Origin of the sequence: Methylobacillus rhizosphaerae (assembly GCF_900187985.1) — a bacterium.
Taxonomy (GTDB): Bacteria; Pseudomonadota; Gammaproteobacteria; order Burkholderiales; family Methylophilaceae; genus Methylobacillus; species Methylobacillus rhizosphaerae.
This window is the reverse complement of record NZ_FZOA01000004.1, coordinates 55,019-110,982: the sequence shown is the minus strand read 5'-3', so window position 1 is coordinate 110,982 and position 55,964 is coordinate 55,019. Positions and strand designations below refer to the sequence as shown.

Annotated in this window: 59 protein-coding genes, 1 tRNA gene and 1 riboswitch (1 of these 61 cut by a window edge); of the genes, 26 read left to right on the top strand and 34 right to left on the bottom strand. The window is 53.6% G+C overall.

The genetic code is table 11. The features are described 5' to 3' along the window. Positions 1-53 precede the first annotated feature (53 nt). Positions 54-1,712: an arginine--tRNA ligase gene (gene argS, locus CHB59_RS05605; RefSeq protein ID WP_089375258.1), complete on the bottom strand. Its 1,659-nt coding sequence runs from the start codon at positions 1,710-1,712 to the stop codon at positions 54-56. 107 nt (positions 1,713-1,819) lie between these two features. Between argS and CHB59_RS05600 the strand changes: the two genes are divergently transcribed. Next, positions 1,820-4,036: a primosomal protein N' gene (locus CHB59_RS05600; RefSeq protein ID WP_089375257.1), complete on the top strand. Its 2,217-nt coding sequence runs from the start codon at positions 1,820-1,822 to the stop codon at positions 4,034-4,036. Positions 4,037-4,081: 45 nt separating this feature from the next. On the opposite strand, the gene CHB59_RS05595 is transcribed toward CHB59_RS05600, so the two are convergent. The 7 genes from CHB59_RS05595 to thiD form a co-directional block, all read right to left on the bottom strand. Beyond that, positions 4,082-4,375, bottom strand: a complete 294-nt coding sequence (locus CHB59_RS05595) for a DUF5666 domain-containing protein (RefSeq protein WP_245835047.1) — start codon at positions 4,373-4,375, stop codon at positions 4,082-4,084. Positions 4,376-4,623: 248 nt separating this feature from the next. Next, entirely contained in the window at positions 4,624-4,857 is a 234-nt protein-coding gene (locus tag CHB59_RS05590) for a hypothetical protein (protein WP_089375256.1), read from the bottom strand. Between the two features lie 19 nt (positions 4,858-4,876). Beyond that, positions 4,877-5,359 carry a peptidoglycan-binding protein LysM gene (lysM, locus tag CHB59_RS05585; protein ID WP_089375255.1) on the bottom strand — a complete coding sequence of 161 codons (483 nt, stop codon included), beginning with the start codon at positions 5,357-5,359 and terminating at the stop codon, positions 4,877-4,879. Between the two features lie 105 nt (positions 5,360-5,464). After that, the gene (gene hemE, locus CHB59_RS05580) at positions 5,465-6,535 is read right to left on the bottom strand and encodes a uroporphyrinogen decarboxylase (RefSeq protein WP_089375254.1); all 1,071 of its coding nucleotides are present in this window, start codon (positions 6,533-6,535) and stop codon (positions 5,465-5,467) included. Between the two features lie 97 nt (positions 6,536-6,632). Beyond that, the gene (gene hemL, locus CHB59_RS05575) at positions 6,633-7,916 is read right to left on the bottom strand and encodes a glutamate-1-semialdehyde 2,1-aminomutase (protein WP_089375253.1); all 1,284 of its coding nucleotides are present in this window, start codon (positions 7,914-7,916) and stop codon (positions 6,633-6,635) included. Between the two features lie 9 nt (positions 7,917-7,925). Further along, positions 7,926-8,555 (bottom strand): thiamine phosphate synthase, encoded by a 630-nt coding sequence (gene thiE / locus CHB59_RS05570; protein WP_089375252.1) that lies wholly within the window; start codon positions 8,553-8,555, stop codon positions 7,926-7,928. Next, positions 8,542-9,381 carry a bifunctional hydroxymethylpyrimidine kinase/phosphomethylpyrimidine kinase gene (thiD, locus tag CHB59_RS05565; RefSeq protein ID WP_425435864.1) on the bottom strand — a complete coding sequence of 280 codons (840 nt, stop codon included), beginning with the start codon at positions 9,379-9,381 and terminating at the stop codon, positions 8,542-8,544. Before thiD ends, thiE begins: the two co-directional genes overlap by 14 nt. A gap of 247 nt (positions 9,382-9,628) precedes the next feature. Between thiD and CHB59_RS05560 the strand changes: the two genes are divergently transcribed. Continuing rightward, a complete protein-coding gene (locus CHB59_RS05560; protein WP_089375251.1) occupies positions 9,629-10,501 on the top strand; it encodes a universal stress protein in 873 nt (290 codons plus the stop codon). 42 nt (positions 10,502-10,543) lie between these two features. On the opposite strand, the gene CHB59_RS05555 is transcribed toward CHB59_RS05560, so the two are convergent. After that, the gene (locus CHB59_RS05555) at positions 10,544-11,551 is read right to left on the bottom strand and encodes a helix-turn-helix domain-containing protein (RefSeq protein WP_089375250.1); all 1,008 of its coding nucleotides are present in this window, start codon (positions 11,549-11,551) and stop codon (positions 10,544-10,546) included. A 528-nt stretch (positions 11,552-12,079) separates the two neighbouring features. Between CHB59_RS05555 and CHB59_RS05550 the strand changes: the two genes are divergently transcribed. The 10 genes from CHB59_RS05550 (at position 12,080) to napH (ending at position 20,211) form a co-directional block, all read left to right on the top strand. Next, positions 12,080-12,916, top strand: a complete 837-nt coding sequence (locus CHB59_RS05550; protein ID WP_089375249.1) for a TorF family putative porin — start codon at positions 12,080-12,082, stop codon at positions 12,914-12,916. Between the two features lie 328 nt (positions 12,917-13,244). Then, positions 13,245-14,090: a methylamine utilization protein MauF gene (locus CHB59_RS05545; protein ID WP_089375248.1), complete on the top strand. Its 846-nt coding sequence runs from the start codon at positions 13,245-13,247 to the stop codon at positions 14,088-14,090. Between the two features lie 60 nt (positions 14,091-14,150). After that, positions 14,151-15,344, top strand: coding sequence for a methylamine dehydrogenase (amicyanin) large subunit (mauB, locus tag CHB59_RS05540; RefSeq protein ID WP_089375247.1), 1,194 nt, complete (start codon positions 14,151-14,153; stop codon positions 15,342-15,344). Positions 15,345-15,356: 12 nt separating this feature from the next. Further along, positions 15,357-15,914 (top strand): MauE/DoxX family redox-associated membrane protein, encoded by a 558-nt coding sequence (locus CHB59_RS05535; protein WP_089375246.1) that lies wholly within the window; start codon positions 15,357-15,359, stop codon positions 15,912-15,914. A 12-nt stretch (positions 15,915-15,926) separates the two neighbouring features. Next, complete coding sequence (gene mauD / locus CHB59_RS05530; RefSeq protein ID WP_089375245.1) at positions 15,927-16,544, top strand: methylamine dehydrogenase accessory protein MauD; 618 nt, start codon at positions 15,927-15,929, stop codon at positions 16,542-16,544. A 43-nt stretch (positions 16,545-16,587) separates the two neighbouring features. Continuing rightward, positions 16,588-17,148, top strand: coding sequence for a methylamine dehydrogenase (amicyanin) small subunit (gene mauA / locus CHB59_RS05525; protein WP_089375244.1), 561 nt, complete (start codon positions 16,588-16,590; stop codon positions 17,146-17,148). Positions 17,149-17,177: 29 nt separating this feature from the next. Next, positions 17,178-18,179 (top strand): tryptophan tryptophylquinone biosynthesis enzyme MauG, encoded by a 1,002-nt coding sequence (gene mauG / locus CHB59_RS05520; protein WP_089375243.1) that lies wholly within the window; start codon positions 17,178-17,180, stop codon positions 18,177-18,179. Between the two features lie 92 nt (positions 18,180-18,271). Continuing rightward, the gene (locus CHB59_RS05515) at positions 18,272-18,643 is read left to right on the top strand and encodes a cupredoxin domain-containing protein (RefSeq protein ID WP_143738694.1); all 372 of its coding nucleotides are present in this window, start codon (positions 18,272-18,274) and stop codon (positions 18,641-18,643) included. Between the two features lie 21 nt (positions 18,644-18,664). Then, a complete protein-coding gene (napG, locus tag CHB59_RS05510) occupies positions 18,665-19,372 on the top strand; it encodes a ferredoxin-type protein NapG (protein WP_089375241.1) in 708 nt (235 codons plus the stop codon). Beyond that, positions 19,369-20,211 (top strand): quinol dehydrogenase ferredoxin subunit NapH, encoded by an 843-nt coding sequence (gene napH, locus CHB59_RS05505; protein WP_089375240.1) that lies wholly within the window; start codon positions 19,369-19,371, stop codon positions 20,209-20,211. The genes napG and napH overlap by 4 nt, the downstream gene beginning before the upstream one ends. Before the next feature lie 120 nt (positions 20,212-20,331). On the opposite strand, the gene azu is transcribed toward napH, so the two are convergent. From azu to CHB59_RS05490, 3 genes are all read right to left on the bottom strand, one after another. After that, positions 20,332-20,775, bottom strand: coding sequence for an azurin (gene azu / locus CHB59_RS05500; protein ID WP_089375239.1), 444 nt, complete (start codon positions 20,773-20,775; stop codon positions 20,332-20,334). A 151-nt stretch (positions 20,776-20,926) separates the two neighbouring features. Next, entirely contained in the window at positions 20,927-22,111 is a 1,185-nt protein-coding gene (locus tag CHB59_RS05495) for an MFS transporter (protein ID WP_089375238.1), read from the bottom strand. Between the two features lie 67 nt (positions 22,112-22,178). Beyond that, positions 22,179-22,252: transfer RNA gene (locus CHB59_RS05490), tRNA-Gly, on the bottom strand. Positions 22,253-22,408: 156 nt separating this feature from the next. On the opposite strand from CHB59_RS05490, the gene CHB59_RS05485 reads away from it, so the two are divergent. Beyond that, positions 22,409-24,541 (top strand): TonB-dependent receptor, encoded by a 2,133-nt coding sequence (locus tag CHB59_RS05485; RefSeq protein WP_089375237.1) that lies wholly within the window; start codon positions 22,409-22,411, stop codon positions 24,539-24,541. On the opposite strand, the gene CHB59_RS05480 is transcribed toward CHB59_RS05485, so the two are convergent. The 3 genes from CHB59_RS05480 to CHB59_RS05470 form a co-directional block, all read right to left on the bottom strand. Continuing rightward, a complete protein-coding gene (locus tag CHB59_RS05480) occupies positions 24,538-25,503 on the bottom strand; it encodes a hypothetical protein (RefSeq protein ID WP_089375236.1) in 966 nt (321 codons plus the stop codon). The two genes, CHB59_RS05485 and CHB59_RS05480, sit on opposite strands and share 4 nt — an antisense overlap. Before the next feature lie 122 nt (positions 25,504-25,625). Next, a complete protein-coding gene (locus CHB59_RS05475) occupies positions 25,626-25,832 on the bottom strand; it encodes a CsbD family protein (protein ID WP_089375235.1) in 207 nt (68 codons plus the stop codon). A gap of 136 nt (positions 25,833-25,968) precedes the next feature. Then, positions 25,969-27,504, bottom strand: a complete 1,536-nt coding sequence (locus CHB59_RS05470; RefSeq protein ID WP_089375234.1) for an O-linked N-acetylglucosamine transferase, SPINDLY family protein — start codon at positions 27,502-27,504, stop codon at positions 25,969-25,971. A 233-nt stretch (positions 27,505-27,737) separates the two neighbouring features. Between CHB59_RS05470 and thiS the strand changes: the two genes are divergently transcribed. From thiS to mltA, 4 genes are all read left to right on the top strand, one after another. Then, positions 27,738-27,944, top strand: coding sequence for a sulfur carrier protein ThiS (gene thiS / locus CHB59_RS05465; protein ID WP_089375233.1), 207 nt, complete (start codon positions 27,738-27,740; stop codon positions 27,942-27,944). After that, on the top strand, positions 27,944-28,723 hold the full coding sequence (locus CHB59_RS05460) for a thiazole synthase (RefSeq protein WP_089375232.1): 780 nt from the start codon (positions 27,944-27,946) through the stop codon (positions 28,721-28,723). The genes thiS and CHB59_RS05460 overlap by 1 nt, the downstream gene beginning before the upstream one ends. 9 nt (positions 28,724-28,732) lie before the next feature. Next, complete coding sequence (gene apaG, locus CHB59_RS05455; protein WP_089375231.1) at positions 28,733-29,116, top strand: Co2+/Mg2+ efflux protein ApaG; 384 nt, start codon at positions 28,733-28,735, stop codon at positions 29,114-29,116. 84 nt (positions 29,117-29,200) lie between these two features. Beyond that, complete coding sequence (mltA, locus tag CHB59_RS05450) at positions 29,201-30,376, top strand: murein transglycosylase A (RefSeq protein WP_245835046.1); 1,176 nt, start codon at positions 29,201-29,203, stop codon at positions 30,374-30,376. An 18-nt stretch (positions 30,377-30,394) separates the two neighbouring features. Here mltA and CHB59_RS05445 read toward each other — a convergent pair whose 3' ends face one another. Next, the gene (locus CHB59_RS05445) at positions 30,395-31,162 is read right to left on the bottom strand and encodes a DODA-type extradiol aromatic ring-opening family dioxygenase (protein WP_089375229.1); all 768 of its coding nucleotides are present in this window, start codon (positions 31,160-31,162) and stop codon (positions 30,395-30,397) included. Between the two features lie 64 nt (positions 31,163-31,226). Beyond that, entirely contained in the window at positions 31,227-31,613 is a 387-nt protein-coding gene (locus tag CHB59_RS05440; RefSeq protein WP_089375228.1) for a DoxX family protein, read from the bottom strand. A gap of 140 nt (positions 31,614-31,753) precedes the next feature. Here CHB59_RS05440 and CHB59_RS05435 point away from each other — a divergent pair, with 140 nt between their 5' ends. After that, complete coding sequence (locus CHB59_RS05435) at positions 31,754-32,611, top strand: LysR family transcriptional regulator (protein ID WP_089375227.1); 858 nt, start codon at positions 31,754-31,756, stop codon at positions 32,609-32,611. Between the two features lie 67 nt (positions 32,612-32,678). On the opposite strand, the gene pqqA is transcribed toward CHB59_RS05435, so the two are convergent. The 5 genes from pqqA to CHB59_RS05410 all read right to left on the bottom strand — a co-directional run bounded on the left by pqqA (position 32,679) and on the right by CHB59_RS05410 (position 36,767). Then, the gene (pqqA, locus tag CHB59_RS05430) at positions 32,679-32,750 is read right to left on the bottom strand and encodes a pyrroloquinoline quinone precursor peptide PqqA (RefSeq protein ID WP_081774944.1); all 72 of its coding nucleotides are present in this window, start codon (positions 32,748-32,750) and stop codon (positions 32,679-32,681) included. 151 nt (positions 32,751-32,901) lie between these two features. Next, complete coding sequence (locus CHB59_RS05425) at positions 32,902-33,036, bottom strand: entericidin A/B family lipoprotein (protein WP_089375226.1); 135 nt, start codon at positions 33,034-33,036, stop codon at positions 32,902-32,904. Positions 33,037-33,135: 99 nt separating this feature from the next. Continuing rightward, the gene (gene lplT / locus CHB59_RS05420) at positions 33,136-34,323 is read right to left on the bottom strand and encodes a lysophospholipid transporter LplT (RefSeq protein ID WP_089375225.1); all 1,188 of its coding nucleotides are present in this window, start codon (positions 34,321-34,323) and stop codon (positions 33,136-33,138) included. Then, positions 34,320-36,446 (bottom strand): bifunctional acyl-ACP--phospholipid O-acyltransferase/long-chain-fatty-acid--ACP ligase, encoded by a 2,127-nt coding sequence (gene aas / locus CHB59_RS05415; RefSeq protein WP_089375224.1) that lies wholly within the window; start codon positions 36,444-36,446, stop codon positions 34,320-34,322. The genes lplT and aas overlap by 4 nt, the downstream gene beginning before the upstream one ends. Positions 36,447-36,461: 15 nt before the next feature. After that, positions 36,462-36,767, bottom strand: a complete 306-nt coding sequence (locus CHB59_RS05410) for an ArsR/SmtB family transcription factor (RefSeq protein ID WP_089375223.1) — start codon at positions 36,765-36,767, stop codon at positions 36,462-36,464. A gap of 180 nt (positions 36,768-36,947) precedes the next feature. Between CHB59_RS05410 and CHB59_RS05405 the strand changes: the two genes are divergently transcribed. Further along, entirely contained in the window at positions 36,948-37,676 is a 729-nt protein-coding gene (locus CHB59_RS05405) for a 2OG-Fe dioxygenase family protein (RefSeq protein WP_089375393.1), read from the top strand. Positions 37,677-37,719: 43 nt separating this feature from the next. On the opposite strand, the gene CHB59_RS05400 is transcribed toward CHB59_RS05405, so the two are convergent. The 7 genes from CHB59_RS05400 to def form a co-directional block, all read right to left on the bottom strand. Continuing rightward, positions 37,720-38,991: a sigma-54-dependent transcriptional regulator gene (locus tag CHB59_RS05400; RefSeq protein WP_089375222.1), complete on the bottom strand. Its 1,272-nt coding sequence runs from the start codon at positions 38,989-38,991 to the stop codon at positions 37,720-37,722. Further along, on the bottom strand, positions 38,988-41,114 hold the full coding sequence (locus CHB59_RS05395) for an ATP-binding protein (protein WP_089375221.1): 2,127 nt from the start codon (positions 41,112-41,114) through the stop codon (positions 38,988-38,990). Before CHB59_RS05395 ends, CHB59_RS05400 begins: the two co-directional genes overlap by 4 nt. 7 nt (positions 41,115-41,121) lie before the next feature. Next, entirely contained in the window at positions 41,122-41,628 is a 507-nt protein-coding gene (locus tag CHB59_RS05390) for a DUF4390 domain-containing protein (RefSeq protein WP_245835044.1), read from the bottom strand. A 40-nt stretch (positions 41,629-41,668) separates the two neighbouring features. Continuing rightward, positions 41,669-42,946 carry a 16S rRNA (cytosine(967)-C(5))-methyltransferase RsmB gene (gene rsmB / locus CHB59_RS05385; protein ID WP_089375219.1) on the bottom strand — a complete coding sequence of 426 codons (1,278 nt, stop codon included), beginning with the start codon at positions 42,944-42,946 and terminating at the stop codon, positions 41,669-41,671. A 2-nt stretch (positions 42,947-42,948) separates the two neighbouring features. After that, positions 42,949-43,788, bottom strand: a complete 840-nt coding sequence (htpX, locus tag CHB59_RS05380; protein ID WP_089375218.1) for a zinc metalloprotease HtpX — start codon at positions 43,786-43,788, stop codon at positions 42,949-42,951. Positions 43,789-43,921: 133 nt separating this feature from the next. Continuing rightward, positions 43,922-44,848, bottom strand: a complete 927-nt coding sequence (gene fmt, locus CHB59_RS05375; RefSeq protein WP_089375217.1) for a methionyl-tRNA formyltransferase — start codon at positions 44,846-44,848, stop codon at positions 43,922-43,924. A 9-nt stretch (positions 44,849-44,857) separates the two neighbouring features. Beyond that, positions 44,858-45,361, bottom strand: a complete 504-nt coding sequence (def, locus tag CHB59_RS05370) for a peptide deformylase (RefSeq protein ID WP_218816211.1) — start codon at positions 45,359-45,361, stop codon at positions 44,858-44,860. A gap of 267 nt (positions 45,362-45,628) precedes the next feature. On the opposite strand from def, the gene dprA reads away from it, so the two are divergent. Both dprA and CHB59_RS05360 read left to right on the top strand, forming a co-directional pair. Then, positions 45,629-46,717, top strand: a complete 1,089-nt coding sequence (gene dprA, locus CHB59_RS05365) for a DNA-processing protein DprA (RefSeq protein WP_089375216.1) — start codon at positions 45,629-45,631, stop codon at positions 46,715-46,717. Between the two features lie 97 nt (positions 46,718-46,814). After that, the gene (locus CHB59_RS05360) at positions 46,815-47,267 is read left to right on the top strand and encodes a Smg family protein (protein WP_089375215.1); all 453 of its coding nucleotides are present in this window, start codon (positions 46,815-46,817) and stop codon (positions 47,265-47,267) included. A 61-nt stretch (positions 47,268-47,328) separates the two neighbouring features. Here the strand turns inward: CHB59_RS05360 and metF are convergent, their stop codons facing one another. The 4 genes from metF to metK all read right to left on the bottom strand — a co-directional run bounded on the left by metF (position 47,329) and on the right by metK (position 51,446). Then, complete coding sequence (gene metF / locus CHB59_RS05355; protein ID WP_089375214.1) at positions 47,329-48,171, bottom strand: methylenetetrahydrofolate reductase [NAD(P)H]; 843 nt, start codon at positions 48,169-48,171, stop codon at positions 47,329-47,331. 23 nt (positions 48,172-48,194) lie between these two features. After that, a complete protein-coding gene (locus CHB59_RS05350; RefSeq protein ID WP_089375213.1) occupies positions 48,195-48,542 on the bottom strand; it encodes a phage holin family protein in 348 nt (115 codons plus the stop codon). 45 nt (positions 48,543-48,587) lie between these two features. Then, positions 48,588-49,994 carry an adenosylhomocysteinase gene (gene ahcY / locus CHB59_RS05345; RefSeq protein WP_089375212.1) on the bottom strand — a complete coding sequence of 469 codons (1,407 nt, stop codon included), beginning with the start codon at positions 49,992-49,994 and terminating at the stop codon, positions 48,588-48,590. A gap of 119 nt (positions 49,995-50,113) precedes the next feature. After that, positions 50,114-50,192: riboswitch (S-adenosyl-L-homocysteine riboswitch) on the bottom strand. Between the two features lie 90 nt (positions 50,193-50,282). Next, complete coding sequence (gene metK, locus CHB59_RS05340; RefSeq protein ID WP_089375391.1) at positions 50,283-51,446, bottom strand: methionine adenosyltransferase; 1,164 nt, start codon at positions 51,444-51,446, stop codon at positions 50,283-50,285. A gap of 71 nt (positions 51,447-51,517) precedes the next feature. Between metK and CHB59_RS05335 the strand changes: the two genes are divergently transcribed. The 4 genes from CHB59_RS05335 to xerC all read left to right on the top strand — a co-directional run bounded on the left by CHB59_RS05335 (position 51,518) and on the right by xerC (position 54,865). Beyond that, positions 51,518-52,366 carry a lysophospholipid acyltransferase family protein gene (locus tag CHB59_RS05335; protein ID WP_089375211.1) on the top strand — a complete coding sequence of 283 codons (849 nt, stop codon included), beginning with the start codon at positions 51,518-51,520 and terminating at the stop codon, positions 52,364-52,366. 67 nt (positions 52,367-52,433) lie between these two features. Next, positions 52,434-53,264, top strand: coding sequence for a diaminopimelate epimerase (gene dapF / locus CHB59_RS05330; RefSeq protein WP_089375390.1), 831 nt, complete (start codon positions 52,434-52,436; stop codon positions 53,262-53,264). Between the two features lie 30 nt (positions 53,265-53,294). After that, on the top strand, positions 53,295-53,984 hold the full coding sequence (locus tag CHB59_RS05325; RefSeq protein ID WP_089375210.1) for a DUF484 family protein: 690 nt from the start codon (positions 53,295-53,297) through the stop codon (positions 53,982-53,984). A 5-nt stretch (positions 53,985-53,989) separates the two neighbouring features. Beyond that, positions 53,990-54,865: a tyrosine recombinase XerC gene (gene xerC / locus CHB59_RS05320; RefSeq protein WP_089375209.1), complete on the top strand. Its 876-nt coding sequence runs from the start codon at positions 53,990-53,992 to the stop codon at positions 54,863-54,865. Between the two features lie 9 nt (positions 54,866-54,874). On the opposite strand, the gene moaC is transcribed toward xerC, so the two are convergent. Next, positions 54,875-55,351, bottom strand: coding sequence for a cyclic pyranopterin monophosphate synthase MoaC (moaC, locus tag CHB59_RS05315; RefSeq protein WP_089375208.1), 477 nt, complete (start codon positions 55,349-55,351; stop codon positions 54,875-54,877). A 114-nt stretch (positions 55,352-55,465) separates the two neighbouring features. On the opposite strand from moaC, the gene CHB59_RS05310 reads away from it, so the two are divergent. Then, on the top strand, positions 55,466-55,964 hold the beginning of the coding sequence (locus tag CHB59_RS05310; RefSeq protein ID WP_245835042.1) for a M48 family metallopeptidase. It continues 890 nt past the right edge of the window; 499 of the gene's 1,389 nt are visible here — the first part of the coding sequence; its start codon is at positions 55,466-55,468; its stop codon lies beyond the right edge, outside the window.

The following is a 55,964-nucleotide window of genomic DNA, read 5'->3' as shown; positions in this document are numbered from 1 at the left end:
TGTTGTCTGGTGACTTGTTCAGGTTGAGATAGTTCCCCCCGGATTAATTCACTTTACATCTTTTCTGGAGCGCTGACTCCAAGCAATGACAGGCCATTGCGCAGCACCTGACGGGTGGCAGACACCAATGCCATGCGTGCTGACGTGACGGTTACATCGTCAACCAGAAATTTATGGGCGTTATAATAGCTATGCAGGTCGCCCGCCAGGTCCTTGAGGTAAGTAGCCACCATGTGAGGTGCCAGCTCCTCGGCTGCATTGGCAACCAATTCCGGGAACTCGCTCAGGCGCTGCATGAGGACAGTTTCATGCTCGGTGGATAATACGCTCAGGTCGGCTTTTTCCAGGCCGGCGATATCGCCACTCCATTCGTTCAATACACTGCAGATGCGTGCATGGGCGTATTGGATGTAGTACACCGGGTTGTCATTGCTTTGCGCGCGGGCAAGGTCAATGTCGAATACCAACTGTGAATCGGCGCGTCGTGCGGCAAGGAAATAGCGCGTGGCATCGCAGCCTACCTCCTCAATCAGATCGCGCAGTGTGACATAGCTGCCTGCGCGCTTGGAGATTTTCACCTCTTCACCGCCACGCATCACCGTGACCATCTGGTGCAGCACATATTCCGGCCAGCCTTTGGGAATGCCGACATTCAAGGCCTGCAGCCCGGCGCGCACACGTGTGATTGTGCTATGGTGGTCTGCGCCCTGTTCATTGATGACGCGTTCGAAACCACGTTGCCACTTATCCAGGTGATAGGCCACATCCGGCACGAAATAGGTATACCCTCCTTCGCGCTTGCGCATGACCCTGTCCTTGTCATCCCCGAAATCGGTGGTGCGCAGCCAGAGGGCGTTATCCTGCTCATAGGTATGACCGCTCTTGACCAGGTTGCTGACCGTATCTTCCACTTTACCGTCGCGGTAGAGGGCGGACTCCAGCGAAAACACGTCAAAACCGATCTGGAATGCCTTGAGGTCCAGATCCTGCTCGTGGCGTAGATAGGCGACAGCAAACTGGCGGATCGCTTCGGCATTGTCCGCATCGCCAGCACCCGTGACGGCCTGGTCGTCTGCAGTGACAGTTTCCTTTGCCATGTAGGCGGCTGCCACATCGGCAATATAGTCGCCACGGTAGCCATCTTCCGGCCATTCCGCATGGTCTGGTGTAATGCCCTTGCAGTGGGATTGCACGGAAATGGTCAGGTTGTCGATCTGCGCGCCAGCATCGTTGTAATAGAATTCACGGGTTACGGCCCAGCCATTGGCTGCGAGCAGCCTGGCAAGGCAATCCCCCACGGCGGCTCCACGCCCATGGCCAACATGCAAGGGGCCAGTCGGGTTGGCCGACACAAATTCCACTTGTATCTTGCGGGATTGACCATGCTGGTTATGGCCATAATGCGCGCCCAGCTTCTGAATTTCACGCACGACAGCTTGTCGGGCAACTGGGCTGAGGTAGAAATTGATGAAGCCGGCACCGGCAATTTCTACTTTGTCCACATAGGTGGATGCAGGCAATGCCTTGATCAGGGATTCAGCAATGGTACGCGGGTTCTGACGCAAGGGCTTCGCCAGCGTCATGGCCAGATTGGTGGAAAAGTCCCCATGTTGCGCATTCTTCGGGCGCTCAAGCTGGATGGAGGCAGCGCCAGTCTCGGCGTTCAGGCTGTTTGCGGCGACCTGTAGTAATTCGGTAAGATGTGCTTTCAAGGCGAGCTACGAAACGTGAATAAAAGCATTATTTTAACCTACTGCAAGCTTGCACTGATATGCAATTGTCGAACTTCGTCATATAGATCGCATATTATGGTGCCGATATGACGGAGCAGACCACAATTCAACACCCCTATATCCTGAAAGTGGCGCTGGATGTTCCCCTGGATGGCGTGTTCGATTATCGCAGCGATACCCCACTCCAGGCCGGGCAGCGGGTATTGGTGCCTTTTGGCCCACGTAAGCAGGTTGGTATCGTGGTCGGTACGGCAAGTGAAAGTGATATTGCCCCTGCCAGGCTCAAGTCTATCATCCGACATTTTGACCAGGAGCCGGCGCTGGATGCCGAGTTCTTCTCGCTGCTGAAATTCTGCGCGGATTATTACCAATATCCTTATGGCCAGGCGTTGCTTGCAGCGCTACCTGCGCGTTTGCGCCAGACCGAGCCAGCACAGGCACGACAACAATTCTGTTACTGGCTCAATGCAGTCGGGCTGGCCGCAGGGCTGGATATGCTTCCTGCGCGACAAGTGGTACAACGCCGCATTTTTTCTGCACTGCTTGAGCATGGCCGGCTGAGGGAGGCTGACTTGGCTGAACTCAGCCCAGGCTGGCGCAAAGGCCTGGCTGCGCTGAGCGAGTTGGGCTGGATTGAGCAGGAGCAAGTATATGCAGGCTTGCGCTCCATACTGCATGCCTCCAGTGTGCAACCTGAGTTGAATGCCGAGCAGTCATATGCGGTGCAGAGTGTGCTGCAGCAGCGGAATGAGTTCAGGCCGTGGCTGCTGCATGGTATTACCGGAAGTGGCAAGACTGAGGTGTACATGTGCCTGTTACAAGCAATATTGGCGGGCAATGAAGACCAGGCGCTGGTACTGGTGCCGGAAATCAATCTGACACCACAGCTGGAGGCGCGTTTTCGCAGCCGTTTGCCGGAGTATTCTCTAGTGACGCTGCACAGTAACCTGAGCGAGAGTGAGCGCTTGCAAAACTGGCGATTGGCCCAGACTGGTGCTGCCCGTATTGTCATCGGCACCCGTTTGTCAGTATTTGCTCCCATGCCTCGGCTCAAGTGCATCATTGTGGATGAAGAGCATGACACTTCTTATAAACAGCAGGACAGCATGCGTTATCACGCGCGCGATGTGGCGTTGGTGCGGGCCCAGCGTCGCAATATTCCTATTGTGCTGGGGTCTGCCACACCGGCGCTGGAAACCTGGCATAACGCACAGGTTGGCCGTTATGGCCTGTTAAGCCTGCAGCAGCGGGCGGTGAGCCAATCACAACTGCCGCAAGTGAAATGCGTGGATGTGAGTAAGGTGCAGATGCAGGATGGCTTGTCCCTGCCCTTGGTCAAGGCGCTGAAAACCCGGCTGGAGCGAGGTGAGCAAAGCTTGTTGTTTATTAACAGGCGTGGCTATGCACCTGTGCTCTTATGCAATGCCTGCCACTGGATTGCGCCTTGCATGCGATGCAGTAGCCGTCTGGTGGTGCACCTGCGGCAGGGATGTTTGCGTTGTCACCACTGCGGACATGAGCAGAAGATTGTGCGCCAGTGCCCGAGCTGCGGTAATCCGGACTTACATCCTACCGGACATGGTACGCAGCGTTTGGAGGAAGTTCTCGTAAAATTGCTGCCAGAAGCCCGCATATTACGTGTAGATAGGGATAGTACGCGGCGGAAGAATGCTCTGGATCACATGTTAGCCGCAGTGCATGCTGGAGAGGTTGATATCCTGATCGGTACGCAAATGCTGGCCAAAGGCCATGACTTTCCCAACCTGACGCTGGTGGGGGTGCTGGACACGGATAGTGCCTTGTTCAGTCCGGATTTTCGGGCCACAGAGCGCCTGTTTGCGCAGTTGATGCAAGTGGCTGGGCGCGCGGGCCGTGCAGACAAAGCAGGTGAGGTCCTGATCCAGACAACCCTGCCGGAACATCATTTGTTCAATGCCCTGCGTGGCCAGGATTATGCCGCCTATGCCAGTGGCATATTGCAGGAGCGCGAGATTGCCCAGTTCCCTCCTTATGAATTCCTGGCGCTGGTCAGGGCTGAGGCGAATGATTATGCTCCGGTGCAGGGTTTCCTGCAGTTTGCCGCTGAAGCTGCACGGGAGATGGGAAGCGCTGCCTTGGTGTATGACCCTGTGCGACCACAGATGGAGCGTTTGAAAGGCATGGAGCGGGGACAGTTGCTGATGCAGGCCTCAAGCAGACAGGTGTTGCAGCAACTGTTGCGGCAACTGACTCCGCAAATGCGGGCGCACCCGCTCAGCAACCGGGTGCGCTGGAATGTTGATGTGGATCCGCAGGAGTTCTGAAGATGGGCAGGAACCCGTTGCGGTCTAAGTCGTCATGTATGGCAGTCATCCATGATCGTCACATTTTTTAGGGGCGATGGTCTCAATCTCTGAAGCCACACCTTCATCATGCTCCACTTCTACACAGGCGCCGACAACCAGTGGCCCTTGATCGGGGTCAATATCGGTTTTCTCCGTGACTTCTATTTGTTGTCCGCTGATCGTCCAGATGCCGGGGTTGGCGGCAGGCCGGGCTTCAATCCGGCCGATAAATTCTTCATCTGCCCAGACTGCGTTGCTTGCCAGCAGGCTGATTGCTGCAATCGAGACACATAGTTGGAACAAGCCAGGGATGTTCATAATAGATCTCCGTTATCAATATGTATCTATGCTATATGGCGTTCTGTGCGGATATGATCGGTATCAGGCTGATGCTGGTGTAGGACTTACCCTGAAACGGCGGAGGTACCTATGACTGTCATGACTGCTGCAGCCAGAGATATAGCGGGGCCAGCAAGATAGAGGCTTGTTAAGTGCTAAAAAAATACCCGGAAGGCCCCGGGTATTTTGTGAACGGGATAGCGGTACGCTATCCAGATCGATGGATATTACTGTTGCTCGGCAGCAGCAGCGCGAGCTTTGCTGATAGCGTCTTCAGCAGCCTCTTTTGCATCCTCTGCGGCTTCTTCAACCTGCTGGGCAGCGTGTTCGGCATGCTCCTTAGTGTATTCCACGGCTTCTTTCGCGGTTGCTTCCGCGTTTTCCTGATCCTTGCTGCTGCAGCCTCCCAGCATCAGGCTGGCAAGAAAAATGGCGAGAACGGACGTCGATAATAATTTCATTCAGGGTCTCCTGTTACTGTTATTTAGGGATACGTAAAGTCTGGCCTGGATAGATTTTATCCGGATGGCTCAGCATGGGTTTGTTTGCCTCGAATATCTTCATATAGCTGTTCGCGTTGCCGTAATGCTCCTTGGCAATCTTGGACAGGGTATCACCACGTACCACAGTGTAGAACACGGGTGCTTCGCCTTCTTCCTTGACCTTGAGGTTATCGACGACATCGCTGACACCATTGATATTACCGCAACAAAGCAGGATCTTCTCCTTGATCTCCTGGGTCGCTGCAGTACCGCTGACCGTTACTTTGCCGGTGGCGCCGTCAAAGTCCACTTGCAGGTCATCTGCGTTCAACTCCATTTTGTGGATGTAGTTGAGTACAGCCTTGCTGGCCTCGGCATTGGCAGTGGCTACCGGATCTGCTCCTTGTGACTCGGCGGCAACGGCCTGGTTTGTGCCAAACAGTTTTTCACCAGCTTCTTTGATGAATGAAATCAAACTCATCTGCTTATCTCCTTGTTGTTATAAAGTCGTTGACAAACGAAACGCTTGACTGAGTTATCTTACTCCGATCCTGCTAATGGTGGCGGTTGCGATTGTTATTTTTCATCAACCTTGCAGATGATATTTGCTGCTGATCGCATGCACGGCCTTGATCATGGCCTCCGCATTTTCAGGAGGCGTGAACTGAGTAATGCCATGACCGAGATTGAAAACATGGCCATTGCCTATGCCATAGTCTGCAAGAATGCGCGCCACTTCTTTTTCCACTGCTTCCGGGGTTGAGAGCAGGATGGCAGGGTCCATATTGCCTTGCAGGGCGACTTTGCTGCCTACACGTCTGCGGGCTTCACCCAGGGATACTGTCCAGTCCAACCCTAATGCATCCGCGCCGGTTTCTGCCTGCGCTTCCAACCATAGCCCGCCGCCCTTGGTGAAGACGATGCTGGGCACGGTACGGCCTTCATTTTCCTTGGTCAGTCCACTGACGATCTGCTTCATATATTGCAGCGAGAATTCCTGGTAGGCATGGTGAGACAGCGCGCCTCCCCAGGAGTCAAAAATCATCACTGCCTGGGCGCCGGCAGCAATCTGCGCATTGAGGTAGGCAATGACGGTTTGCGTGGTGATATTAAGAATATGATGCAGTAACTCAGGTCGCGCATAGGCCATCTGCTTGATGGTGAGGAAATCTGTGCCTCCGCGGCCTTCTACCATATACGTAGCCAGGGTCCAGGGGCTGCCTGAGAAGCCGATCAGCGGCACGCGGCCATCCAGCGCGCGACGAATCTGGCTGACGGCATCCGTGACATACTTGAGCTCGGTACCGACATCAGGCACCGCCAGCTTGCGGATATCGCTTTCTTCGCGCAGGGTGCGTTCAAACTTCGGGCCTTCTCCCTCCTCGAAATACAGGCCCAGGCCCATTGCATCAGGGATAGTGAGAATATCCGAGAACAGGATGGCGGCATCCAGAGGATAGCGATCCAGCGGTTGCAGCGTGACCTCGGTGGCAAAGTCCGGACTCTGGCACAGGCTCATGAAGCTGCCTGCATGTTGGCGGCTGGCACGATATTCCGGCAGATAGCGCCCGGCCTGGCGCATCATCCATACTGGAGTATAAGGAGTGGGCTGGCGTTGCAGCGCACGGAGAAAAACGTCGTTCTTCAATGAGGTCATTACAGCTATCCTGTCAGTAAGTACTTATGCTATTGCCCAATGCATGAGCCAGTGTCGGTCAATGTTACCGGCGGCGCAATATTCCAGATGGCAGCCATTACGCATGTAACCGGCTGAATGCCTTGCGGGTCGCGGCAATTGTCTGGGCAATGTCTGTGTCACTATGGGCGATCGAGACAAAGCCGGCTTCAAAAGCCGACGGTGCCAGATACACACCCTCTTCCAACATGGCATGGAAGAATCGGTTGAATGCCTGCTTGTCCGCCTGCATGACTTCTGCGAAGCTGGCCGGGCATGCCTGGCTGAAATAAATGCCAAACATGCCGCCTACATGCTGGGCGCTGAAAGCAATCCCGGCCTCACTGGCGGCCTGTGTCAGTCCATCCGTGAGTTGTTGGGTACGGGCTGCAAGCTCGGTATGGAAGCCGGGACGTTGCAATTGCCTGAGTGTGGCCAGGCCGGCAGCTACGGCAACCGGGTTGCCGGATAATGTGCCCGCCTGGTAGACCGGCCCCAATGGTGCGAGGGACGACATGACATCAGCCCGCCCCCCGAACGCGCCTACCGGCAGGCCACCACCGATGACCTTGCCCAGGGTGGTCAGGTCAGGCCTGATATTGAATAGTTGTTGTGCGCCGCCCAGTGCCACACGGAACCCGGTCATGACTTCATCGAAGATCAGCAAAGTACCGGATTGGGTACAGAGCGTCCGCAAGGCGGCGAGGAATTCAGGCGTGGGCTTGACCAGGTTCATATTGCCCGCCACCGGTTCCAGGATCACGCAGGCGATTTCGTTGCCAACTTGCGAGAATAATTGCTCCAGCGCCGGCACGTCGTTGTAAGGCAGTGTCAAGGTGTGCGCTGCCAGTTCAGGCGGGACACCTGCTGAACTGGGCTGGCCGAATGTCAGGGCGCCGGAGCCAGCCTTGACCAGCAGGGAATCGGCATGGCCGTGGTAGCAGCCTTCAAACTTGAGAATCTTGCTGCGGCTGGTGAAACCGCGCGCAAGGCGGATGGCGCTCATGGTGGCCTCGGTGCCGGAGCTGACCAGCCGCACTTGTTCCATGCTGGGTACCAGCTCGGTAATCAATTGTGCCATTTCCAGTTCCAGCGCAGTCGGCGCGCCGAATGACAAGCTGTTGGCAGCCGTGGATTGCACAGCTGCAATGACATCCGGCTGTGCATGGCCGAGGATCATGGGCCCCCAGGAGCCGACATAGTCGATATATTCCTTGCCATCTTCATCCCAGAGCCTGGACCCCAGCCCACGCTTGAAGAATACCGGCGTGCCTCCCACTGAACCAAAAGCCCGCACGGGTGAATTGACGCCGCCTGGAATCAGGGACTGTGATTGTTCAAATAATTGCTGGTTTCTGCTCATGGTTGTGTTTTAGCTGAAAAGTTGATTGAAGTGTCTGGCCTGTGTCGCAATGTCTGGCGCATTCCATAATGCCCCGATCACTGCAATGGCGTCTGCGCCGGCATGGATGATCTTGTGCGCATTTTCAAGATTGATACCACCTATGGCAACCACAGGCAGCTTGAGTTCGCGCGCGGCCGTGAATAGTGCAGCTTCTGCGCGTGGGGCATCTGGTTTGGTCGATGAGGGAAAACAGGCACCGAATGCAATGTAGTCAGCCCCCAGCTTTGCTGCCTGCTGTGCGAGAGCCAAGTTGTTGTAGCAGGATGCGCCTATGATCTTGTGGCTGCCTAGCTGCGCTCGTGCGGCTGCAATATCGCCATCATCAATGCCAAGATGCACACCATCTGCATCCAGTTGTATGGCTAGTTGCACATCGTCATTGATGATGAGCGGCACCGCATAACGGCGGCACAGCGTCATGAGTGCCGCTGCCTGTTCGCTGGCCTGTTCGGCAGATGCGCGCTTGTTGCGATACTGCAATATGCGCGCACCGCCAGCAAGTGCTGCTTCACTGTCTGCCAGCAGCTTGTGTGTATCGGTGATGTCCGGCGTAATGGCATACAGTCCGGAAATGGGCATGGACCTACTCTTCGTCATCAGCTTCTTCGCGCGCCCAGAACAGGCGGTCAGGAATGTATTGTCCCATTCCGGGCCGGAACGCGTGCCGCAATGAGTGCCAGGTATATTCCTGCGCCTCGGCGATGGCCTCCTCCATTCCCAGGCCATGGGCCAGGCAGGCGGCAATGGCAGAGGCTAGGGTGCAACCGGAGCCATGGTAACTGCCCGGCAGGCGCTCGCATGGGTAGGAGCGCAGCAGTTTCTGCGAACCGTAAAGATTATTGACGACCTGCTGCGAGCGTTCATGTGTCCCTGTGACCAGTACAAATTCAGGCCCCATGCTCAGCAGGCGCTGTACGACATCATCCATGGAGGCATGTTCGACAGCATCCGTGTCATCTCCGGAAAACGCCAGGCGGCGGGCTTCCAGGCTATTGGGTGTAATCAAGGTGGCCTGCGGAAACAGCAGGTCTATCATGGCTTCCTGCATGGCCTCGTTGGCCAGTTCATCGCCACGGCCTGAAGAAAGGATTGGATCAATCAATAATGGCACATCGGGATAGTCCGCCACGATTTCCGCGATCACGGCAATATTTTCCACGCTGCCCAGCATGCCCAGCTTGAACGCGGCAACCTGCATATCTTCAAGAATGACGCGGGCCTGGTCGTTGATGAGGTCTGCATCCATAGGGACGACATTTTCCACGCCGACAGTATCCTGTGCTGTGACTGCTGTCACGACAGACAATGGATGGCAGCCAATGCTGGCCAGTGCGAGCAGGTCTGCCTGTAATCCGGCGCCGCCACTGGGATCGGTGGCTGCAAAAGTGAGTACGCAAGGAGGCATGAGGTTGATAGTTTCCATCGCAGGTCCTGTGTCGGGAGGGGCAGGCCAATGTTATAAAGCTGCCTATTTTAGCCTAATCACTCCTGAAAGGAGAGAACCGGGTCTATTCCTGGCGGTTCTGGTAAGGCTAATGTGGGTTGCGTGCATGACTGGAGCGGATAAATGTGTTCAGGTAATTGTCGTATTGACGGCTTTCACCTATGCTTTGTCCAGATAGGAGATTGTCTGTTGCATCTGACCTTATGAGAAAGGAACCCCGGCGACCATGAATTTCAAGACTACACCACCACATCACCTGGTTCTGGCGACTGATCTGAGTGCCCGATGTGATCGTGCGCTTGATCGTGCCTTGCAGCTGTCACGAGCATGGCAGTCTTCCCTCACCCTGGTGCATGCGCTGGAATCCGTGCAGCCGGTGCTGGAGGAGCCCAGCTGGCGCCAGCCACAAGATGTTGCACTGGCTATACAGGAGGAGCTGGAAGCTGAAGTGAGTGCCATGGCAGAAGATACGCGCAATATCAGCGTTCGCGTGGTGCGCGGTAGGCCGGAGGACGTAGTGCTTAAAGTGGCAGAAGAGGTGGAAGCCGGTTTGATACTGACCGGGGTCAAGCGGGATAGTGCTTTTGACAAGGCTTTGCTTGGCGATACAGTAACCGGGCTGGTACGTCATGCCAGCATCCCGGTGCTTGTGGTGAAAAAGCGGTTGCGGCGACCCTACCAGAAGATTGTGGTGGCCACGGATCTTTCGGAGCCGTCAAAAGTGGCGTTGGCGCGTGCCGTGGATTTGTTTGGGCTGGATAACCTTGTAGTGTTTCATGCGGCTTTTGCCCATTTCGCCAGCCGCATGGATGACAGGCTGGCCTATGAGGGCGAGTTGCGCAGTGATGCCATTCAGAATTGCAGGGACTTCATCAGCGAGGTGGCAGGTGCTGAGGCTGTAGACAAGATCGGAGTCGTTGTGGAATACGGCGAGCCGGATCTGCTACTGGAGAAATATGTGCAGGATCACAAAGTGGATCTGGTGGTCGTATCAACGCATGGACGTAGTGGTTTACTGGGCGTGCTGTTGGGAAGCATAGCGACCCGGATTCTGGATAGTGTTGCCAGTGACGTGCTGATTGTGCGGAATAGTGCCTGACCGTTAGTCAGATAGCTGGGAGGGGATATGGTGCGGGTATGGTTACCTGACGCGTGAGCGTAGCAACGTTTCGTTTGGACATTCTCCAAACAATTCGCGGTAATAGCGTGAGAAAAGGCTCATGTGCCAGAAGCCCCATTTTGCAGCGACATTGGCAATGCTGGTGATCTGTTGCGGCGAGAATTGCAGTTCAGCCCGGACACGGTGCAGCCTGACATTGCGCATGTAAGTGACAGGCGTGATGCCCAGTACCCGGGCGAAGGCATGGTTCAGTGTACGACGGCTCACGCGTAGTTCAATACAGAGCTCGCTGATGGTCAGCGGACAGCCAAAGTTGGACAGTGTTAAATCCCGTACTCGGTTGACAATATAGCGATGAATACGGTGATCGTAATGCTGGCGCGGGTTCTCCCGGGTCAGCAGCAGCGCTTGCAGGCAAGTGGAAAGCAGGTCATCTTCAAAATGCTGCCACATATGCAGATCGTGCTCGGTGCTGCGAACATCAGCCAGGTAACGCATACCCCCTGTCAGGGAGGCCAATAAGCGGTTGGTGGCAGATGTTGATAATGACTCCACGGGCTTGATTGTTTCCAGCAGTTTACGCAGGTCTATATATTCAACTTGAGATGCATATGCCTCCAGGCGCTCTGCGGGGATGACCGCGACGGTAATTTCTGACAGGTTGGCGGTACGGAAAAGCAGCTCGGCATTCTTGTCCAGTGTGATCAGGGAATTTTCCCGGACTGGCAGCAGACCCCACGACGAGTCACTATCCGCAATGGTGGGCAGGCCGATGACATAACTGTCTGCTGGAGCACTGGCAAATTCATCGACAGCACGGTTCATGGTTTCGCGGAATATCTGCATGCCTTGGTATGACGTGCTTGAGATGCCGCCGGAAAAAGTACCCTTGCCCAATTGGGTGTAATCCTGCGACCAGAATGGCAAGGCATCAGCCTGTTCCAGCACGTCTTGTGTCGATAGTTCGACTATATGTACTTCTTGATCGCAGGACGGGGTCCCTGCCAGAAAATCTTCGCGAAAACTCATGATAATCACTCCTCCATATTGGAATCGACTTCCCGTCGATGTCCACCTTCCCCTGATGTGAGCGTCAAGCTCATCATTCTATTGATTTTATGTCGGTCAGTGCGCTTTCGCATTGATTAATATTGCTTTTTTCAAGGCGACTGAGAGCCACTATACAGACTTGTCAATATAACTGTAGAGGTGAATGAAAAGTTTGGATAGCAAAAACTGGCAAGACCTAACTGGCTGGTTGGTGGGTAAGGGGGGATATGCCAGTTATTACTATAACCATCATATTCATGTCGTTATTGTTGCACCGTTTCAATGTCAATATCAACGGCGCCTGGATAGGTCGAATACGGTCAGGGTGGCTTTGTATCACTGACGTTTGTCTGGAGTCAGGGTGCGGTTCTTATTGATGATTTCCACTGTCGTGGTCGGCATTGTGGCGGAGGCATGCTCGATTTTCAGCGGATGAAACTGCAGTGCTCCTTAGTTAAGAGGAGCGGAAATTCTCACAGTTTTATTGGAATCAACAAGGGAGTCGAGATGCAATATAAATCTAAATTTATCCTGGCTTGCGGTATTTCGGTGCTGATAGCGGGCACTGCCATGGCGAATGAGGAGCTGCCGGCCATTGATGGTGATGCCGGGGCGGATAGTTCCCCTCATCACCTCACTACCAACCTTGGGTTGTATAGTGATTATCTGTTCCGCGGCATATCGTATGCGCGTGGGCGTGGGGCTTTGCAGTTGTTCATAGATTATTCCCATGAAAGCGGCCTGTTCTTTGGCATAGGTGGAACTAATGTGCACAAGGACGCCATTTACGGCAACACGCTGGAGGTGGATATCTACGGTGGTTACAGCCATGCGCTGACCGAGGATTTAATCGGTACGGTTGGATTCATGCAGTACTACTATCCGGACAATGAGAAAATTGCCGGGCAATCCGCCAATGTCACTGAAGTCAATCTTGCCCTGGATTACCAACACTTCACGCTGAGATATTCACATTCCCTGACCGACTGGTTTGGTGTCAATACCAAATCATATGGCAATACTCAGGTGGGTCACCACACCACTGGCCGCGGGGATTCCAAGGGCAGCAATTATGTTGAATTGAATTACAACAATACGCTGCCTTTCTATGACCTCAACCTGATGTTGCATGTGGGGCATCAGACTGTGGAGAACTATGCCGTGGCGGATTACACCGATATCGCCATCGGGTTGAGCAAGGATTTCTCCATTGCAGACAGCCAAGGCTGGAATGCCGGACTGAGTTACATCATGACTGATGCGAATGATGACTGGTATGTGACCAGCAGTGGCTACAAGACCGGGGACAACAAGTTCTTCGGCTATATCAAACGCACATTCTGAACCTATCAATAACGCTTGAGTTTCATGGCGGGAGTGTCTTATTCAAGACCTTGCCTGCTGCCCGGCAGTTTCTGTGCAAGTGGGCAGAAACTGCCGCTTACAAAGCATCTTGAATTTCTCTCTTTTGCGGTATGGCGCACCCAAGACACCGGGATCACTGCCAATAGTAAAAATCGGCAATACCTCGCATGTATCAATGGTGTATCGACAGCACATGCCGATTATTGCTACAGCCTCCAATGAGGTGTCGATTAGAGTACGCATCGTGTCATTTACAAATTATTAACAATTTTTAGAGGCCAAATGGCCAGAGGAGGAGAACGTGAGTATGGATGCAAAAGCCTCTCGTCAGTCGTCCCGTGGCGAAGCGAGTGTTGCGTGCGTGCCTGATGCATTCAGTTTTTCTGAAGCGCAATCACCCAGAGCACGATTTGTGTTGATGGTGTCAGCCATTGTAGTGGGTATCGCCGGTGGTGCTGTCTTGCATTCCGAGATGTCGACAAGCAATGCCTTGACCGGGTTGTTTATCGTACTGGCTTTGGCTGGTGGTTTCTTATCCACATGGTCTCCATGCGGGTATTCCAGCCTTAGCTTGTTACGTCCGTCCGGTCATTATTCCTTGGGCTCAGTTGTGCGTTGGGCGCCTACCTTTTTCACTCATGCTGTAGGTTATGCCATCGGTGCTGTGGTGCTGGGCGGCATGTTGGGAATGGTGAGCTGGTTGCTGTTCTCGTCACTGCCTTTCAGCTACATGGTGGCAGGCATGGCGGTGTTGGCACTGGGTTATGGCGCACACCAGATGGGCTTTATGAAGATGCCTTATCCACAACGTCGCGCCCAGGTGCCACATGATGCCCGTTTCCGCTTTCGCTCATCTGTCATCGGATTGTTGTATGGCTATGCACTGGGTATGAATTACCTCACCTATGTGCAAACACCGATCCTGTACATCGTGACGGGTGTTGCGCTGTTCTGCGGAGACGTCAAGACCGCCATCATCATTATCGGCATTTTCAATATCGGTCGTTGCCTGCCTGTGGCTGTGAACTTCCTGCCTATCAAGAATGTGACTGTGCAGGCATGGCTCGCCCGCTGGCAAGAGCGTGCTGTTGAAGTCGATGGTTTCCTTCTGTTGTCTGTCGCCACTGCATCTCTGGTGCTGTTGGCGCTGTAATGACGGATGTGATTGAAGTAGAAGTATGTGGATATAACCTTAACAATGTCTGGAGGAAGTATGACAACATTCCAATCTAGTCGCCTGATAGGGAAGCTAGCTCTAGCTGCCTTATTGGCAACAACGTATTCGGCATTTGCTGCTGATGCCGTGCCAAGTTCGCTGGGCGCGATCGGTACTGCCAAAACGCAGGAAGACATCACGATCGAACCAGGTGTACCAGCTGATTCCAAGCGTGTTTACGTGCAGGATCCTGGTCACTTTAACGTGACAACGACTGTTTACAGCATTGATGGTAAGAACAACAACCTGCTCGGCATGACCGATAGCGGCAAGTTGGCTAACCTGATGCTGAGCAGCGATGGCAAGTTCTTCGTGACTTCCAATACTACCTATTCCCGTATTGCCAGTGGCAAGCGTGATGACTATGTGCAAGTGATTGATGCTCAATCCCTCAAGGTGCTGGCTGATATCGATATTCCTGAAGGCCGCTTCCTGACAGGTGTGATGGAGCGCCTGGCATCCATTTCCACCGACAACAAGCATATGCTGTTCCAACAGTTTGCACCGTCTCCTGCGGTTGGTTTGGTGGATCTGGAGAAAAAGTCCTTCGTGAAGATGATGGATATTCCCGACTGTTACCATATTTTCCCTGTGCCTAACCAGGGTTTCTATATGCACTGTCGTGATGGTTCCATGATGCACATCACCTATGATGACAAGGGCAATACCAAGCAGAAACCAACCAAGGTGTTCCACGCCGAGGATGACTACCTGTTTGTGAATCCTTACTACTCTAACAGCACTGGTCGTCTGGTATGGCCTACTTATGAAGGTCGTGTATTCCAGGCTAAGTTGTCTGACAAGGGTGCTGAGTTCCTGAAGCCTATCGAAATTTTCTCTGACAAGGAAAAAGCTGCGAACTGGCGTCCAGGTGGCTGGCAAGTTGTTGCGTACCATAAGGCACGTAACGAAATCTATGTGCTGGCTGATCAGCGCGCCAAGTGGACTCACGTGACTGCAAGTCGTTATGTTTTCGTGATTGATGGCACTACCGGCAAGCGTCTGCGTCGCATTGACCTGAAGCATGAGATCGACGGTATCAGTGTCACTCAGGATGCAGATCCAAATCTGTATGCGGTTTCTGCTGAAGACAAGACGATGTACACATTCAACGCGCTTTCCGGCAAGCAAACCGGCAAGGTCGATGAGTTGGGTCGCGCTCCTACAATCTCCCTGACGCTGGATAAATAAGAGGTCACCATCATGAACTGGCTTATTGATGATCCAACTACAGCAGTACTCGCTTCGTTATTCCTGGCAATGATTCTGGCAGCTGCAGCGATACCCAAGCTGCGCCAACCGGAAGAGTTTCAGGGCGTGGTTGCAAATTACCGGCTGCTTCCTTCTTTCATGGTAGTCCCATTTGCAAGACTGCTGCCATGGATCGAGCTGGTTTGTGCCGCAGCATTGCTGGTGCCGCCAGCGCGCGAAATAGCAGCATGGGTAGCTGCTGCTTTGTTCGTGATGTTTGGGCTGGCACTGGCAATTAACGTCGGGCGTGGTCGCACTCATATTGATTGTGGTTGCGTACGCCGCCCCACCAGTATGAGCCGCATCGGAATGTTCCATGTATTACGGGCAATCGCTCTGGCTGGCGTCAGTCTTTACGCCGCTGCGGTTCCTGTGGAAGTGGCCAACATTTCATGGGGTTCAGCATTGATGGGTGTGGCAGCAGCAACAATGCTTGCGTTGCTTTATTTGGCTGCGGATCTGATGGTAGGACTGCCAGACCGTGCATCCAAGAAATTAGACTTTGAATAAAGGAAATTGATAATGAATACCGGACTTCTAATTGCGTCAAATGTGTTGCTGTGGGGAGCATTCCTGGCCCTCGCTGCACTGATGCTGGGTGTTATTCGTCAGATTGGTTTACTGCATGAACGTTCAGCACCGCTGGGTGCCATGATGATTGATCACGGACCTGATATTGGTGAGAAATCACCTGTATTCAGCCTGACCACCATCGACGGCGCTCCTGTGACTGTTGGTCGTGCCGTGACTCCAGGCCGTGCAAGCCTGCTGATGTTTACTGGTCCTTCCTGCCCAATCTGTCAGAAACTGCTGCCTATCATCCGTTCAGTAGCTGCTACTGAAAATACTGATGTAATCCTTATCAGTGATGGCACGCAGGCTGAGCATCGTGAATTCCTGCGTAATCATCCTCTGGATGGCGAGCGTTACGTTGTCTCCGCCGAGATCGGTATGCGTTACCAAGTTTCCAAGGTTCCGTATGGCGTTCTTCTTGATTCAGACGGTGTTATTCAGGCCAAAGGTCTCTGCAATACCCGCGAGCATGTCGAAAGCTTGTTTGAGACAACTCGCATGGGTCATGCAACTTTGCAGAACTTCCTTAAGCACGGCGCAGAAGATGCGTCGAAACATGTGCATTAATTACTGACTCCAGAGTCGGAAAATTTACGGAGAAGGAAATCAAATGAAAAAAAACAAGGGTTTTGATTCAAGTATCGAGAAGTTGGCACGTACTACCGCCAGCAAAACCGGTCGTCGTGGCTTTATCGGTAAACTGGGTGCATTCCTGGCAGGTTCTGCGTTGCTGCCATTGCTACCAGTGGACCGCCGTGGCCGCATGAACGAAGCGCACGCTGAAACCAAGGGCACATTGGGCCGTGAAGGCTGGAAGCCACAGGACAAGGATCCCAAGTCTTGTGACTACTGGCGTCATTGTTCCATCGACGGCAATTTGTGTGATTGCTGCGGTGGTACCCTGACTTCCTGCCCTCCAGGATCAGAGTTGTCACCAAGCTCATGGGTTGCCAGCTGTTTCAACCCAGGTGATGGCCAGACTTACCTGATTGCATACCGCGATTGTTGCGGTAAGCAGACTTGCGGTCGTTGCAACTGCATGAACGTACAAGGTGAGTTGCCTGTTTATCGTCCTGAGTTCAATAACGACATCGTATGGTGCTTCGGTGCTGATAACGATGCGATGACCTACCACTGCACAGTCTCACCAATCGTTGGTAAGGCTAGCTAAGTAGGGCAGTGACAGGGTCTGTTTCAAGTATGCGTTACTGTGGTTTGTTTCTGGTTTTGGGTCTGGTGGCGGCGATGGGTATCAGCCGCGCCGCTGATCTTCCTCCGCGGGAATCCTATCAGCGCCCGGCTGACATTCCGTCGCCACCGTCCAATCCGTTGACCATAGAAAAAGTCACACTGGGCAAGACCCTGTTTTTTGATCCCCGTCTCTCCCGGGACGGGGCCATGTCTTGTGCCACTTGCCATAGTCCCAACATGCGTTGGAGTGATGGGCGGGTGTTACCACTGAAGGCGGATGGCGTCCCTAATGCGCGACGTACGCCGACAGTACTCAATAGTGCCTGGCTCAATGCCTTGATGTGGGATGGCCGCGCTGCTTCTCTGGAAGCCCAGGCAGTCCTGCCGATTACCACGGCACATGAAATGAATTTTGAAATGCCTTTGTTGCTGGATCGGCTGAAAGAGGTTGCCGGATACCAGCCACTGTTTACCCAGGCTTTTGGCGATGCTGAGATCACTCCCAAGCGGGTGACGCAGGCACTAGCCAGTTTTCAGCGTACGCTGGTTTCCAAGACCGCACCCTTTGATCGGTGGGTGGCAGGTGATGAAAATGCGATCAGCGAAAACGCCAAGCGCGGTTTCGCCTTGTTTGAAGGCAAGGCCAATTGCGTGTCCTGCCATAAGTCCTGGCGTTTCACAGAAGATGCTTTCCACGATATCGGGTTGGAAAGCCTGGATCCTGGACGTGGCGCTAAAGTGCCATCGCAGCTTGTATTGATGCAGCATGCCTTCAAGACACCCTCGCTGAGGGATTTACCGAAAAATGGCCCTTTCATGCACGATGGCTCCATGCATAGCCTGGAAGAGGTTATCAAGCATTATGAGCAAGGGGGAGTCCAGCGCGAAAGTCTGTCACAGGAAATGAAGCCGTTCGAGCTTTCCGATGTCGAAAGAGCGTACCTGATTGACTTTATCCATACCCTGGATGGCGGGCCGCTGGATATGGAATTCCCCAATCTACCGGAGTAAAGTGAATGATCAAAACAGGTTCTGAATCGGTACATTTTCGAATACCGGTTAATGATGAAAGGCAAGTAAGCGCACAGCCTGGTACAGGTTGGATGATGCGCTGGCAGACATGGTTGTTGGTGCTGGTGGCCGGATTCATTTTTAGCGCTTCTTCCATGGCATGGAGCGCGGAAGTGCATCGTATGGAATTGACGCATCACGATTTTGAACCGTGGGATTTTGTGCCTAAGCCTGGCGACCGCATCGACATCCACAATCATTCGGATATCGTGCATGCCGTATATGTGACTTACCCTGATGGCACCATCGTCAATCTTACCGAGACTGCTGCGCAATTGCCTAACACGACGGTGTCATGGACTGTTCCGGCGGATGCCGAGGATGGTGATGAGTATGTGTTCAGGTGCTGGATTCACACTGTTATCCGGGCGGATATGAAAGTGCAAGTGCCAGCATCGCAGTAATCAAGCAAATGGAGGTCAATCATGGCCGAAGATAGAAACAACAAACCTGCGTCAACGATAGAAGAGCCTGAACGCAGGCGCATGTTCAAGAAAGTGTCGCGTCGTCTGGGTGCGGCTGTTGTGGGTTCTATCATAGGTAGTGCATTGCTCAGGTCGCGTCCTGCGCCAGCCGCCTCTGTTTTGCGACCGCCCGGCGCACTGCCGGAAAAGGATTTCCAGTCTGCCTGCGTACGTTGCGGTCTGTGCGTGGAGGATTGCCCGTTCGATATCCTCAAGCTGGCCAGCTGGGCAGATCCTGCTCCCATGGGCACTCCCTTCTTTACTGCACGGGAAGAGCCGTGCCGCATGTGTTACGACATTCCCTGTGTTGCTGCCTGCCCTACCGGCGCTCTTGATCCCCTGCTGACGGATATACGCAAGGCCGATATGGGCCTTGCAGTGCTGGTCGATCACGAAACCTGCCTCAACTATAAAGGCATGACCTGCAGTATTTGCGTTCGTGTATGCCCTATCCGCGGTGAGGCGATCTCCCTCAAGCCTATCCAGAATGAGCTGGGCGTATTGCAGATCCCAACAGTGGACAGCACCAAATGCACTGGATGCGGCACCTGTGAGAAACACTGCGTGCTGGCGGAAGCGGCGATTCGCGTATTGCCGCGCGAGCTGGGTCAGGGATTGTCTGGTGCAAACCCGGCAGGCCGTACCCCAGTATGGGGGATGAAAGGATGAGTGCGTCCCTTGCTGCATTGTATCGTCGCCGCTGGCTACTCAGCCGCCGGATGGTGCAGATTTTTATCGTATTGGCGTTTCTGGTGGACTGGCCCGAAATTGGACGTATCGCCAACGGCAACCTTTCTTCCAGTCTCTGGTTGGGCGTCCTGCCGTTGACGGATCCCTTCATCGCACTGCAATCCTTGTTGTCCGGTACCATGCTGGCAAAAACTGCGTTGATTGGCACGGTGTTGATTGCCGCCTTTTATTTTATATTCGGCGGGCGTATCTATTGCAGCTGGGTCTGCCCAATCAATATGGTAACGGATTTGGCCTACTGGTTGCGCCAGAAGCTCAATGTGAAAGGCAATATGACCATGCCGCGCGAGCTGCGCATGGCAGTGCTGGGCATGTCGCTGGTATTGACTGTGCTCAGCGGCACGCTGGCATGGGAAAACTTCAATCCCATTACCCTGTTCCAGCGTGAGCTCATGTGGAGTTCCCTCGCGGGAGGGCTGGTTTTACTCAGCCTGTTCCTTTTTGATCTGTTGATCACTCGCCGTGGCTGGTGTGGACACTTATGCCCGGTCGGAGCTTTTTACTCTGTATTGGGGCGCTATGGGCGCGTACGGGTCACTGCCAAGCAATCTGGTTCCTGCGCAGGTTGTGGCGCGTGTATCAAGGTCTGTCCAGAACCTCACGTCCTGGCTCCTGTGGTTTCACTCAAGGCTAATGCTGTCACACATGGCGATTGTACCCGCTGTGGCGCATGCCTGGACCAATGTTCATCTGGTGCCATTGCCATGAAGTTCGATCTTGGCAAATCTTTCCACGGCATCCCTATCGTAAGCAAGTAATCACTTCTGTGAACTTTCCCTGAAAAAGTGCAAAAAAAGTCCGGTGGCGCAACCCACCGGACAAAGGGAGTAAGTAGTAAGACTTACAAGGAGAGATAATCTGCTGACTGGAAAAAGTACTTAGTCAACCAGCTTTACTGTGCCGCGCATCATGAATGAGTGGAATGCGAAGGAACAGAAGAAGGAATAGGCTTCGCCATCTTTCATGATGCTTGGGTTGAATTTAACAGATGCCTTTTCACCGCCACCCAGCAGTGGAGTGAACGCCAGTACGCGAGCATCGTTTTCTGGCAGGTAATTCTTGTCGATACCAGCTTCCATGCCAGCCTTGGCTACATCTGTGACATCAGAAGTCTTGGCCAGGACCCAGTTGTGACCCATGCCGGCTTTGGATGCGGTACCAGTGTGGGCGAAGTTGACAGTGAATTCCTTACAGCTCTTGGGAACATCAATGGAACGTACGTTGAATGACATGGAATCGCCAGCGCTGACATTGACTTCACAGTTGTTTGCAAACGCCAGGGCAGGAGCCATCAGCAGGGAGAACAGAACATAGGAACGCATAATTTAAACATCCAGTCTAAAAATAAAAATAATCAAAATTTAATCTTGATGCGACAACCGTCGCAGTATTTTCATTTTAGGTGCGGCATTTGTCGCAGGATGGTAAAAATCGGCATTACCTGTACAAATCAGTTACAAATTCAGTTACAAATCAATAGGACAGGCGATCAGGGCGTGGCGATACTGCGCGTGCGAGAAAAACAGCCAGCCCCATGAACAACAGTACTACCAGCAAAGCCTGGCGCAGGGAAAAATGCTCTCCTATAAATCCCAGCAGGGGCGGCCCGGCCAGAAAGGCGATATAGCCTGCTGTTGCCACTACACTGACGCGCGCCGTTGGATGTGGCCCGGTATCGCCAGCCGCGGAAATGGCCAAGGGGAAACCCAAGGCTGTGCCCAATCCCCAGAACAGCACGGCAGCTGCTGCCAGATAAGGGTCGGCGGCGAAAATGACAGTACTTATCCCGATTACACCCAGCAAGGCGCTGGCACGCACCACTGCAGTACGGCTGAATCGAGTGAGAAAATAATGGCCGCTGAAACGTCCCAGTGCCATCATGCCGGCAAAACCGGTGTATACCATGGAGCCTGTGGCCTGGCTGAACTGGTGCTCATCCACCATCAGGATGGGAATCCAGTCCGTGGCAGCGCCTTCCGCCAAAGCCATGCCCAGGACGATCAGCCCGATACACAACAGCTGGTAATCCTGCCATGGGCGGAAGGACGTACTATTTGTCTCCCTCTCATCAGGCGCTTTGCGTGTTTCCACGCCAACTCCCTGTGGAATTGCCTGTAATGCCCACAGCGTCACCGGCAGGCCCAATAGTGCAGTAAGCGCAATATGCCAGGACACGGGGAACGCAATACTTGCCAGGCCGATACCTACCAGGCCGCCCAGAAAGGTGCCCAAGCTGAAACCTGCGTGCAGCATCGCCAATGCAGGCCGTTGCGTAATTCGTTCCACTTCCGCGCCTTCAACATTTAGCGCAATCTCCCCTACGCCAATCCCCAGGCCGAACAACATCAGCCCAAACGCCGCAATCAGTGCCACCGCGCTGCTCAAACCAATCGCCAGGATGCCAAGCCCTGCCAATAACAACAGCATGCCACTGCGAATCACAGACCTGGTGCCCCAGCGCTGGACCAGTTTGCCTGAGCTCAGGATACCGCTCATGGCGCCGATGGAAATGCTGAACAAAATCAAGCCCATTTCTGCCAACGAGACACCCAACTGATCGCGGATCGCCGGTGTACGCGTGACCCACGAGGCCACAGCCAACCCCGTCAGCAGGAAAAACATAAACAAGGCGCGCCGGCGCCGGAAAGCGATATGCATGCAGGACGAGCTTAAGTTGAGTAAATGTAACAGTGGGACATGGCGCAGATGCGCAATCAGTAGCAAATGGAGCGGGCGACGGGAATCGAACCCGCGTATCAAGCTTGGGAAGCTGGCGTTCTACCATTGAACTACGCCCGCGCAGGTGGGGATTATACCTGTTTCTTCTGCACTCACCATGCTCTGGATGCGGCATTATGCCGCATTTTGACCCGGGGAAATTGCCATTAGAATCCAGCTCTTTGCCAAGTGGTATCCATGGTGCGGATACGTGGACTGGGAGACAGGAGCCAATGGATGGTAGCGACAATAGGATATTCTGGTGTGACAGGTGATGGTATGCAATTGAAGTGGGCAGTACTGGCGCTGGCACCGTGGTTCAGTGGGATAGCACTGGCGGATCATGATCATTTGCAGGAGTTGCCAGCGGTTGAGGTGACGGTGCATGCGCATGACAGTGAAGGCCATTTGCATAAGCGTATGGTCAATAGTCCAGATGCTGCTGCGTTGCTGCAGGACTACACGGGAGCGTATTCATATCAGGCGGGTGGGATTGCTGCCCTGCCGAATATCCGTGGCATGAATGACAACCGCATTCGTGTGCTGGTGGATGGGGCGGAGCTCACGGCAGCATGTGCCAATAGTATGAATGCCCCGTTGACCTATATTTCTCCGGCTGCGGTTGCAAGTGTCAATGTGCTGGCGGGTATCACGCCAGTCAGTATGGGAGGTGACAGCATTGCCGGCACGATTACTGTGGATTCTGCCAGGCCGGTATATGCAAACAGTGCTGATGAGTGGTTATACCAGGGTAGTTTTTCCACAGTGTATCGCAGCAATAATAATGGCTTGAGTACGGCATTGAATGCTACGGCTGCGAGTGACAATCTGAGCCTGAATTTCACCAGTACCATGGATAGGGGGCAGAGTTACCGGGATGGTAACGGCGATAAGATACGTGCTACCCAGTTTGAACGTCATATCCAGACCCTGACCTTGGGTGCCAAGGGAGAGGACGAGGATTTTGTGCTGCGCCTGAGTCATCAGGAGGTGCCTCACCAGGGTTTCCCGAATCAGTATATGGATCTGGTGGGCAACAAGGCAGATTCAATCAATGCGAGTTACAGTCGCGAGTTTGCCTGGGGGAATCTCGATACCCGAGTGTACTGGCAGGAAGTCCACCATGAAATGGGTTTCTTTACGTCGGAAAAACCCGGCACGATGCCAATGAAAACACATGGCAAGGATATGGGCTACAACATCAAGGCGACGATTCCATTGGATGAGGCGCATACCCTGCGGGTCGGCAATGAATTCCACCGTCAGACGCTGGATGATGAATGGCCGGCCGTAGCTGGCAGCATGATGATGGGGCCAAACACATTCGTGAATATCAATGATGGCCGTCGCGACCGCATCGGGATATTCGCGGAAGTGGAATCGCAGTGGGATAGCCGCTGGAGCTCCCTGCTGGGCGCGCGGGTTGACCATGTGCGCAGCAGCACCGGTAGGGTGCAATCCTATGGCGGCATGATGAGTGCTGCCGATACATTGGCTGCGGCCAATTTCAACGCGGGCAGCCGTGCCGCCAGTGATAACCATGTTGACCTGACTGCAACCGGGAAATATGCGTTTTCCGAGACTACCAGCATCGAGTTTGGATATGCGCGCAAGACGCGCTCTCCCAGCCTCTATGAGCGTTACTCCTGGGGTGTCGGCCAGATGGCGCGCAATATGATAGGCTGGTTCGGCGATGCCAACGGCTATCTCGGCAACCCCAACCTCAAGCCGGAAAAAGCCAACACCATCAGCGCCACGCTGGATTGGCACGATGCCGAGAGCAAAGCCTGGCAGGCCAAGGTCACGCCTTATTTCACCTACGTGCAGGACTATATCGGGGTGGAGCAGCTCAATGCCGGGCTGGCGGGCAATCGCGCCAACCTGCGTTTCGACAATCAGGATGCCCGCTTCTACGGCATCAATATGAACGGCGCGAAACAGCTCTGGCACGACACGCCGTGGGGCGAAGGCCGGGTCAAGGCCAGCCTGGCCTGGATGCGCGGCGAGCGCATCAATGGTGATTCGCTCTACCAGATCATGCCGCTCAATGCCCGCATCAGCCTGGAACAGAAAAAAGGAGCCTGGTCGAATGGTGTCGATGTGCAGTTCGTCGACAGCAAGACCCGTGTCGATGATGCGCGACTGGAACCTGAAACCGGTGGATATACCCTGGTTGATCTGCGCAGCAGTTATCAGTGGACCAAGGCCAGGCTGGATTTCAGCGTGACCAACCTGTTTGATCGCTACTATGCATTACCGACTGGTGGCGTGAATTATGCAAATTGGAAGGCTGAGGGTTCTGTCGGTGCCATGGGCCCACTGGCAGGAGTGGGGCGATCTGTGAATGTCGGCCTGACGGTGGATTTCTAGCCGGCGGCTAGCATGCGTTGATAGCGGTCATGCATGGTGCTGCTGCCATGCATGCCGCCTTGATGCAGGTATAGCCAGGGTTGTGTGAATTTCTCGCGGTGCTGCAGGATGCAGGCCCAGGCCGGCAGATCGTACAGCAGATCGAAGCTGATCCCTGTGTCTGCCAAGAGCCTGGTGTGTAGTTCCCATAACTCACGGTGTAATGTGCCAAAGCGGTAGGGCTGTGCCGGGCTCAATATGACGGGGTGTGGTTCGTTGGAATGTTGTGATGCAAACACATTTTGCAGATACGCAGCATCCCCATACACCGGCATTGTCATGGTGGCTAAACCGGGTAATGAAGCTGCAAGATGGCGGGCGCTGACACCGGTCCCGGACGGCAGGAATACCTGCCTTAATTCCAGCTCCCTGCATACTTCGGTCAGCTCCTTGCCCATGTGGGAAAATCCGTGTTGCACCTGGGCATGGCTGGCCCCTTCCCCAAATATCCATTCGTCTGTCTCTGGCACAAACTCTTGCGCTGCCATGCGGCGGTACAAGGGGCCGTCAATATGCAGTTGCATGCCATGTGTCAATGCGCGTGCCAGGTTGCCGTTGGGGTGCTGCTTGAGCGCAGGCGGCAGATAAGGCACCACGTAGTGGAATTCCGTAGACATGAGTTGTGCGAGCGCACTCAATGCCAGCATGGCATTGGACTGGGCTGAACCGTGGCTCCAGATGCGCCTGACCGTTGGGAGCGAGGTCAGGTTCTCCAGATAGTAAGCCAGTTTATATAGTTTATTGCCCTCTATGGCGTTGAAACAGTCTGTCGGAATATTGCGGCAGAATGCCGGCACTGGTGTGGTGCAGACGATACGTTTGCTGGTCAGGATATCTGCTGCCAACAGGCTGGATTCGATACGCACAATGAAATCCAGGCCGGAAAAATGGCAAGTGACGTAACTGAAACTGGGAATGGACATGCCGGGATTTTATCGGTTTCATCGCTGGATGATGCAGCAATTTTCGCTATGCAAAAAAAACCGGCCATGAAGGCCGGCGCAGGGGAGTTTCTCTGGAGGAGAATCAAATGAAACTTCGGAGATTAATGCTTGGTGCAATCCCGGTTGAAAGCCTGAATCTGCTTTTCGGCTTCTTCCTTGGAAATACCATATAGCTCTTGCAGTTTTCCAGACAGCATTTCGCGGTTGCCCTTGATTTGTTCAAACTGGTCGTCAGTGAGTTTGCCCCACTGCTGATGAACCTTACCCTTGAGTTGTTTCCAGTTGCCTTCAACTTGATCCCAGTTCATGGTGTGCTCCTTTTGAGATGATTCAGTCAATAAATTGCAATGTGATGCATCTGAAGGCCATGATAGTGCCTGCCTCAGTTCCTGACAGTCGGGGAAAGGATGATGTGGCTGTCAGTCAAGTGCTGACAGCCCGGCATTATTCTGTTTGCTGCAGATAGGTATGCCAGATCTGGCGGTAGCAGCTTTCCAGCTTCCGGCAATATCCTGCATGATCCATGAGCGGTGATTGTTGCAACTGTTGCTGCAGTTGTGAACGGTATGTTTGCAACTGTTCCGGGGCGTCGAGCAATTGCAGTACCTTGGCAATATATTCCTCTGCACTACTGGCAATCCATTGCGTCAGCCCCAGATGTTTCAGGATGGCTACCGAGTGCGGCGCCAGAGTGGAGTCCATGGCAATAATGGGCAGACCCATCCACAAGGTATGCAGGGTGGTTGCGATATCAGATGTGGGAAAGCTATCGAGCGCGATGTCCACAATGCTGCCGCGTGTCATGAGCTCTTCTGTGGAGACCGCTGGCGAGATGATGATGCGTTCCATCGGCATGCCAAGCTGGACCAGCCGTGGTTCCATGGCATTGACGGCATCGTCGATGTCTGTTTCCTCTACATGCAGCAGTAACTGCACATCAGGCCTAGCCTCCATGATGCGCTTCCAGAGCAGTAATGCCTGATCAGTGACTCTGTAAGCGCGATTGAATGAGCCCAGTGTGGGTGGATTGGCTTGCAACATGGGGGGCACAGGTGCCAGGGTGTCATGTTGTGGTGGGTTGTAGCTGCATAGGTGATGCAATCGCAGCAGTTTCTCTAGGTAGAAATGTTCATGACCGGCTGGGTCTGTCTCAGCGTCAGTCAAGCAATAGTCCATGGTTTGCAATCCCGTGCTGCTACGCATCCCCAGCCAGTTCAACTGGATGGGTGCGGCGCGGCGGGCCAGCACAGACGGTATTGCATGCCGGGAAAAATCAGCAAGATTGACCAATAGATCAATTTCCAGAGTGCGAATCAAGGTATGGAGTGCATCAGCGCTGAGTCTGGAAATGTCGTGCAGGGACGAAGCCTGTGCCTGAATATGACTGGCGCATAAAACACATGCTCGTACATGACTGGCATCGTGATGCTCAAGCACAGGTAGCAGCAGGTGCGACAGGGTATCCAGGTCGTCGATGATATAAGCGATGCGCAATACGCGATCAGGATCAGGACTGTTCGCAAACACTTGCGGCCCATGCCCCATTTCACTGGGCAAGTATTGCGCCCATTGTTCATACAGGGCGCGTTGATGTATGGGATTATCTGTGGAGATGGCATGGATATTGGCGCGATCCAGCGCATAAGCTGCATGGCCAGGCTGTACTTCCACCACGTGGTCAATCAATGCACGGGCTTCCTCATGCCGGCCCAGGTGAAAATAGGCCATGGCCAGGCCGTGCATGGCTGCTGCCTCCTGTGGCGCCATGCCCAATGCAAGTTCCATGGTCTCTGCGGCCTGCTGGTATTGCCTCATGCGCAGGAAAATATGACCAATCCTGAGCCAAGTTAGCAGCGGGTGGCCTTCAGTGGCGAGTGACGCAGTATAGTGCTCCAGGGCTGCGGTATCATCGTGCCTGGCTTCCGCTTCCTGGCCTGCGTGAAAGAGGGAACCGGTATGTGTAGGGGGCTGGTGTGACAAATTCCCTGCCTTGTCAGAGGGTTTCAGAATAACTGCCGTGGCAGGAACTCAAGCCTAATTGTGTGGTTGATCTTCGTCAAGCCGGGATAATCTTGAGCCACTGCCAGGATATTCCATGGCGGAGTTTGCTAATTCCCCCGTAACCTACGTAAAATATACAGGATTGGCGATGGAATTCGCTGAGTCCAAGTCATTCTTTCATTTTCTTAAATTTCATTTGGGTAGTAAGTCAATTGATTCATTTGACCATCAATGGAAATCCACGGCAGTTTGATGTCGAGCGCCTGACAGTAGGCGAGCTGGTGGAAACACTTGGGTTGACCGGCAAGCGTCTGGCGATAGAGCGTAACGGAGAGATTGTGCCGCGCGGTCACTTTGCCGATGCGGTATTGAATAGCGACGATAAACTCGAAATTGTGGGCGCAGTAGGAGGCGGTTGATGGATACATTGAATATTGCGGGCAAGAGTTATAACTCCCGCCTGCTGGTAGGTACAGGCAAATACAAGGATTTTGCACAGACGCGCGCGGCGATTGATGCTAGCGGCGCAGAAATCATCACGGTGGCAATCCGCCGTACCAATATCGGCCAGAATGCCGGTGAGCCTTCACTGCTGGATTACCTGCCGCCAGAGGAGTTTACTTACCTGCCTAACACCGCCGGCTGTTATTCCGCTGATGATGCAGTGCGTACATTGCGCTTAGCGCGGGAATTGCTGGATGGGCACAAGCTGGTCAAGCTGGAGGTGCTGGGCGATCCCGATACGCTCTACCCCAATATGCTGGAAACCATCAAGGCGGCGGAAATCCTGATCAAGGATGGGTTTGATGTCATGGTGTATTGTTCTGATGATCCCATCATCGCCAAACAGCTGGAAGAAATGGGCTGTGCAGCAGTGATGCCGCTTGCATCGCTGATTGGCTCCGGCATGGGTATTCTCAATCCCTGGAACCTGCAGATCATTATCGAGAATGCCAAGATACCGGTGCTGGTGGATGCTGGCGTTGGTACCGCTTCTGATGCGGCCATTGCCATGGAGCTGGGTTGCCAGGGAGTGCTTATGAACACGGCAATTGCCGCTGCCAAAGACCCTGTGCTGATGGCTGGGGCAATGAAAAAGGCGGTCGAGGCAGGTCGTGAAGCATTCCTGGCTGGCCGTATGCCCAGGAAACTTTATTCCGCATCCCCCAGTTCCCCTACCAACGGATTGATCGGCTGAGGAATAGATATGGCCGAGGAAAAACGCTATGAGTTTTCTGTCAGGGTGGAAACGGTGTTTGTGCCTGACCAGTCTGATATCGAGCAGAATCGTTACGTATTTTCCTACACGATACATATCACCAACAGCGGTACTGTCACGGCGCAATTGATCAGCCGCCATTGGGTTATCACTGACGCAGCGGGAGGCGTGCAGGAAGTGCGCGGCCTGGGCGTGGTCGGCGCGCAACCGCTGTTGCAGCCGGGAGAGCGTTTCCAATATACCAGCGGAACAGTGATTGCCACGCCAGTGGGAACCATGAAGGGTAGTTATCAGATTACGGCAGAAGACGGCACGCAGTTTGAGGCCGATATTGCCCCATTTTCTCTCAATATGCCGCGGGTATTGCACTAAATGACTTGGAGACTCGGTAGTTGGCAGTATCTGGCTTGCCTTTTGGTATTGTGGTTGATGTCCTGTGGACACCAGCATATCAAAATGGAAGAAACGCCCTCCTCGCCTCCCTGCCAGTGTCCTCCCGTACCAGTAGAGCCTGCTCCTGCGCCGTCGGTGCCTCCACCGCCAGAGAAACAGCCCGTCAGCAAGGTTCCGGATTATGGCCTGCTCAAGCCTGCGCGCTGGGAAGACCTGGCAGGACTGCCGCAGTCACAGCCTGGTCAGGCATGGGCGGCATGGTTGCAAGGTTGCAGCACATTGAGAAATCGCCAGCCCTGGCGTGAAGCGTGTGACGCAGCAGTGCAGCTTCCCCCCAACCCTGGTGACGCTGCTGTGTTGGCCTATTTCAAGCAGTATTTTTCTGTCTACCAGGCCAGTAACCAGGATGGCAGTGATACCGGCATGATCACCGGTTATTACGAACCCATGCTGAAAGGCAGCCGCGTCAAGAGTGCCAAATATCAGTATCCGCTTTACGGACGTCCCGATGACCTCATCACTGTTGAGCTGGCCAGTTTGTTCCCTGAGCTGGCTGGTAAGCGGGTGCGCGGACGCCTGGAAGGCAACAAGTTGATTCCTTATTATGACCGTGCCGAAATCGAGGCAGGAACGGCGCCAGTAGCGGGGCATGAGCTGCTCTGGGTCGATGACCCGGTAGAGCTGTTCTTCCTGCAGGTACAGGGTTCCGGGCTGATCAAGCTGGATAATGGTGAATCCGTGCATATTGGCTATGCGGACCAGAATGGCATGAGTTACCAGTCCATAGGCAAGGTATTGGTCGAGCGTGGCGAGCTGACTCTGGACAAGGCATCCATGCAGGGAATCAAGCAATGGGCGAGAAAGAACCCTGCCAAATTACAGGAATTGCTGAATACCAATCCCAGTTATGTGTTTTTCCGTGAATTGCCTGCCAATCTGCCGGGGCCACTGGGTGCTTTGGGCGTTCCCATCTTGTCCGAGCGTGTGCTGGCGGTGGATCCCAAATTTATCCCGTTGGGGGCACCGGTCTTCCTGACAACTACCTACCCGAACAGCAGTAAACCGCTCAACCGGGTGATGATGGCGCAGGATACTGGTGGGGCCATCAAGGGAGGAGTCCGGGCGGACTTCTTCTGGGGAGCAGGAGATGCTGCTGGCAAGCAGGCAGGCAGCATGAAACAGGATGGCAGGATGTGGGTACTGCTACCTAAAGGTTTTCCCCTGCCTGCTGCGAAGTAAACAACTACCCACACTTCCTCAATGCCAGACGTAAGTATCCATGGCAAGAATGCCGTAGGTATTTTCCGGCTGATGGCGGATTGCTTTTCCCTGGGCAGCCCCGATTGCCACAAACAACGGCATCAGGTGGTCCTCGTGAGGGTGAGCGCGTACTCCACCGGGTGCCTGGCGCCTGTAATCCAGTAACGCAGCAGTATCATTTGCCGCAATCCTGCCTGCCATCCAGTCGCTGAATGCCGGTACATAGTCGAGTACATCGGCATTACGGTCAGCAGTGAAAAAGTCATGCAGATTGTGCGTGATGGCACCTGAACAGAGTAGCAACACATTTTGTTGTTGTACTGCGGCCAGGGCCTGCCCGAGCTGGTAATGTGCCTGCGGTCCCAAGTGACTCTGGATGGACAGCTGCGCGACAGGGATATCAGCTTCCGGGTACATCAGCATCAACGGTACCCATACACCATGATCCAGTCCGCGCGTGGCATCAGGTTCCACCACAATGTGATGAGACGCCAGAGTTGCCGCGATTTTGTCTGCCAAACCTGTAGCCCCAGGTGCTGGATACTGCATTTCATACATGGCAGCAGGAAAGCCGGCGAAATCATGAATGGTATCCGGCTTGCTGGAAGTGGTAATGCGGGGATGACGAGTATCCCAGTGTGCTGACACTGCCAGAATGGCATCCGGGCGTGGCAAAGTCTTGCCCAGATGTGCCAGCATGTCCCCGGTTTTACCAGGCTCAAGCACCAGGTTAGGGGCGCCATGTGAAATGAATAATGTAGTCATGTGATCGCTCCGGATAATGCAGCTACCAGAATAAAACCGGGAGCTGCGGTGTGTGCGGAAACAGTTAACGGCGGCAGGTATCAATACTCAATCTTCCAGCGCCGAATACTGCAACTTGTAATAGGCCGCCAGTAATGGCCAGGTTTTTCAGGAACATGATGGTTTGTAGCTGGTTACTGAAATCAAAGTGGAACATAAAAGCGGTTGCCAGCGTGAACAGGGCAATCAAGGTGGCCGTTATCTGGGTGCGATAGCCAAGTAACAGCGCAGCAGCCAGGGGAATCTCTACCAGTAGCGCAATGGCGTATCCAAGCTCAGGGAATGGCGCGCCCACACTGGTGATATAGGCAATGGTGCCTGTCGGATCAGCTAGCTTGCCAAAGCCGCTGATCAGAAAGATGGCAGCCAGTAAGGCGCGGCCGGTCAGTAATGTGAGGTCGGTGATCTTCATGAATATGCTCCCTGTTTGATTGAGAATGACATGTTGTCGAAACATGGATACATTGTATTTTGTAATTTATATATTGATAATCTGGTTTCTAATGGTATGACTGTCAATATATAATTGACAATATGAATCAACTGGAACAAATGCGGATTTACGCCGCAGTGGTCAAGAGCGGGAATTTCACAGCCGCTGCCGTGCAATTGGGTATCAGCAAACAACTGGTCAGCAAGCGTGTCATGGAGCTGGAAGAGCGTTTGGGCGCCCGCTTGCTGCACCGGACCACGCGTAAACTGTCACCCACAGAACTGGGGCGGGTATTTTTTGCGCGCTGCCTGAGTATCTTGCAGGCGGTCAATGAAGCTGAGCAGGAAATATCCAGCAGCACGGGTGAGCTGAGAGGCTTGCTACGGGTATCTGCGCCGGTTTCTTTTGCCAGCTTGGTGCTGGCACCAGCCCTGAACCAATTCATGCAGCTGCATCCCAGATTGGAAGTGATGCTGGATGTCGATAATCGCATGGTGGATGTGATCGGCGAAGGCTATGACATGGTCATCCGTATTACCAAACAGCCGGATGAAGGTTTTGTGGCCCGCAAGCTCACCGATTCTTCACTGGTCTACTGCTGTAGTCCGGATTATCTGGCACGGTATGGCAGCCCGCAATCCCCTGCGCAGCTTGGGCAGCATCGATGTCTCGCATCAAAGGCTGCGGAATGGTTGTTCAAGGATGCCGGTGAGTTGCTGAAGTTGCAGGTACACCCGGTGTTGCGCTCAAACCACGGGGAGGTGATGTGTGAGGCAGCAATCGCCGGGCTGGGTATTGTTGGCTTGCCTGGATTCTACGTAGAGCAGGCCATTCGGCGCGGCGAGCTGGTGCAGGTATTGCAGGACTATACGCCGGATATCGGGGCGGTCTATGCGCTTTATCCGCAACACAGGCAGGCATCCCTGATGGTACGCAGTTTTGCTGATTTCCTGCAGGAGTGGTTCAAGACGGAGTGATGCTGATATATCAAAAGCAAAAGGGAGCGTTGACGCTCCCTTTTGCGGTGTGTACTGCAACAATCAATTAGCGATTGCAAACGTACATAGTAACTTCAAAGCCGAAACGCATTTCGGTAACTTCTGGCTTGGTCCACATAATAAACTCCTTCGGTAGTAAGTATATGAGTCGGGATAGCAACCGTTTTGCAAACTGCAGAACGTGAGACAGACTTTACGCTTACCGAAGGAAGCTGACATGAGTGTTAGCCATTAAAACCCACTCATGATTTTCATTAGATGCAGAGGTGTCAGCTATGTTTATTAGCTGCATTTTCCAGTTTCTCGCCGCCCTTCTGGATATCCTGCCCTGCACCTTTCATGGTGTTGCAGCCAGCCAGTGCGATCAGTCCACACAGCATCAGGAATGCAGTCAGTTTCTTCATGGCCTTGCTCCTTGAGTTGATAGTGTCCATCTAATATAGAGACTCTAGCGCAACAGCAGATTCGGGGATTGGCTGAATGATGGGTAGGAAATTTCCTACTCATCCCTGCTGGCGGATGCGCCACCAGGCGAGCCCGCCAATGGCAACCAGTACCAATGCCCCTATGGTAATGGTGGTGGGGATCACTGGGACCTGTTGCTTGCTGAGCAGGATATAGATTGCCATCATCAAGAGCATGCTGATGTTTTCGAACAGATTCTGGATGGCAATGGCATGGCCTGAGTCGATCGACGCATGGCCTCTTTCCTGCAGCAGGGCATTCAGCGGCACGGCATAAAATCCACCGAGAAAACCGATCACCAAAAGCCAGGCAATGGCCATATAGAGGTGGCTACTATAAGCAAATGCGATGATGGCGGCACCGACTAGTATGCCTGCCGGTAATGCGCGGTTGATTGTGCGCAGGTTGATCCAGCGTGCTGCAGCAAATGCACCGAGGGCGATGCCAATAGCGACAGCACCGCTGAGGTTGGCGGGTGTGCTCAAATCGTCAATATGCAGCGCAACAGGCACCCATGCTACCAGCAGGAAGCGCAGAGTGCTGCCTGCACCCCAGAAGAGGCTGGTGCCGATGATGGAGAATCTCGCATCGGGATCCTGCATCAGTCTGCGGCTTGCCTGAATAAAGTCCCGGCACATTGCCAATGGCACAAAGCTGGTGAGTGGGTGTGACGGAGGCAGGCGCGGGATGAGCAGATTGAATATGGCCGCCAGCAAATAAGCTGTTGCGACAGCATATAAGGCTCCCATTAGCCAATAGTCCGCGAGCAGGCCTCCAAGCACGGCACCCAGCAGGATGGCCACGATGGTGGAGCCTTCCATCAGGCTGTTGGCCTTGACCAGTTTGTCTGTGGATACCAACTCACTGAGAATGCCATATTTGGCCGGGGAATAGGCTGCCGCGCCCAGGCCGACCATGCCATAGGCCAGCAACGGATCAAGACCAGCCAGCATGGCAGATGCCCCGAGGAATTTCATACCATTGGCGATCAGCATGACCCTACCCTTGGGCAGGGTATCGGCAAACGGGCCGGCAAACGGTGCCAGTATGATGTAGGCAATCACGAAAAATTCCTGCAGCAGGGGAATTTGCCATTCCGGGGCGCTGCCTGTTTTCAGGAGGGCGATGGCAGTGAACAGCAAGGCATTGTCTGCCAGTGCGGAAGTGAACTGCGCCAGCATGACAGCCAGCATGCCGCGGCTGAGGAGTGAGTGTTGTGGGTTCATGCAGAGGTTCCGTTGTCCGCCATATGCTTGAGAGCGACGTAATCTGTCTTGCCTGTTCCCAGCAAGGGCAGTGCCTTGACTTTCACAATCCTGCGGGCAATGGCCAGTTCGCTATTGCCGGTTTTGCGGGCGGCCTGTATCAGGGAGTCGCGTTCAAGTGCTGTATCCGTGGTGTAAAGCACAATGTTCTCGCCACGTTGCGCGTCATGTTGCGTTGTTGCAGCATGCTGGTGTGACGGGGAGGCAGTATTGGCAAGCAGTTCTGCTGTTTCCAGCGATACCATTTCCCCGGCAATCTTGGCAAAGCGTTTTGCCCGGCCCTGAATGGTGACGAAGCCGCGTGTATCAATGCTGACAATATCCCCCGTGTCATACCAGCCATCCTCTGGAGGCTGTAGCTTGCCTGGCTCCTGATAGAGGTAATAGCCCTGCATGACATTGGCTCCTTTGACTTTGAGAAGTCCGCCATTCTCAATACCAGGCACTGGGTGCAGCTTGTGATCCAGGCCGGGCAACAGCTTGCCAACACTGCCTGCCTGATATGCCATGGGCGTGTTAACTGCCAGTACAGGCGCACATTCTGTCGCGCCATAGCCTTCCAGGATGCGGATGCCGAATTTATCCATCCATAGCTGGCGCACTTCAGCGTTGAGTTTTTCTGCCCCGGCGACGACATAGCGTATTTTGTAGAAGTCATACGGATGAGCGAATTTGGCGTAATTGCCGAGAAAAGTGCTGGTGCCAAACAATGCAGTGCAGCCTCGGTCATAGATCAACTCAGGGATGATGCGGTAATGCAAGGGGGAAGGGTAAATGAATACTTTGCTGCCACATAGCAGCGGCATGATGCCGCCACAGGTAAAGCCGAAGGCATGGAACAAAGGCAATGCCATCATGAATTTGTCCTGATGTGAAAAGTCGATCACGGCACGGATTTGGGCAATATTGGCCAGAATGCCACGGTGGCTGTGTGCTACGCCCTTGGGTTTTCCTTCTGAACCTGAGGTAAACAACACAACGGCAGTGGAGTCAGGATGCTGTGGCTGGGCAATATGCCTGGGGCAGCATAATGTATAGAGCAGCCATAACTTATCCCACAGGCGGAATGCACTGCGCATATCCTCCAGGTATACGATATTGATGTCGGCCAGGCTGGCGACCAGCTCTGTCAGTTTGGCAGTTTCAAGGAAGCTGCGTGAGGTAATGACGGTCTTGATGTTAGCCGCGATGCAGGCGTTCTGGATACCGCTGGCTCCTGCCGTGTAGTTCAGCATGGCTGGCACCCTGCCGAATGCGCTCATGCCAAAAACCAGCGCGATCGTGTTGGTGACATTGGGCATCAAAACCCCCACGGTTTCGTCTACAGTACTTACTTTTGCGGCAATACGACCTAGTGCCAGGCTTTTCTTGAGCAGTGCGCCATAGTTTTCCTCGACCTGCTGCATATCTTCTATCAGTTTGTATTGGCGGCCATAGGTGCCAATGGCATCCAGTAGCGAGCCATACAAGGTATTGGCTGGCTCTGAAGCAAACATCATGTGTTGCATGATGCTCTGTAATTGTTCTCCAGCCAGTTTACGTCTTTGCTTGGCGCTGGGAGCATCTGGCATGGGAATTGTGGTGGGAGGCAGGATGGTCAGGGATATTCTGGGGGAAAATCGGCGCGGGAAATCATGCCCAAGGCGGCTGAACCAGCTTTTTTCCGCACCACGGATGCAGACAGGCAGGATAGTGGCACCAGTTTTCGCTGCGACAAATGCCGGGCCATCATAGGCTTTCATCAGGCTGCCTGTGAGCGTGATGCGCCCTTCCGGAAAAATCATGACGGATTCACCTGCCTCCAGCAGCCGGATCACATGTTTCATTGCCAGTGGGCTGTTGGTGTCTACCGCCAGGTAAGGTACATGCTTGAGTATCCAGCGGAAGAACCAGTTGTCGAGTACCGTAGTATGGACAAGAAACGTCGTGCGGATGGGCAGGAACAGACCAAGCAGGAAACCGTCAAGGAAGGACACATGATTGCTGATAATGAGCAGTTTCTCAGGGGATGGGATATGTTCATGTCCCGATACCTGGATGCGGAACAGCAGTCGGCTGATGGTTCTGGTCAATGACAACAACATTGGATGCTTCCCTCGTCAGATCTCTTGCTGAATATAATGCAGTACGCTTTCCAATGCTGTCTGCATATAAGTTTTATCAATGGAAAACAGTACTTCCTTGCCTGCCTTGACGCTTTTCAGTGCCCCACCCTGCTCCAGTACCTTGAGATGATGTGTGATGGCTGAGCGGCTCAGCTCGGAACCTGCCACGATCTGGCTGATATTCAATTGCTCACCGGATTCGAACGAAAGCAGAATGCGCTGACGGTGAGCATCGCCAAGCGCAACGAATAAATGGGAGATGTTCTGCCACTCGGGTGGGATCTGAATACATGATTTCATAACTAAATAATTAGTTATTTAGTTTATTGTGTCAACAATTTTTTTCAAAGATAGCTGACGATTCGCTAATATGCTGGTTATGGGACGACAGAAGGTTTCCAGATGTCTGTCCATATTCTGGCCGGATGGCCATCAGCGGAAAGATCAAACAGGCAGTTTTAATTGAATGAAAAGCATTTGATGCAGCTAGATGATACGGTAAGTCTGAGCGAGAACATCGCCAGTGAAGGATTCAGTTTTGTTTCCGGGCAGCAGGTGAAGGCCTTGCTGCAGCAGCGGGACCCTGATGCTCTCGCCGACTGGGAAAGTTTTGATGCCAGTTGGGATGGAATGCCGCTGGATGAGTATATGGCAGATGGGGGACGATATCGCCGCCGCCGTTTTGCCACCCTGAGTGCAGGCCCCGACGGGCCAGTGACACTGGAACCTCCGCAACCGCACTACCAAAGCCGGGAGTACAACTCATTGAATGGCGGAGTGGCACGGGTTTATGAGCCGATTCCGGCCAGCCTGATGCGTGGGTCCACCATGCAGAGCGTACTGTCAGTATGCCGTGATTTGTTCAATAGTTTGCGTCCGGGAGCACGTTGGCATATCGAAGTCCATCAATTCCGGATTGAAGCCAATCAGCAGGAACGGGGGCAGCCTGCACCCGAAGGCATACACCGGGATGGGGTGGACTATGTGCTGGTGATGATGGTCAAGCGTGTCAATATCTCCAGTGGCACTACGACTTTGCACAATCTGGATAGGGTCATGCTGGATAGTTTTACCCTGACTAACCCCATGGACTGGGCATTGGTGGATGACAGGCGATGCATGCATGGAGTCACGCCTGTAGAGCAGATTGATACTAGCCAGGTCGCCTATCGTGATGTACTGGTAGTGACGTTTACCAAGAAAATTTGAGATGTTGTATCTGCCAGTCCAGCTGGCTGGCAGATGCGGGGAATTATTTGGGTTTTACGCCCAGCTGTTTGAGTTTGCGATACAGATGGGTGCGTTCCAGTTGCACATTCTCTGCTACTTTACTCATATTGCCGCCTGCCTTGGTAATATGATATTCAAAATACAGGCGTTCAAAATCATCACGTGCTTCTCTCAATGGTTGTTCCAGATCAATGGCTGTTGCGGAAGACGAGCTATTGCCACCTTGTTCCTGATGCATCTGAGCAAACTGCCCTATGACACGATTGACATCAATCAGCGTGATTTTCTCGCCTAGCGAGGTTTGCACCAGATTACGGATGACACTGTCCAGTTGTGCAAGATTGCCAGGCCAGTCTGCGTTGCGTAAGGCATTCAGGGCGGCAATATCAAACTCGCGATAGGCCGCTTCACCGGATTCAACCATCAGGGTTACCATGGAGTTGGCCAGGTCAGGAATATCCTCACGATGATCTTCAAGTGCAGGGACACTGATCGTGGTAATAGACAGGGTCTGCAGCAGATTGTTGTCAAATGCACCCTCTCCTACCATCTGCGGCAGCGCACATGAAGTGCCACAGACGATACGTACTTCATATTTCTCTGCTTTCGTCAGTAGAAGCATTAACCCTTTTTGTTCTGTCTTGCTGAGATCAGCAACTTCGGGAATAAAAATCAGCCCGCCAGCTGTTTGTTCCAGCAACTCTAATGGAGCTGAGGCCAGACGCTCACTCTCACTCAGTACCAGCCAGGGAGTGTCGGATTGATGCAGGAAACGTGCACACAATTCCAGTCCGCTGCCCTTGGCGCCGATCAGTAATAATGCGGATGTGAGGCTGGCAACTTGTTCCAGCCGCTGGCGTAGCTCACTGATGACTGCACTTTTACCCAGATTGACCAGGCACATGTCCGAGCGAGGCAGTTGTTCTCCATGCTTGAGCGCAGCATTGACAGTCTTGAGCAGCTTCTGCAGCGCAATAGGTTTTTCCAGGAAATCAAAAGCTCCAATCCGGGTAGCTTCCACAGCCGTATCAATCGTGCCATGGCCTGACATCATGACCACCGGCATGGTCAGCAGGCCGCCATTGCCCCATTCCTTGAGCAGGCTGATCCCATCGCAATCCGGCATCCAGATGTCCAGCAATACCAGGTCAGGGCGTGCCTGCTGGCGCCATGTACGTGCTTCCGCAGCATTTTCCGCGAGGCGTACTTGGTAGCCTTCATCCTGCAAAATGTCTCTCAATAATTCGCGAATGCCAATTTCGTCATCCACGACTAGCACTTGCCTTGCTGTCATTGCTTGCGCTCCGCTATTGGTATGGTCACGGTGACGATGGCACCGTGATGTTCAAGGTTTTCTACCTTGATATTGCCTTTATGTTCTTCAATGATTTTCTTGACGATAGCCAGACCCAACCCTGTTCCATGATGCTTTGTCGTCATATAGGGCTCAAATGCATGCGACAGGATTTCGAGCGGGAAGCCGGTACCATTGTCCTGCACGCATAGTTTGACTTTATCCTCTACCAGTTTGCAGTCAATCTTGATCTCCGGTTGTTCATGGTCATCCAATGCATCCTGGGCATTCTGCAGCAGGTTGTGCAATACCTGCCGTAACATGGTGGCATCACCGTAGACCTTGGGCAGGTCTGCAGGAATATCTACCATGATACTGACATTTCCGGCCTCGTATAATGCCAGTACATCCTGGATGAGCTGTTTAAGGTCTACAGTACTGGGGTTCAATACCGGTAAGCGTGCATATTCACTGAACTCGTTGACCATGGTTTTCATGGCGTTGACCTGGGCAATGATGGTGGCTGTTGCCCTGCCCAGCATTTCTGCATCATTGTTGTCCAGTTTGGCTGCCAGCTTGTGCTCCAGGCGTTCAGCAGAAAGTTGGATCGGGGTCAGCGGGTTCTTGATTTCATGCGCCAGCCTGCGCGCTACTTCTGCCCATGCTGCATCACGCTGGGCCTGTGCCATCTGCGTAATATCATCGAATACGACAACAAAGCCTCCATCGACTCCTGCAGGCAGGCGAGTGCCACGCACCAGCAGAACTTGTTTGCCCTGGCTGGTCTGGATTTCCATCTGTTCCTGCCACTCGGTGGCAGCATCAGCCTTGAAATATACCTGGATGCGGTTGACGAAACCCGCCAGAGTTTCCTGTTGGTGGACAAGCATGTCCAACGGCTGGTTGACTGAGGCTTCACTGAGTTTTACGTCAAGAATGTGGGAGGCGGCATAGTTGAAAGTACGCAGTTGTCCTTTTTCTCCAAGCACCAGGACGCCGGAAGACAAGTGGGCGAGGATGGTCTCCAGAAAGCCGCGTGCGGCCTCTACACGTGACCGATTACGTTCTGCTGCCTGCGTGGCATCATTGAGCTGGCGCGTCATGCTGTTGAAGGACTGTACCAGGATACCCAATTCATCCTTGCCATGGGCCGGCAGTACGGTGTCATAGTCTCCGCGAGCAATTGCACGCGTTCCTTCGGCCAGAATACCCAAGGGCGCAGATAGGCGGCGACTGAGCACGAAGGCAAAGGCAATCGATGACAACATGGCGAGCATAAGCACCAGCGTCAGCGTCAGGGAAAATACTTCTTTCAGCGATTCCCGGCTGAAGGAAAGCTCCTGATAATCTTCGTAAACCCCTTGTACGGCTTCAGCAGTTTCTGACAGGGATTTGGGCACAGGTTGCAATAATTGCAGTACACGTGTTTCTCCCGCCATATCGTTCATAATGACCGGGGACAGCACCCTCAGGTAAAGGCCTTTACCAAGAATGGGCTCAATGACGCCATACACATGCTGGCGTCCTTGCCGGAGCTGAGGTACGCTGGGCAAGTCTGGCAGGAAGCTTGAAGGGTCACTGCTGGAAAACGCCAGGATGCGGCCCTGCAGCGTCAGCAGCACTGCATCGCGCACCCCGCTTTTCTCCCGCAGGTCATTGATGGCACTCAAATGCAGGTTGCCAGGCTGGAATGCCAGCGATAGCGCCATGGTCTCTGCTTTATCCTCAAGGTCGGACAGCATGATATCCAGTGCACTTTGCCCTAGTCGCAGGCCGCCCTCCAAGGCTGCTTCCACCTTGACGTTGAACCATGATTCAATCGAGCGGGTAAGAAAATTGACTGAAACGGCATATACCATGACACCGGGAATGATGGCCATGAGAGCAAAACTGCCAAGCAGCCGCAATGTCAGGCGGCTGCCCATGACGCTGCTGCGCATCTGGCGATATAAACGCCATAGCTGGATGCCGATGAGGATGATGAGAGAGACTGCCAGCGCCATGTTGAGCGTCAGCAGCAGGCTGTAGTAGTGGCCGCTGGCAGCAGTGCGGGTGCTGGCATGGGAGAGCAGGTAGAGCAGGATCGCTCCCAGGGCTGCACTGATAAAGACAATATACTTCATGGCTGAATTACTGCAGGAGTACCGGAGTCCAGCGGAAACGTTCGGAAGCCATGTTCCAGTCTTCTGAATTCATGGAGTCTACTTGTAATGCCTTGGGCAGCTTGGATTGGTCAATGCGCATGCGCAGGCCGGCCTGGTAGTGTTCGTCTGCTTTCAACAGGCTTTGATCCAGCACTTGCCAGTTGCGGATATGGGCAAGCTCGTCCTTGGCTTCCTGCAGCGTGGTAAAGGAAAGCTGATGTCCATCGCGGTTGACGAGGTATTGTCGGGAGAGTGCGTGATAATTCAGGGAGACTTTGCTGGTCAGGCTGACGATTTCATCGTCGAACCAATAGCGGCGTGGAGATACCAGCTGGAATTCCACCAGGAAATTCAATGGCATGCCTTTATTGATGGCATCTTCCAGTGCAGTGCTTAGGGCAAGAGTGAAATCGGCATCAAGCAGATAAGCTGTACCGTCTTCTGAAGCGGTGAGTTCAGCAGAGTTGATGACAAGGCTGCTCTGGTTGGCCATGATGGGCCAACTGAGAAAGGTAAGTAATAATAGGAACAGCCTAAACTTTTTGCAGCAAAGCGTAAAAGAAGCCGTCATGGTCTGTACCGGGAAGTAATTGTCCGTGATTGTTTGTTAATTCGACATGCTTGAAAGGCAATAAGCGTGCATCGTCATGAGACTGCAGGAATTGCTCGATCTGCTGCCGGTTTTCTTCATGAAACACAGAGCATGTCACGTAAAGCAATTTACCACCCTTTGCCAATAGTCGCCACAAACCCTGCAATATCCCCTTCTGTTGCTTGGAGAATGTCTCGATATCCTGTGCCCGGCGCAACCATTTGATATCCACGTGGCGGCGTACGATGCCGGAAGCTGTACAGGGAACATCCGCGAGAATGCGATCATAGGGTACACCATCCCACCATGCTTGCGGCAAGCCGGCATCGCCTTGTACAAGGGTTGCGTTCAGCTGCAGGCGCTCCATGTTCTGCCGGACCCTTTCCAGGCGGCTGGCATCATTATCCATCGCTGACATGTCGACATCGGCCAGCTCCAAGATATGACCGGTCTTGCCACCAGGTGCGCAGCAGGCATCCAGCACACGCATGCCTGCACTTACATCCAGTTCTTGTGCCGCAAACTGGGCACCCCAATCCTGGACAGAAACATGCCCTTGCCCAAACCCAGGCAATTGATGCACGGGCACGGCCTTGCCCAGCATGATGGCCTGCTCGCCCACCTGTCTGGCGTCCCAGCCTTCAGCCTGCAGGAGATGCAGGTAATCCGGCGTTGCCATATGCCGCTGGTTGATGCGCAAGGTCATGGGAGGGTGCTGGTTGCCTGCTTCCAGCATGGCTTGCCAGTGATCGGGATATTGCTGCCGGAGTTTATTGATCCACCATTGGGGATAGGAATAGTGTATGGCTTCGTTGTCTGGCAGGCGCTGCTCCAATGCTTCGCGCTGGCGCAGAAAGTTGCGCAGGACTGCATTGACCAAGCCTTTGGCCCAGGTTTTGCGTGATTTTTCTGCAGCAAGCACAGCCTGGTTGACCACAGTATGTGCGCCAGCCTTGTCGTAGACAAGCTGATACAGGCTGACCAATAGCAAGTGGTGAATGAAGGCGTTAGTCAATGGTTTCTGCAATAGCTGTTGCAGAAATGCCTCCAGTCTGGTGTGGAAGCGTATCGTGCCATACGCGAGGTCCTGGCTTGTAGCGCGTTGTTGTGGCGTGATGTTGCGATGGTGCTGGAACAACTCCTCAAGTGCGACGGATAAGTTACGCCCTCCCAATACCTGTCCTACTGCTTGCGCGGCCAGCTGTTGCGATATCTGCATACTTAGGCTGCCATGGCCATGAGTCTTGCGATGCGTTCCTCAGTCTGGGGATGAGTGCTGAACAAACCCTTGATGCCGTCGGCGGAGAGTGGGTTGATAATCATCATTTGCGCAGTTTCAGGATGTTGTTCTGCTGTTTCCAGAGGAATCTTATGGGCATAACTGTGTATTTTCTGTAATGCGGCAGCGAGTGCTGTCGGATCGTTAGAGATTTCTGCTCCAGCGCGATCTGCCTCGAACTCACGTGCGCGGGAAATGGCCATTTGTATCAGCATGGCGGCAATCGGTGCCAGGATCATGATCAGGATGGCGACCGCGGGGTGTACGCCGCGATCTCTGCCATGGGCAAACAGCATGCCAAACTGGGCGATGGATGAGATGGCACCGGCAATGGTGGCCGAAATAGTGGAAATCAGCGTATCCCGATGTTTGACATGTGCCAGCTCATGCGCCATGACCCCACGCAGTTCACGGGTCGTGAGTAACTGCATGATGCCGGTGGTTGCCGCCACTGCAGCATTTTCCGGATTACGGCCTGTGGCAAAGGCATTGGGTTGCGCTTCATCTATGATATAGACCTTGGGCATGGGGAGTTCTGCGTTGCGGGCCAACTCACTCACCATATTGTAGAATTCCGGGGCGCTGGTGGCATCGACTTCCCGTGCGTTGTACATCTTGAGCACGGCCTTGTCGGAAAACCAGTACGCATAGACATTCATGGCAGCTGCGATCAATAATGCGATCAGCATGCCACCTGCTCCGCCTAGAGCAGCACCCACTGTGCCAAACAATACGACAATCCCTGCCATGAGGATGGACGTCTTGAGCCAATTACCTACCATTCTGACTTACTCCAATAAATTCGCTGTGTGAGGCAAATGAGCTTGCCTGAGAAAGATTGCCACATTTAGATAGCGGTCAGGGAAGAAAATTCAAGTGAAGGCGTGAATTTTTCGCAGGAGGTGTATCCATGATCTAGTGGCCAAACCTCTCGCCCGGCAATAAGGGATTGCCTGCCAGAAAGTCCCGTGCCTTGAGGCGCTTGCCGCCCGGTAACTGTAACTCCTCGATTTTCAGCAGTCCTGTACCGCAGCCGACAATGATACCGTCATCAACAGAATGAATGACCCCAGCCGCTGCACTACCAGGCAATGCACGGCACATCCAGATGCGGCAGGTTTCACCCTTGAGAGTGCTTTGCGCTACCGGGAACGGGTTGAAAGCTCGTACCTGGCGGGATATTGCTTCGGCACTTTGATTCCAATTGATGGCAGCTTCAGCTTTCTGCAGCTTTTCCGCATAAGTGACCAGGGATTCATCCTGGGGTTCAGCGGTCAGCATGCCATCCTGTTCCAGCTGGTTCATGGCCTGCAGCATGAGTCTGGCCCCGATATCTGCAAGCCCATCATGCAGGGACTGGGCAGTATCCTGGTCAGTGATGGGCAAGACACCACGTATGATCATGGCGCCAGCGTCCAGCGCCGGTACAACCTCCATGATGGTAACGCCGGTTTCCTGGTCACCTGCAAGCAGGGATCGTTGTATCGGCGCTGCGCCACGCCAGCGTGGCAGCAGGGACGCATGGATATTGAAGCAACCATGGCGCGGCATATTGAGGACAGCGGTAGGGATAATCAGGCCATAGGCCGCGACCACCAGCGCATCTGCCTCTTCTGCGGCTATACGGGCCTGGACCGCTTCGTCCTTCAGTGTCTCCGGCTGCAAGACTGGGATGTTGTGCTGCAGTGCCAGGGTTTTGACCGGGCTGGGCTTCAGTTTCATGCCGCGCCCGGCAGGCCGGTCTGGCTGGGTCAGCACCAGGCTGACTTCATGGGAGGACTGGATCAGGGCTGCCAATGCAGGGACGGCAAATTCCGGAGTGCCGGCATAGATGATTTTCATATCGGGGTATCAGGCGCGTTCACGCTGGCGCTTTTTGAGCTTGTTCTTGATGCGGGTCTGCTTGAGGCCAGAGAGATATTCCACAAACACCTTGCCCAACAGATGATCTATTTCATGCTGGATGCAGACGGCAAGCAGCCCTTCTGCTTCAAGCGAGAAGGGTTTGCCATGTTCATCCAGCGCTTCTACGGTCACTTTTTCGGCACGTGTGACCGTATCATAGATATTGGGTACGGACAGGCAGCCTTCTTCATATTGCTGGGTACCGGAAGCCTGCACAATGCGAGGATTGATGAATACGCGCAACTCGCTTTTATCTTCGGACAGATCCATGACAATCACTTGTTTGTGCACATCAACCTGGGTGGCAGCCAGGCCTATGCCAGGCGCTGCATACATGGTTTCTGCCATGTCACGCACCAGCCGCCGGATGTCATCATCGACGGTTTCGACAGGTGCCGCTACCTGATGCAGGCGCGGATCAGGATATGTCAGGATATTCAAAAGTGCCATAAATGCTTGCTTGTTTAAAATATTGAAAGCAGAATTCGTTGCTGGTTGCAACGTATCAATTAATGTGTGTATTCACTGAATGATGGAGGACATACACGCCATGTATGGACGCATTATAACGCCGCTTGCTTCTTGTTGCCCTATTTTGCCGATTATCACGTCTCCGATAAATTTTTCCCGTGATATTGCGCCGCTGCGTAAGTATTGGGAAAGGATACCTGTCATCTTACAGAAAACCGTATTAACTCACTGCCAGGTTGTGATGAAATGACGCTTGCCAGTACTCATCAAGAAGAAGCAGGGCTCTGGGTCAGCCTCAGTCTGGTTCCGGGCCTGGGTAGCCAGATGTTGTGCCAGTTATTGGCCGCTTTCGGTTCACCAGAGCAGATATATAGTGCCAGTCGTCAGCGTTTGCGTGACATCGTGCCGGATACCGTTGCCAATGCCATTACGGCAGGACCTGCAGAAGAGTTGCAATTGATGATTGCAGCCTGGCTGCAACAGGCTGGCAACCATCTGGTGACGTTGGCAGATGCCAGTTACCCGCAAGCGTTACTGGATATTCCCAACCCTCCTCCACTGCTATACACCAAAGGTGACCTGAAACTGCTCAATATGCCCTCCATTGCTGTGGTCGGGAGTCGTCATGCCAGCCCGCAAGGAGAGAAAAATGCCGAAGAGTTCTCGGCAGCCTTGAGCCAGCATGGTTTATGTATTGTCAGTGGGATGGCACTAGGCATTGATGGCGCTGCGCACCGCGGGGCGCTGAAAGTGGGCGGAAAAACAATTGCGGTGGTCGGGACTGGGCTGGATATTGTCTACCCGGCCCGGCACCGCAACCTTGCTCATCAAATTGCAGAGCATGGGTTGATAGTCTCCGAGTTTGCCCTGGGGACACCATCACGTGCCCAGAATTTTCCACGCAGGAATCGTATTATCAGTGGTCTGAGCCAGGGATGCCTAGTGATTGAAGCCAATGTGCAGAGCGGATCACTCATTACGGCGCGGCTGGCGGCGGAACAGGGGCGCGAGGTTTTTGCCATTCCGGGATCCATCCATTCGCCGCTGGCTAAAGGATGTCATCAATTGATCAAGCAGGGGGCAAAACTGGTGGAGGGTACGCAGGACATCCTGGATGAAATGAAGATTGCACCCCGCATTGATGTGCCGTTGTCTGAGCACCCGTCCGAATGCCACCCTTTACTTGATGAGATGGGTTATGACCCTGTGGGTATTGATGTGCTGGCAGCAAGATGCAGCTTGACGCCGGAAATCCTTTCGGCCATGCTGCTAGTGCTGGAGTTGGAAGGTAAAGTCACTTCTTTACCGGGAGGGCGTTTCCAGCGTGTCGCCTAACTCTGTGCAGCATATCAACACGACAACTGGCGATTCGACATTGCCGTTTGTCCAGGTATAGCGCGGGGTCACCCGGGTCATTCTGATTGGGGAATGTATGTTCGAAGTCTTGGTGTATATGTTTGAAAATTACTTTGAGTCAGATATCCATCCCGACCACGATACACTTTCTAAAGAGCTGTTTGCTGCTGGTTTTGATCAAGACGATATCAACGGAGCGGTGGATTGGTATAACGTGCTTGAAGCGATGGCTGATGCAGGTGTGTCTCACGCTGGTCATTGCGGCTTCCGCATATACAGCGAGGCTGAAATCAATAAGATCAATACCGACAGTCTGAGTTTTATGATGTTCCTGGAGCAGGCCAAGGTGCTGACTTCTGCACAGCGCGAGTTGGTGATTGATCGTGCCATGGCTTTGTCGCAAACCGAGATTGGCCTGGACGAGGTTCGCTGGATTACGCTGATGGTGTTATGGAACCAGGATCGGGCTAGCGATTACCTGTTTGTTGAAGATGCAATGTTCAACGATAACCGCTCTACCCTGCATTAAGCGCTGTTGTCATTGTGTAGATCATTCCGGCAGATTACTCTCTGATCTGCCGGAATGATGACTATCGCTGTTGGAGGTCAAGCTGTTCCAGGATAGAGGTGATCGTGCCGGCCTGGTTCAGTGTGTAAAAATGCAGGCCGGGCGCGCCACCTGCCAACAATTGCTCACATAGTGTCCGGACTACTTCCGCACCGAAGGCGCGCAAGGAAGCAAGATCATCACCGTAATCCTGTAATCTCAATCTCAGCCAGCGTGGAATCTCTGCGCCGCATACACTGGAAAAACGCGCAAGCTGGGTGAAATTGTAAATGGGCATGATGCCGGGAACGATGGGAATGTCGATACCGAGTTTGCGCGATTGGTCCATGAAACGGAAATATGCATCCGCATTATAGAAGTACTGCGTAATGGCAGCATCTGCCCCTGCTTCCACCTTGTGCTTAAAGTGCTGTATGTCAGCACCCGGGGACGATGATTCCGGATGGAATTCCGGATAGGCCGCTACCTCAATCTTGAACCAGTCGCCGGTTTCGGCGCGAATGAACTCCACCAGTTCATTGGCATAGCGGAAATCCCCGCTGCTGACTTCTCCGGAGGGAATATCACCGCGCAACGCTACCAGGCGCTTGATACCTTGCGCCTGGTATTGCGCCAGCAGATCGCGGATTTCCGCCTTGTCGGCAGAAATGCAGGAAAGGTGGGGTGCTCCTTCGAAACCGGCCTGCTGGATGTCGACAACAGTTTCGAAAGTGCGGTCACGGGTGGAGCCGCCTGCGCCAAAGGTGACAGAGAAAAACTGGGGAGCAAATGCGGCAAGTTGGGTACGGGCATTGCGCAGTTTTTCCATGCCATCCGCTGTCTTGGGCGGGAAGAACTCAAAGCTAATCACAGGAACAGCGTTCATTTAAAACCTATTACGAAAAAGTATTAATCTTTGGTGCCCAGAATCAGGGCAATCAACGCCCAGGAAATCAGGCTGTAGAGCACAGCGCCGATAATGCCCGCAAGCAGGGTCTGCACTTCGAAGCCATTCAGGATATGACCGACCAAGAAGAACAGCAAACCATTGATGACAAGCAGGAACAATCCCAGGGTGAGCACGGTGACCGGCAGGGTTAGGATCACCAGTACAGGACGGATCAGCATGTTAACTAAGCCGATGATGGCTGCCGCCACCAGGGCACTGGTCAGGCCCGCCACGTGAATGGAAGGCACCAGATAGGCCACTGCCAGCAGTGCCAGTGCATTCAACAACCAGACGATCAATAGTTTCATTTTGCCATTCTCCTTGAGTGCGCCCGGCAAATGCCGGGCATGGGTTTAGTAGCGGTAATGATCTGGCTTGAACGGGCCGTGTTTGTTGACGCCGATATAAGCGGCCTGTTCATCGGACAGCGTGGTCAATTGCGCATTGAGTTTCTTCAATTGCAGCAGGGCTACTTTTTCATCCAGGTGCTTGGGTAGGGTGTATACGCCGACTGGATACTTGCCAGTATTGGTGAACAGCTCGATTTGCGCAATGGTCTGGTTGGCAAAAGAGGAGCTCATGACATAGCTGGGGTGGCCGGTGGCACAACCCAGGTTGACCAGGCGGCCCTTGGCCAGCAGGATAATGCGCTTGCCATCAGGGAAGATCACGTGATCCACTTGCGGCTTGATTTCTTCCCATTGGTATTGCTCGATCGCAGCAACCTCGATTTCGTTGTCAAAGTGACCGATGTTGCAGACGATGGCCTGGTCTTTCATCTTTTTCATGTGTTCATGGGTGATCACATGATAGTTGCCGGTGGCGGTGACAAAAATATCCCCATGCTCGGCGGCATAATCCATGGTGACTACGCGGTAACCTTCCATCGCGGCCTGTAGTGCGCAGATTGGGTCTATCTCGGTCACCCACACCTGGGCAGAGAGCGCGCGCAAGGCTTGTGCTGAGCCCTTGCCTACGTCACCGTAACCTGCCACCACGGCAATTTTGCCTGCGACCATGACGTCGGTAGCACGCTTGATGCCATCCACCAGGGATTCGCGGCAACCATAGAGGTTGTCGAACTTGGATTTGGTGACGGAATCATTGACGTTGATGGCGGGGAATGCCAGCTTGCCTTCCTTGTGCATCTGGTACAGGCGGTGTACGCCGGTGGTGGTTTCCTCGGTCACGCCGATAATCTTGGACAGGCGGGTGGAGTACCATTTGGCATCCTGCGCGAGCTTGGCCTTGATAGCCTGGAACAGGCTGGTTTCCTCTTCGCTGGCGGGGTGATTGAGGATGGTGGCATCCGCTTCGGCGCGGGTGCCCAGGTGCAGCAGCAGGGTGGCATCGCCGCCATCATCCAGGATCATGTTGCTGTAGCCGCCATCAGTCCATTCAAAAATACGGTGGGTGTAGTCCCAGTATTCATCCAGAGACTCACCCTTGACGGCAAATACCGGAATCCCTTGTGCTGCAATGGCTGCGGCTGCGTGATCCTGGGTGGAGAAGATATTGCAGGAAGCCCAGCGAACTTCCGCTCCCAGGTCGCGTAGTGTTTCGATCAGCACGGCGGTCTGGATGGTCATATGCAGAGAGCCGGTAATGCGTGCACCACGCAGTGGCTTGGTTGCAGAGTATTCTTCACGGATTGCCATGAGCCCCGGCATTTCGGTCTCGGCAATCTTGATTTCCTTACGGCCCCATTCAGCCAGGTTTATGTCGGCAATGACATAGTCTTGGGTATTCGCCACAGTAATTCATCCTTTAAAACATTAAACGTCGCGGTGCAGTATACGCACGGAATATTAGGGTCAGTGATGAAAAGGGGAAAGTCTGTGAGTATGACGCTTCACCATTCCATGACCGGTACATGTCAATCTGGTGAACGTCGTTTACGCAGTGTGCTGCGTCAACCGAGCCTGGGGAAATCCGTCCTTGCAACGTTCCTCGGTAGAAGCGGCATTATAGTGTGTTTGGGAGGATTTGTAACTGAGGATGTGGAGCACGGAAAGCCGGAAGGCTCTCCGTGCTGGTCATGATGCAGGTCAGAGACCTGCTGCCGTGCGTAGCAAGGCAGCTTTGTCTGCAGCTTCCCAGGTGAACTCGGGCTCGTCGCGTCCAAAGTGGCCGTAAGCGGCAGTCTTGGAGTAAACCGGGCGCAGCAGGTCCAGCATCTGCACAATGCCTTTGGGGCGCAGGTCAAAATGTTCGCGCACCAGCTGTGTCAGAACTTCGTTGGAAACCTTGCCTGTGCCATAGGTTTCCACCATGACGCTGGTGGGCTGGGCGACCCCGATGGCATAGGAAACCTGTACCAGACAGCGGGAGGCTAGTCCTGCGGCAATGATATTCTTGGCAACATAGCGTCCGGCGTAGGCGGCAGAACGATCAACCTTGGAAGGATCCTTGCCGGAGAAGGCGCCACCGCCATGAGGGGCAGAACCGCCATAGGTATCGACAATGATTTTGCGCCCGGTCAGGCCGCAATCGCCTTGCGGGCCGCCGATGACGAAACGTCCGGTCGGGTTGACCAGGAACTTGATATCGCCTTTGACCAGCTCTGCAGGCAGTGTGGGCTTGATGATTTCCTCGATGACGGCTTCGCGCACCTGTTCCAGTGTGATGTCTGGCGCATGCTGAGTGGATAGCAGCACGGTGTCGATCTTGTGCGGTTTGCCGTCCACGTACTGGATGGTAACCTGGCTTTTCGCATCCGGGCGCAGCCATGGCAGGCGGCCATCCTTACGTAATTGTGACTGGCGTTCCACCAGACGATGAGAAAGCCAGATCGGCAACGGCATCAATTGTGGTGTTTCATCGCAGGCATAGCCGAACATCAGGCCCTGGTCGCCTGCTCCCTGGTCCAACGGGTCGTCATTGGCATTGTCCACGCCTTGGGCGATATCGGGAGATTGCTTGTCATAGGCCACCAGCACTGCACAACTTTTATGGTCAATGCCGTAATCGGCATTGTCATAGCCGATACGCTTGATGGTATCGCGGGCTACCTTGATGTAGTCGACATTGGCAGTGGTGGTGATTTCGCCTGCCAATACCACCAGGCCAGTATTGGTCAGGGTTTCCGCTGCCACGCGCGCAGTGGGGTCCTGCTCAAGGATGGCATCCAGAATGCTGTCCGAGATCTGGTCGGCGACCTTGTCGGGATGGCCTTCGGAGACAGATTCGGATGTAAATAGATATTCGCTCATGAGCTTCTGCCAAATCAATCGTGCAAAAGGTTGATAGAATAGCAAAATCATGATGTTTCAAAAAGAAGTTCATGCTTAAAGCATTATTGCGATTATTTGCGCTGTTGCCGCTGCGCTTGATTAATGGGGTTGGTGTGCTGGCGGGCTGGGGCTTTTATTTCCTCTCCCAGAAAATGTTGCGCCGGACTCGCAAGAGTCTGACGATAGCAGGCATCTGCCGGACTGCGGATGAATATAAGCGCCTGGTGCGACGCAGTATCATAGAAACCGGGAAGGGCCTGGTCGAGACATTCGCGATCTGGTTCCGGCCGCAACCGCGTATCCTCGACTGGGTAAAAGCGTGTCATGGCTGGGAGCATGTGGAAGCGGCAAGGGCGAAAGGCCAGGGGATTATTTTCCTCACGCCGCATCTTGGATGTTATGAAATCACCGCACTTTATTATGCGGCGCGCTACCCGATTACAGTGTTATACCGCCCGGCACGCCAGAAATGGCTTGCACCGTTGATTGATGAGGGACGTAACCGCAGCCAGGTCAGGCAGGTGCCTACCAATATGAGCGGGGTGCGTAGCCTGCTCAAGGCGTTGAAACAGGGTGAAGCCGTCGGCATATTGCCAGATCAGGTACCGGAGTTTGGTGAAGGGGTCTGGGCGGATTTTTTCGGCACACCGGCTTATACCATGACGTTGGTCGGTAAGCTGGCTCAAACTTCAGGGGCCAGGGTGTTGCTGGCTTTCGGGGAGAGACTTCCATATGGGCGCGGCTATGTGGTACATATCCGTCCTCTGGAACTGGAACCTACACCTGAGAATATCAACCAGGAAATTGCAGCGCTGGTGCGACAATGCCCGGAGCAATATCTGTGGAGCTATCGCAGGTTCAAGCGGCCCAAGCCCTATGGCAAGGGACGCGATGCATAAGCAGTTTTTTGACGCATTGGAATAAATGGCGTCTCCGCGTGATGCGCAACTGACAAAGATTAAAAAGATGAAACTTACTTTTACCAAAATGCAGGGCATAGGCAACGATTTCGTTGTGATTGATGGCTATAGTGCCCCCGTAAACCTTGATGCAGCCACTATCCAGCGCTTGGCAGACCGGCATTTTGGCATTGGCTTTGACCAGTTGCTATTAGTGGAACAACCTACAGTGCCGGGTGTGGATTTCCGCTATCGCATCTTCAATGCGGATGGTGGTGAGGTGGAGCAGTGCGGTAACGGTGCCCGTTGTTTCGTGCGCTTTGTGCATGACAAGGCCTTGACGGACCAATCCGAGATCAGGGTGGAGACTGCACGGGGTATTATCCAGCCCAGGCTGGAAGATGATGGGTTGGTGACGGTCAATATGGGTGAACCGCGTTTGCAACCTGATGAGATTCCTTTTGTGGCAGATGCAGCGGCAGTGACGTATGCATTGGTTGTAGGTGAACAGACCCTGGAAATATCAGCGGTTTCGATGGGGAATCCACATGCCGTGATGCTGGTCGAGGATGTGCAAACTGCGCCGGTGGCGAGTCTTGGTCCCCTGATTGAAAAACATGAGCGTTTTCCACAACGGGTGAATGCTGGTTTCATGCAGGTGGTAAGCCCACATCATATACAACTGCGCGTGTTCGAGCGTGGCAGTGGCGAAACGCTGGCCTGCGGGACAGGCGCTTGTGCGGCCGTGGTCAGCGGTATCCGGAGAGGGATATTGCAATCGCCTGTGCGGGTGACGACGCGTGGAGGAGAGCTGTCCATTAGCTGGCATGGCGAGCATCAACCCGTGTTGATGACAGGGCCTGCTGAAACAGTATTTGAAGGCAGTATTGATATTTAACCGCCGGAATGGCAATGGCAAGGAATGGGTATGGAAGAACAAGAACATCAGAACGAACCACAGACCACTGAATATGAAGTGACCACTTACCTGCGGGCGCATCCGCAGTTTTTCGAACAGCATGCGCATTTGCTGACCGAGTTGTATCTGCCCAGCCCGCATGGCCAGGGTACGATTTCCCTGGCAGAACGCCAGCAACTGGCACAGCGTGACCGTATCCGTGTACTGGACGCCAGGCTGGCGCAATGGATCAAGCTGGGTGAGGAAAATGATGCCATCAGCGACAAAGTGCACAGGCTGAGCCTGGGATTGCTGGCGACTGAAGAGCTGGTAGTTATGCTGGCATTGCTGGAGCATAGCCTGCGTGAGGATTTTCATGTGCCATATGTCAGTGTACGCCTGTGGTCAGCGCCGCGTACGGCTGAAAACAGCAAACTCTCAGTATTTGCTACTGTGGACCAGGAAATGCAGCGTTGGGCGAGCAGCCTGAGTGCCCCTTATTGTGGTCACCAGCCAGGCATGCCATTGCAAGGCTGGTTTGGCACTGATGCACGCCCTGTATCTTATGCTGCGATCCCATTGAAGGGGGAGAAGGTGCTTGGGTTGTTAGTGCTTGCCAGTGATGATGAAAAACGTTTCAGGCCGGAGATGGATACGGTATACCTGAAGCGGATTGGCGAGCTGGTCAGTGCCGCGCTGCTGAGACATATTGCGGTGTAACAGCCATGGATCAATTGCAGCAATATCTTGAATACCTGCAATTTGAGCGGGGTTTGCGCCCGCTGACCATACAGAATTACCGCCGTGACCTGGACGTGCTGTTTGAACTCAAGGGGCAGTTTGCGGTTGCAGAGCTGCAGCCTGTCCATATCCGCCGCTTTATTGCCATGCTGCATGGGCGCGGCTTGAGTGGTAAGACCATTGCCCGCCAGCTTTCAGGGTGGCGTGGTTTTTTTGATTTTCTTGTCAAGCGGCATGGTGCTACTGCTAATCCATGTCATGACATGCGTGCTCCCAAGTCTCCCAGATCCCTTCCGCAAGCATTGGCAGTCGATCAGGCTGTACAGTTGGTGGATATTGAATGTGAGGACATACTTTCGGCGCGGGACAGGGCAATGCTGGAGTTATTCTACTCTTCAGGTCTGCGTCTTTCCGAAGTGACTGGGCTTGACCTTGATAACCTGAACTTGGCTGAAGGGATAGTGACCGTGACAGGCAAGGGCAACAAAACCCGTATTGTTCCTATAGGAAGCCAGGCGATCAAGGCCATGCAGCATTGGTTGGAGATGCGTCAACCTGTAGCCTCTCAGGGTCAGCAGGCAGTCTTCCTGAACCGCTACGGTAATCGTATCAGTGGTCGCGCCATTCAGTATCGCATCAAGCAATGGGCGCTCAGGCAGGATATCAGTAGTGACGTGCATCCGCATATGTTACGACATAGTTTTGCCAGCCATGTATTGCAATCCAGCGGGGATTTGCGCGCTGTGCAGGAAATGCTGGGGCATGCCAATATCAGTACTACCCAGGTATATACGCACCTGGATTTTCAGCATTTGTCCAAAGTGTATGATGCGGCACATCCTCGTGCGCGTAAGAAGTAAGTGGTGACTTTACCCGGCTTGCCAGTGGCCTGACTTGCCACCCAGTTTTTCCAATAAACGTATCTCGCGTATGGTCATGCCTCGGTCAATGGCTTTACACATATCATAAATAGTCAGCAGGGCGACGCTGGCGGCAGTCAATGCTTCCATTTCAACGCCAGTGCGGCCAACAGTTTCAGCGGTCACCCGGCAATGTACGGTGTGTGCAGGTCGCTCTATATGAAATTCTACGCTCACCTTGGTCAGTGGGATGGGGTGGCAGAGTGGAATGAGCTCAGAAGTGCGCTTGGCGCCTTGTATGGCAGCTATTCGTGCAATTCCCAGCACATCCCCTTTTTTGGCGTCACCTGACTCTATGGTGGCGAGTGTTTCGGCCTGCATGTGGATACTGCCGCAGGCAACAGCCACGCGCCTGGTTTCTGCTTTTTCCCCAACATCGACCATATGGGCCTGTCCGCTGGCATCAAAATGGGTGAGATTATTCATGTGAGTGTCCGTGATATTGCCGGTAATGTTCCGCGGCTAGTGAACTTGGTGTTATAGGTTGCTATCATAGCAACGATGAAAGCGCTTTATCCAATCATATTCTTGTTATGTTCCGTGCCGTTTGCACTCGCAGATGGCTTGCCTGAACTGGGTGATTACTCTGCAACAGTCATGTCTCCGCTGGATGAACAACGGATTGCAGATGAAATCATGCGGGATGTCTATGCCAGCAACCAGGTGCTGGAAGACCCGGAAATCAATGACTATATTGACGGCCTTGGACATAAACTGGCCGAGAACAGCTCGGATAAATACCAGCAGTTCAATTTTTTTGTCGTCAAGGATAACAGCATCAACGCATTTGCCATGCCCGGAGGCGTGATTGGCGTGCATACCGGGTTATTGCTGGCGGCAAAAAATGAATCAGAAGTGGCCGGGGTGCTGGGACATGAAATCGGACACGTGGTGCAGCGCCATCTTGCGCGTATGCTGGCAAAACAGAAAAATGACTCTGTCATCAGCATGGCCACCATGGCATTGGCTTTGCTTGCAGCGCGCAGCAATCCACAATTGACCTCAGGCGCGCTGGTAACTTCAGGTGCCAGCGCCATTC

Coding starts and splice junctions, on each gene's coding strand:
- napH (WP_089375240.1), top strand. CDS start 19,369: ATGAGTGCGTCCCTTGCTGCATTGTATCGTCGCCGCTGGCTACTCAGC.
- dprA (WP_089375216.1), top strand. CDS start 45,629: ATGACGCTTGCCAGTACTCATCAAGAAGAAGCAGGGCTCTGGGTCAGC.
- apaG (WP_089375231.1), top strand. CDS start 28,733: ATGGCCGAGGAAAAACGCTATGAGTTTTCTGTCAGGGTGGAAACGGTG.
- CHB59_RS05410 (WP_089375223.1), bottom strand. CDS start 36,767: ATGAAATCATGTATTCAGATCCCACCCGAGTGGCAGAACATCTCCCAT.
- lplT (WP_089375225.1), bottom strand. CDS start 34,323: ATGAACCCACAACACTCACTCCTCAGCCGCGGCATGCTGGCTGTCATG.
- CHB59_RS05325 (WP_089375210.1), top strand. CDS start 53,295: ATGGAAGAACAAGAACATCAGAACGAACCACAGACCACTGAATATGAA.
- CHB59_RS05360 (WP_089375215.1), top strand. CDS start 46,815: ATGTTCGAAGTCTTGGTGTATATGTTTGAAAATTACTTTGAGTCAGAT.
- CHB59_RS05460 (WP_089375232.1), top strand. CDS start 27,944: ATGGATACATTGAATATTGCGGGCAAGAGTTATAACTCCCGCCTGCTG.
- CHB59_RS05515 (WP_143738694.1), top strand. CDS start 18,272: ATGATGCGCTGGCAGACATGGTTGTTGGTGCTGGTGGCCGGATTCATT.
- hemE (WP_089375254.1), bottom strand. CDS start 6,535: ATGACCTCATTGAAGAACGACGTTTTTCTCCGTGCGCTGCAACGCCAG.
- dapF (WP_089375390.1), top strand. CDS start 52,434: ATGAAACTTACTTTTACCAAAATGCAGGGCATAGGCAACGATTTCGTT.
- mltA (WP_245835046.1), top strand. CDS start 29,201: ATGGAAGAAACGCCCTCCTCGCCTCCCTGCCAGTGTCCTCCCGTACCA.
- CHB59_RS05350 (WP_089375213.1), bottom strand. CDS start 48,542: ATGAAACTATTGATCGTCTGGTTGTTGAATGCACTGGCACTGCTGGCA.
- CHB59_RS05335 (WP_089375211.1), top strand. CDS start 51,518: ATGCTTAAAGCATTATTGCGATTATTTGCGCTGTTGCCGCTGCGCTTG.
- azu (WP_089375239.1), bottom strand. CDS start 20,775: ATGCGTTCCTATGTTCTGTTCTCCCTGCTGATGGCTCCTGCCCTGGCG.
- aas (WP_089375224.1), bottom strand. CDS start 36,446: ATGTTGTTGTCATTGACCAGAACCATCAGCCGACTGCTGTTCCGCATC.
- CHB59_RS05590 (WP_089375256.1), bottom strand. CDS start 4,857: ATGAAATTATTATCGACGTCCGTTCTCGCCATTTTTCTTGCCAGCCTG.
- thiE (WP_089375252.1), bottom strand. CDS start 8,555: ATGACGAAGAGTAGGTCCATGCCCATTTCCGGACTGTATGCCATTACG.
- CHB59_RS05395 (WP_089375221.1), bottom strand. CDS start 41,114: ATGAAGTATATTGTCTTTATCAGTGCAGCCCTGGGAGCGATCCTGCTC.
- CHB59_RS05480 (WP_089375236.1), bottom strand. CDS start 25,503: ATGTCCATTCCCAGTTTCAGTTACGTCACTTGCCATTTTTCCGGCCTG.
- CHB59_RS05445 (WP_089375229.1), bottom strand. CDS start 31,162: ATGACTACATTATTCATTTCACATGGCGCCCCTAACCTGGTGCTTGAG.
- htpX (WP_089375218.1), bottom strand. CDS start 43,788: ATGGTAGGTAATTGGCTCAAGACGTCCATCCTCATGGCAGGGATTGTC.
- CHB59_RS05550 (WP_089375249.1), top strand. CDS start 12,080: ATGCAATATAAATCTAAATTTATCCTGGCTTGCGGTATTTCGGTGCTG.
- CHB59_RS05440 (WP_089375228.1), bottom strand. CDS start 31,613: ATGAAGATCACCGACCTCACATTACTGACCGGCCGCGCCTTACTGGCT.
- metF (WP_089375214.1), bottom strand. CDS start 48,171: ATGAACGCTGTTCCTGTGATTAGCTTTGAGTTCTTCCCGCCCAAGACA.
- CHB59_RS05435 (WP_089375227.1), top strand. CDS start 31,754: ATGCGGATTTACGCCGCAGTGGTCAAGAGCGGGAATTTCACAGCCGCT.
- CHB59_RS05555 (WP_089375250.1), bottom strand. CDS start 11,551: ATGAGTTTTCGCGAAGATTTTCTGGCAGGGACCCCGTCCTGCGATCAA.
- mauB (WP_089375247.1), top strand. CDS start 14,151: ATGACAACATTCCAATCTAGTCGCCTGATAGGGAAGCTAGCTCTAGCT.
- CHB59_RS05405 (WP_089375393.1), top strand. CDS start 36,948: ATGCAGCTAGATGATACGGTAAGTCTGAGCGAGAACATCGCCAGTGAA.
- CHB59_RS05560 (WP_089375251.1), top strand. CDS start 9,629: ATGAATTTCAAGACTACACCACCACATCACCTGGTTCTGGCGACTGAT.
- def (WP_218816211.1), bottom strand. CDS start 45,361: ATGGCACTTTTGAATATCCTGACATATCCTGATCCGCGCCTGCATCAG.
- CHB59_RS05495 (WP_089375238.1), bottom strand. CDS start 22,111: ATGCATATCGCTTTCCGGCGCCGGCGCGCCTTGTTTATGTTTTTCCTG.
- metK (WP_089375391.1), bottom strand. CDS start 51,446: ATGAGCGAATATCTATTTACATCCGAATCTGTCTCCGAAGGCCATCCC.
- CHB59_RS05485 (WP_089375237.1), top strand. CDS start 22,409: ATGGTAGCGACAATAGGATATTCTGGTGTGACAGGTGATGGTATGCAA.
- napG (WP_089375241.1), top strand. CDS start 18,665: ATGGCCGAAGATAGAAACAACAAACCTGCGTCAACGATAGAAGAGCCT.
- lysM (WP_089375255.1), bottom strand. CDS start 5,359: ATGAGTTTGATTTCATTCATCAAAGAAGCTGGTGAAAAACTGTTTGGC.
- CHB59_RS05535 (WP_089375246.1), top strand. CDS start 15,357: ATGAACTGGCTTATTGATGATCCAACTACAGCAGTACTCGCTTCGTTA.
- rsmB (WP_089375219.1), bottom strand. CDS start 42,946: ATGCAGATATCGCAACAGCTGGCCGCGCAAGCAGTAGGACAGGTATTG.
- CHB59_RS05595 (WP_245835047.1), bottom strand. CDS start 4,375: ATGAACATCCCTGGCTTGTTCCAACTATGTGTCTCGATTGCAGCAATC.
- CHB59_RS05600 (WP_089375257.1), top strand. CDS start 1,820: ATGACGGAGCAGACCACAATTCAACACCCCTATATCCTGAAAGTGGCG.
- thiD (WP_425435864.1), bottom strand. CDS start 9,381: ATGGAAACTATCAACCTCATGCCTCCTTGCGTACTCACTTTTGCAGCC.
- CHB59_RS05390 (WP_245835044.1), bottom strand. CDS start 41,628: ATGGCCAACCAGAGCAGCCTTGTCATCAACTCTGCTGAACTCACCGCT.
- hemL (WP_089375253.1), bottom strand. CDS start 7,916: ATGAGCAGAAACCAGCAATTATTTGAACAATCACAGTCCCTGATTCCA.
- CHB59_RS05400 (WP_089375222.1), bottom strand. CDS start 38,991: ATGACAGCAAGGCAAGTGCTAGTCGTGGATGACGAAATTGGCATTCGC.
- xerC (WP_089375209.1), top strand. CDS start 53,990: ATGGATCAATTGCAGCAATATCTTGAATACCTGCAATTTGAGCGGGGT.
- fmt (WP_089375217.1), bottom strand. CDS start 44,848: ATGAAAATCATCTATGCCGGCACTCCGGAATTTGCCGTCCCTGCATTG.
- CHB59_RS05545 (WP_089375248.1), top strand. CDS start 13,245: ATGGATGCAAAAGCCTCTCGTCAGTCGTCCCGTGGCGAAGCGAGTGTT.
- CHB59_RS05475 (WP_089375235.1), bottom strand. CDS start 25,832: ATGAACTGGGATCAAGTTGAAGGCAACTGGAAACAACTCAAGGGTAAG.
- mauD (WP_089375245.1), top strand. CDS start 15,927: ATGAATACCGGACTTCTAATTGCGTCAAATGTGTTGCTGTGGGGAGCA.
- mauG (WP_089375243.1), top strand. CDS start 17,178: ATGCGTTACTGTGGTTTGTTTCTGGTTTTGGGTCTGGTGGCGGCGATG.
- mauA (WP_089375244.1), top strand. CDS start 16,588: ATGAAAAAAAACAAGGGTTTTGATTCAAGTATCGAGAAGTTGGCACGT.
- moaC (WP_089375208.1), bottom strand. CDS start 55,351: ATGAATAATCTCACCCATTTTGATGCCAGCGGACAGGCCCATATGGTC.
- CHB59_RS05425 (WP_089375226.1), bottom strand. CDS start 33,036: ATGAAGAAACTGACTGCATTCCTGATGCTGTGTGGACTGATCGCACTG.